This window comes from Pseudalkalibacillus hwajinpoensis, from assembly GCF_015234585.1.
Taxonomy (GTDB): Bacteria; Bacillota; Bacilli; order Bacillales; family Guptibacillaceae; genus Guptibacillus; species Guptibacillus hwajinpoensis_B.
Window position 1 is genome coordinate 1 of the sequence record NZ_JADFCM010000002.1, and the last position, 57,671, is coordinate 57,671.

The 57,671-nt window shown below is 35.8% G+C and carries 55 protein-coding genes and 4 pseudogenes (1 of these 59 running past the window's edge); 34 read left to right on the top strand and 25 right to left on the bottom strand.

Features of this window, described 5'->3' with window-relative positions; genetic code table 11:
* The 9 genes from IQ283_RS07930 to IQ283_RS07970 all read left to right on the top strand — a co-directional run.
* A partial coding sequence (locus IQ283_RS07930; protein ID WP_194219660.1) for a Fur family transcriptional regulator occupies nt 1-444 on the top strand: 444 nt, incomplete at its 5' end.
* A gap of 1,945 nt (nt 445-2,389) precedes the next feature.
* A complete protein-coding gene (locus IQ283_RS07935) occupies nt 2,390-2,629 on the top strand; it encodes a FeoA family protein (RefSeq protein ID WP_194219661.1) in 240 nt (79 codons plus the stop codon).
* Nucleotides 2,616-3,290: a FeoB small GTPase domain-containing protein gene (locus IQ283_RS07940; protein ID WP_194219662.1), complete on the top strand. Its 675-nt coding sequence runs from the start codon at nt 2,616-2,618 to the stop codon at nt 3,288-3,290. Before IQ283_RS07935 ends, IQ283_RS07940 begins: the two co-directional genes overlap by 14 nt.
* Nucleotides 3,291-3,313: 23 nt before the next feature.
* Entirely contained in the window at nt 3,314-4,714 is a 1,401-nt protein-coding gene (locus IQ283_RS07945; RefSeq protein WP_242057292.1) for a nucleoside recognition domain-containing protein, read from the top strand.
* A 917-nt stretch (nt 4,715-5,631) separates the two neighbouring features.
* Nucleotides 5,632-6,576, top strand: coding sequence for a cytochrome aa3 quinol oxidase subunit II (gene qoxA / locus IQ283_RS07950; protein ID WP_194219664.1), 945 nt, complete (start codon nt 5,632-5,634; stop codon nt 6,574-6,576).
* A gap of 17 nt (nt 6,577-6,593) precedes the next feature.
* Nucleotides 6,594-8,549, top strand: a complete 1,956-nt coding sequence (gene qoxB / locus IQ283_RS07955) for a cytochrome aa3 quinol oxidase subunit I (protein WP_194219665.1) — start codon at nt 6,594-6,596, stop codon at nt 8,547-8,549.
* A gap of 3 nt (nt 8,550-8,552) precedes the next feature.
* Complete coding sequence (gene qoxC, locus IQ283_RS07960) at nt 8,553-9,167, top strand: cytochrome aa3 quinol oxidase subunit III (RefSeq protein WP_194219666.1); 615 nt, start codon at nt 8,553-8,555, stop codon at nt 9,165-9,167.
* Nucleotides 9,167-9,469, top strand: coding sequence for a cytochrome aa3 quinol oxidase subunit IV (gene qoxD / locus IQ283_RS07965; RefSeq protein WP_194219667.1), 303 nt, complete (start codon nt 9,167-9,169; stop codon nt 9,467-9,469). The genes qoxC and qoxD overlap by 1 nt, the downstream gene beginning before the upstream one ends.
* A gap of 559 nt (nt 9,470-10,028) precedes the next feature.
* Nucleotides 10,029-10,343, top strand: a complete 315-nt coding sequence (locus IQ283_RS07970) for a hypothetical protein (protein WP_194219668.1) — start codon at nt 10,029-10,031, stop codon at nt 10,341-10,343.
* A gap of 108 nt (nt 10,344-10,451) precedes the next feature.
* Here the strand turns inward: IQ283_RS07970 and IQ283_RS07975 are convergent, their stop codons facing one another.
* A complete protein-coding gene (locus IQ283_RS07975) occupies nt 10,452-11,183 on the bottom strand; it encodes a YwmB family TATA-box binding protein (protein ID WP_194219669.1) in 732 nt (243 codons plus the stop codon).
* A gap of 138 nt (nt 11,184-11,321) precedes the next feature.
* Between IQ283_RS07975 and IQ283_RS24100 the strand changes: the two are divergent.
* Nucleotides 11,322-11,589: pseudogene (locus IQ283_RS24100) on the top strand (heavy metal translocating P-type ATPase); the annotation flags it as partial.
* Nucleotides 11,590-12,049: 460 nt separating this feature from the next.
* On the opposite strand, the gene IQ283_RS24105 reads toward IQ283_RS24100, so the two are convergent.
* Entirely contained in the window at nt 12,050-12,265 is a 216-nt protein-coding gene (locus IQ283_RS24105) for a helix-turn-helix domain-containing protein (RefSeq protein WP_322098202.1), read from the bottom strand.
* 99 nt (nt 12,266-12,364) lie between these two features.
* On the opposite strand from IQ283_RS24105, the pseudogene IQ283_RS07990 reads away from it, so the two are divergent.
* Nucleotides 12,365-12,637, top strand: a pseudogene (locus IQ283_RS07990) (transposase); the annotation flags it as partial.
* Between the two features lie 52 nt (nt 12,638-12,689).
* Here IQ283_RS07990 and IQ283_RS07995 read toward each other — a convergent pair.
* The 3 genes and pseudogenes from IQ283_RS07995 to IQ283_RS24110 form a co-directional block, all read right to left on the bottom strand.
* Nucleotides 12,690-13,337 (bottom strand): class F sortase, encoded by a 648-nt coding sequence (locus tag IQ283_RS07995; protein ID WP_194219671.1) that lies wholly within the window; start codon nt 13,335-13,337, stop codon nt 12,690-12,692.
* Between the two features lie 75 nt (nt 13,338-13,412).
* Complete coding sequence (locus IQ283_RS08000; RefSeq protein WP_194219672.1) at nt 13,413-14,780, bottom strand: copper amine oxidase; 1,368 nt, start codon at nt 14,778-14,780, stop codon at nt 13,413-13,415.
* Between the two features lie 271 nt (nt 14,781-15,051).
* Nucleotides 15,052-15,237, bottom strand: a pseudogene (locus IQ283_RS24110) (threonine synthase); the annotation flags it as partial.
* A gap of 1,140 nt (nt 15,238-16,377) precedes the next feature.
* On the opposite strand from IQ283_RS24110, the gene merR reads away from it, so the two are divergent.
* The 20 genes from merR to IQ283_RS08105 all read left to right on the top strand — a co-directional run bounded on the left by merR (nt 16,378) and on the right by IQ283_RS08105 (nt 32,184).
* Complete coding sequence (merR, locus tag IQ283_RS08010; protein ID WP_194219907.1) at nt 16,378-16,785, top strand: Hg(II)-responsive transcriptional regulator; 408 nt, start codon at nt 16,378-16,380, stop codon at nt 16,783-16,785.
* On the top strand, nt 16,772-17,002 hold the full coding sequence (gene merF / locus IQ283_RS08015; RefSeq protein WP_194219673.1) for a mercury resistance system transport protein MerF: 231 nt from the start codon (nt 16,772-16,774) through the stop codon (nt 17,000-17,002). The genes merR and merF overlap by 14 nt, the downstream gene beginning before the upstream one ends.
* Nucleotides 17,003-17,069: 67 nt before the next feature.
* Nucleotides 17,070-18,713, top strand: coding sequence for a mercury(II) reductase (gene merA / locus IQ283_RS08020; protein ID WP_194219674.1), 1,644 nt, complete (start codon nt 17,070-17,072; stop codon nt 18,711-18,713).
* 127 nt (nt 18,714-18,840) lie between these two features.
* Complete coding sequence (locus tag IQ283_RS08025; RefSeq protein ID WP_194219675.1) at nt 18,841-20,184, top strand: dihydrolipoyl dehydrogenase family protein; 1,344 nt, start codon at nt 18,841-18,843, stop codon at nt 20,182-20,184.
* 104 nt (nt 20,185-20,288) lie between these two features.
* Nucleotides 20,289-20,504 (top strand): SHOCT domain-containing protein, encoded by a 216-nt coding sequence (locus tag IQ283_RS08030; RefSeq protein WP_194219676.1) that lies wholly within the window; start codon nt 20,289-20,291, stop codon nt 20,502-20,504.
* Between the two features lie 432 nt (nt 20,505-20,936).
* Nucleotides 20,937-21,668, top strand: a complete 732-nt coding sequence (locus tag IQ283_RS08035) for a sulfite exporter TauE/SafE family protein (protein WP_194219677.1) — start codon at nt 20,937-20,939, stop codon at nt 21,666-21,668.
* An 80-nt stretch (nt 21,669-21,748) separates the two neighbouring features.
* Complete coding sequence (gene lgt, locus IQ283_RS08040) at nt 21,749-22,558, top strand: prolipoprotein diacylglyceryl transferase (protein ID WP_194219678.1); 810 nt, start codon at nt 21,749-21,751, stop codon at nt 22,556-22,558.
* A 242-nt stretch (nt 22,559-22,800) separates the two neighbouring features.
* Nucleotides 22,801-23,496, top strand: coding sequence for a response regulator transcription factor (locus IQ283_RS08045; RefSeq protein WP_194219679.1), 696 nt, complete (start codon nt 22,801-22,803; stop codon nt 23,494-23,496).
* Nucleotides 23,493-24,893 carry a sensor histidine kinase gene (locus IQ283_RS08050; RefSeq protein ID WP_194219680.1) on the top strand — a complete coding sequence of 467 codons (1,401 nt, stop codon included), beginning with the start codon at nt 23,493-23,495 and terminating at the stop codon, nt 24,891-24,893. The genes IQ283_RS08045 and IQ283_RS08050 overlap by 4 nt, the downstream gene beginning before the upstream one ends.
* Nucleotides 24,880-25,095, top strand: coding sequence for a hypothetical protein (locus IQ283_RS08055; protein ID WP_194219681.1), 216 nt, complete (start codon nt 24,880-24,882; stop codon nt 25,093-25,095). Before IQ283_RS08050 ends, IQ283_RS08055 begins: the two co-directional genes overlap by 14 nt.
* 227 nt (nt 25,096-25,322) lie before the next feature.
* Nucleotides 25,323-26,264, top strand: a complete 942-nt coding sequence (locus IQ283_RS08060; RefSeq protein WP_194219682.1) for a F510_1955 family glycosylhydrolase — start codon at nt 25,323-25,325, stop codon at nt 26,262-26,264.
* 438 nt (nt 26,265-26,702) lie between these two features.
* Entirely contained in the window at nt 26,703-26,909 is a 207-nt protein-coding gene (locus IQ283_RS08065; RefSeq protein WP_194219683.1) for an SHOCT domain-containing protein, read from the top strand.
* Between the two features lie 116 nt (nt 26,910-27,025).
* On the top strand, nt 27,026-27,349 hold the full coding sequence (locus tag IQ283_RS08070; protein WP_194219684.1) for a hypothetical protein: 324 nt from the start codon (nt 27,026-27,028) through the stop codon (nt 27,347-27,349).
* A 75-nt stretch (nt 27,350-27,424) separates the two neighbouring features.
* Nucleotides 27,425-28,057 carry a class I SAM-dependent methyltransferase gene (locus tag IQ283_RS08075; RefSeq protein WP_194219685.1) on the top strand — a complete coding sequence of 211 codons (633 nt, stop codon included), beginning with the start codon at nt 27,425-27,427 and terminating at the stop codon, nt 28,055-28,057.
* 11 nt (nt 28,058-28,068) lie between these two features.
* Nucleotides 28,069-29,997, top strand: coding sequence for a copper resistance protein CopC (locus tag IQ283_RS08080; protein ID WP_194219686.1), 1,929 nt, complete (start codon nt 28,069-28,071; stop codon nt 29,995-29,997).
* A 47-nt stretch (nt 29,998-30,044) separates the two neighbouring features.
* Nucleotides 30,045-30,644, top strand: a complete 600-nt coding sequence (locus IQ283_RS08085) for a hypothetical protein (protein ID WP_206759439.1) — start codon at nt 30,045-30,047, stop codon at nt 30,642-30,644.
* A gap of 186 nt (nt 30,645-30,830) precedes the next feature.
* Nucleotides 30,831-31,055: a VTT domain-containing protein gene (locus tag IQ283_RS24370; RefSeq protein WP_408962583.1), complete on the top strand. Its 225-nt coding sequence runs from the start codon at nt 30,831-30,833 to the stop codon at nt 31,053-31,055.
* The gene (locus tag IQ283_RS24375; protein ID WP_194219689.1) at nt 30,968-31,372 is read left to right on the top strand and encodes a TVP38/TMEM64 family protein; all 405 of its coding nucleotides are present in this window, start codon (nt 30,968-30,970) and stop codon (nt 31,370-31,372) included. Before IQ283_RS24370 ends, IQ283_RS24375 begins: the two co-directional genes overlap by 88 nt.
* A 92-nt stretch (nt 31,373-31,464) precedes the next feature.
* The gene (locus tag IQ283_RS08100; protein ID WP_194219690.1) at nt 31,465-31,740 is read left to right on the top strand and encodes a thioredoxin family protein; all 276 of its coding nucleotides are present in this window, start codon (nt 31,465-31,467) and stop codon (nt 31,738-31,740) included.
* A 30-nt stretch (nt 31,741-31,770) separates the two neighbouring features.
* Nucleotides 31,771-32,184: a MerR family transcriptional regulator gene (locus tag IQ283_RS08105; RefSeq protein ID WP_194219691.1), complete on the top strand. Its 414-nt coding sequence runs from the start codon at nt 31,771-31,773 to the stop codon at nt 32,182-32,184.
* A gap of 447 nt (nt 32,185-32,631) precedes the next feature.
* On the opposite strand, the pseudogene IQ283_RS08110 reads toward IQ283_RS08105, so the two are convergent.
* The 3 genes and pseudogenes from IQ283_RS08110 to IQ283_RS08120 all read right to left on the bottom strand — a co-directional run bounded on the left by IQ283_RS08110 (nt 32,632) and on the right by IQ283_RS08120 (nt 35,448).
* Nucleotides 32,632-33,180, bottom strand: a pseudogene (locus tag IQ283_RS08110) (flavodoxin family protein).
* Entirely contained in the window at nt 33,181-34,395 is a 1,215-nt protein-coding gene (locus IQ283_RS08115) for an MFS transporter (protein ID WP_194219692.1), read from the bottom strand.
* Between the two features lie 159 nt (nt 34,396-34,554).
* Nucleotides 34,555-35,448 (bottom strand): LysR family transcriptional regulator, encoded by an 894-nt coding sequence (locus IQ283_RS08120; protein ID WP_194219693.1) that lies wholly within the window; start codon nt 35,446-35,448, stop codon nt 34,555-34,557.
* Nucleotides 35,449-36,368: 920 nt separating this feature from the next.
* Here IQ283_RS08120 and IQ283_RS08125 point away from each other — a divergent pair.
* A complete protein-coding gene (locus IQ283_RS08125) occupies nt 36,369-37,001 on the top strand; it encodes an alpha/beta fold hydrolase (protein ID WP_408962584.1) in 633 nt (210 codons plus the stop codon).
* A 419-nt stretch (nt 37,002-37,420) separates the two neighbouring features.
* On the opposite strand, the gene xerS is transcribed toward IQ283_RS08125, so the two are convergent.
* Together xerS and IQ283_RS08135 are read right to left on the bottom strand one after the other, a co-directional pair.
* Nucleotides 37,421-38,515 carry a tyrosine recombinase XerS gene (gene xerS, locus IQ283_RS08130; RefSeq protein WP_194219695.1) on the bottom strand — a complete coding sequence of 365 codons (1,095 nt, stop codon included), beginning with the start codon at nt 38,513-38,515 and terminating at the stop codon, nt 37,421-37,423.
* A gap of 81 nt (nt 38,516-38,596) precedes the next feature.
* On the bottom strand, nt 38,597-39,196 hold the full coding sequence (locus IQ283_RS08135; protein ID WP_194219696.1) for a hypothetical protein: 600 nt from the start codon (nt 39,194-39,196) through the stop codon (nt 38,597-38,599).
* Between the two features lie 1,079 nt (nt 39,197-40,275).
* On the opposite strand from IQ283_RS08135, the gene IQ283_RS08140 reads away from it, so the two are divergent.
* A complete protein-coding gene (locus IQ283_RS08140) occupies nt 40,276-40,431 on the top strand; it encodes a hypothetical protein (RefSeq protein ID WP_194219697.1) in 156 nt (51 codons plus the stop codon).
* 168 nt (nt 40,432-40,599) lie between these two features.
* On the opposite strand, the gene IQ283_RS08150 is transcribed toward IQ283_RS08140, so the two are convergent.
* The 9 genes from IQ283_RS08150 to IQ283_RS08190 form a co-directional block, all read right to left on the bottom strand.
* The gene (locus tag IQ283_RS08150; RefSeq protein ID WP_194219699.1) at nt 40,600-41,766 is read right to left on the bottom strand and encodes a hypothetical protein; all 1,167 of its coding nucleotides are present in this window, start codon (nt 41,764-41,766) and stop codon (nt 40,600-40,602) included.
* A 272-nt stretch (nt 41,767-42,038) separates the two neighbouring features.
* On the bottom strand, nt 42,039-42,419 hold the full coding sequence (locus IQ283_RS08155; RefSeq protein ID WP_194219700.1) for a hypothetical protein: 381 nt from the start codon (nt 42,417-42,419) through the stop codon (nt 42,039-42,041).
* Between the two features lie 17 nt (nt 42,420-42,436).
* Nucleotides 42,437-42,742: a hypothetical protein gene (locus IQ283_RS08160; protein WP_194219701.1), complete on the bottom strand. Its 306-nt coding sequence runs from the start codon at nt 42,740-42,742 to the stop codon at nt 42,437-42,439.
* 283 nt (nt 42,743-43,025) lie between these two features.
* Nucleotides 43,026-43,295: a hypothetical protein gene (locus tag IQ283_RS08165; RefSeq protein ID WP_194219702.1), complete on the bottom strand. Its 270-nt coding sequence runs from the start codon at nt 43,293-43,295 to the stop codon at nt 43,026-43,028.
* Nucleotides 43,296-43,491: 196 nt separating this feature from the next.
* Nucleotides 43,492-43,821, bottom strand: coding sequence for a hypothetical protein (locus IQ283_RS08170; protein ID WP_194219703.1), 330 nt, complete (start codon nt 43,819-43,821; stop codon nt 43,492-43,494).
* A gap of 57 nt (nt 43,822-43,878) precedes the next feature.
* On the bottom strand, nt 43,879-49,548 hold the full coding sequence (locus IQ283_RS08175) for a PQQ-binding-like beta-propeller repeat protein (RefSeq protein ID WP_194219704.1): 5,670 nt from the start codon (nt 49,546-49,548) through the stop codon (nt 43,879-43,881).
* A gap of 225 nt (nt 49,549-49,773) precedes the next feature.
* Entirely contained in the window at nt 49,774-52,239 is a 2,466-nt protein-coding gene (locus IQ283_RS08180; RefSeq protein WP_194219705.1) for a cell wall-binding repeat-containing protein, read from the bottom strand.
* 308 nt (nt 52,240-52,547) lie between these two features.
* A complete protein-coding gene (locus IQ283_RS08185) occupies nt 52,548-53,018 on the bottom strand; it encodes a hypothetical protein (RefSeq protein ID WP_194219706.1) in 471 nt (156 codons plus the stop codon).
* Nucleotides 53,019-53,032: 14 nt separating this feature from the next.
* Nucleotides 53,033-53,320, bottom strand: coding sequence for a hypothetical protein (locus tag IQ283_RS08190; RefSeq protein ID WP_194219707.1), 288 nt, complete (start codon nt 53,318-53,320; stop codon nt 53,033-53,035).
* A 348-nt stretch (nt 53,321-53,668) separates the two neighbouring features.
* On the opposite strand from IQ283_RS08190, the gene IQ283_RS08195 reads away from it, so the two are divergent.
* On the top strand, nt 53,669-54,097 hold the full coding sequence (locus IQ283_RS08195) for a DUF2538 family protein (RefSeq protein ID WP_194219708.1): 429 nt from the start codon (nt 53,669-53,671) through the stop codon (nt 54,095-54,097).
* A gap of 73 nt (nt 54,098-54,170) precedes the next feature.
* On the opposite strand, the gene IQ283_RS08200 is transcribed toward IQ283_RS08195, so the two are convergent.
* The 6 genes from IQ283_RS08200 to IQ283_RS08225 all read right to left on the bottom strand — a co-directional run.
* Nucleotides 54,171-54,689 (bottom strand): hypothetical protein, encoded by a 519-nt coding sequence (locus IQ283_RS08200; protein ID WP_194219709.1) that lies wholly within the window; start codon nt 54,687-54,689, stop codon nt 54,171-54,173.
* 13 nt (nt 54,690-54,702) lie between these two features.
* Nucleotides 54,703-54,843 carry a hypothetical protein gene (locus IQ283_RS08205; protein ID WP_206759441.1) on the bottom strand — a complete coding sequence of 47 codons (141 nt, stop codon included), beginning with the start codon at nt 54,841-54,843 and terminating at the stop codon, nt 54,703-54,705.
* A 68-nt stretch (nt 54,844-54,911) separates the two neighbouring features.
* Nucleotides 54,912-55,703, bottom strand: coding sequence for a hypothetical protein (locus tag IQ283_RS08210; RefSeq protein WP_194219711.1), 792 nt, complete (start codon nt 55,701-55,703; stop codon nt 54,912-54,914).
* Nucleotides 55,704-55,776: 73 nt separating this feature from the next.
* Nucleotides 55,777-56,166: a hypothetical protein gene (locus IQ283_RS08215; RefSeq protein WP_194219712.1), complete on the bottom strand. Its 390-nt coding sequence runs from the start codon at nt 56,164-56,166 to the stop codon at nt 55,777-55,779.
* Nucleotides 56,153-56,422 (bottom strand): hypothetical protein, encoded by a 270-nt coding sequence (locus IQ283_RS08220; protein WP_194219713.1) that lies wholly within the window; start codon nt 56,420-56,422, stop codon nt 56,153-56,155. The genes IQ283_RS08215 and IQ283_RS08220 overlap by 14 nt, the downstream gene beginning before the upstream one ends.
* A 251-nt stretch (nt 56,423-56,673) precedes the next feature.
* Nucleotides 56,674-57,671, bottom strand: the 3' portion of a protein-coding gene (locus IQ283_RS08225; protein WP_194219714.1) for a PIN-like domain-containing protein. The gene runs 520 nt beyond the window's last position; 998 of the gene's 1,518 nt are visible here — the last part of the coding sequence; its start codon lies beyond the right edge, outside the window; its stop codon occupies nt 56,674-56,676.

Genomic DNA, 57,671 nt, shown 5'->3' on the forward strand with positions numbered 1-57,671 from the left:
ATGAATGATGTTGAGCTATTATTTTATGCAGAAAAGTTAAAAAAGAACAAGGTAAAAATAACACCGCAACGAACAGCGATTTTAAAGTACTTTTTAAGTATAGAGGCACCGACTAGTGCAGATGAACTATTCCGAAATATAAAACCCGATTTCCCAAGTATAAACAAAACCACGATAGAAAATAATTTAGAAATGTTATATAAACTTAAAGTTATTAAAAAGTTAAAACATAATAATAAATACCCAAAATATGAAATATTAACTTTGCCTGTTTATAGTTGTGAATTAATCTGCATTAAATGTGGGTTAGCTTTTGATTTAAATGAAGAAGGAACTGATATTAACACTCAATTTACCAATGTAATTGCTGGCTTTACTTCTTTAAATGTTAGTATGAAAATACAAGGTGTCTGTGCAGATTGCCAAAATAAGAAAATCATCTAAAAATATTTCAGGCGTAGGAATCAAACACTATCGGTTATGGAAATATATGGAAATAACATCAATTTGAGACAGTTCTATTATCCCTCTTTAAAAGAGTTAGATCGTTATTACCATATGTTTCCTTTTAGCATTTATTAGTCTGTATAAACTTGATTTGCCAAGATGCCTTCTGGATAGTAGCCAAATGAAGAGTCCGCTTTAATGAATCACAATGAACCTCACTAACCTGTTGTATCCGTCTACCACACTTACAGCTAGTTTTGTGATAAGTTCGACGTTGGCACTTGCCTTTCCTTGAACGATTTTGTTGAATTGCTAATACTTCGATCGTCCACTTGATGATTTTTGGATTGATCCACCTTTATTTGCTGACGGAACAGCTTGTGGGATAGGAAGAGACCTTTATATTTCGGAATTTAGTGTCATCAGTCCAATTTGTTGAAATATTGATTTCACAATTAAAGATCCAAACGAATGTTTCGAGGCTGCTGACCGATCGCCTTACGAATTTATGCCCTTGACACTTCCAGATTTCGCGCTAGATGATACAGTCTTTTGGTATTTAATAAATTTAACTCCGTTCTTGAAAGATAATGCTCAATAGGTCGACAGTAGTCTAGGCTGACCTAGTCTACTGTCGACAGTTTTCAAACATTAATCTCCTAACCTAGTGTTCGTTTCTTTTTCTATTAAGTTCTCTGTTTGTAGTTGTGTAAAAAATGTTCTTTCATATCAAAAAGTGTTAGAATACGGTTTAATTTGCAGTCGTTTTTTTTGAACCATTCCCCTTCATTTTTCCCCTTTTGAGTCAAGCGAAGGATCTGGACCATATCTAGAATCTCCAACACAGGTTCGCTGGTCGGTCGAAAGCTTTTTCGTTTTAAACAGTTATAATAACCTCATTTCTTGACCAATTGCTTTTCTAAGCAGGTACTCCAAAATGCTATATATTATGACTCTTAACATCAGTTCAATGTTCGATAGAACGTCTTTTCTCATTTCATTGGTTATCAAGTTGAACGTGTAATCCTTTTGACGTAGGGATGCGAACTTCTTTTCTGATGGAGCTTTCATTGTCAGTTTTATCTTTGCAGCACGTCACGAGTGACTGTGGAGTTTCTCCTTTTTTTAGGGTCGTCCTCGCTGTTTTCGTTTTCTTTGATGTAGTTCTTCTCTTACTTCACCTTTCATCGAATGTGAAGTTTCAAAAATTCGTCTGAATAGACACTGGTTCTTTATGGATCCCTCATCAGGTTAGTCCCTGGAGAATTTGGTATCGAAATGAATACGATTAAGTCATAGGTCCGATGCTTTCAGCACACCTTAGTTCCCTTGGCAGTACATCTTCTCTGTTAGATAATCAATCGATTCATTCGATCAAACCCACTTAATCGATCAATTGTCTTATTCCCGTTGCTTATTCAACATGAAAGGTTAAAGATCAGGAATATCTAGCATTGTATTTATCATAAGAATCACCTCGGTTTCATTATGAATCGCTTGATGGACAGCTTTCAAATCCCTTGTTTAGAAGAAAAGTCTAAACACGCGCGGATTGAAATTTTTGTTTATTCGGCATGCACTAATAGAATAAAAACGGTGCCTGTTTCCCTGGCGTTATAACGTGTTAGCACACTTGGGTCAGGCACCGTTTTTCCTTTATATCTAATCACTACCTGCTACCTGCATTCATTCGAAGGACTAATATAGCCTACCCTTAAGGCTCAGTAAATCAAGCACCTCTGAAAATCAGATGTTTAAACTAACCAACGTAGGAAGATAAAGCAAAAATACCTTTTGTTGAAGTTTCACTGTATCGAGTCTTGGGGCTTGTCTCAAAGAAAAGTATTGACATTCCACCGCGGTATTTCATACGATGAAGATATAAAGTTTCCTTAGGGAAAAATAATAGTCTTGGGTTAAAAAAGTAGATGGAGGACAAATAATGAACTTATACGAAGGAAAAAAGGGAGACAGTATACGCATTACGGGTGTTTCCGTAGAAGGAGTGATGAGAAGGAGGCTACTCGATTTAGGATTTGTTCCAGGAGCTGTTGTCGATGTAGTGAAGAAGAGTCCTCTTGGAGATCCCATTGCTTTCCGTGTAAGCCATACAACAATCGCATTGCGTAAAGAAGAAAGTATGAAAATTAGCGGGGAGTTGGTAGAGAATGACGCTAGATAAAACGTATCGAATTGCACTTGCTGGCAATCCGAATACAGGTAAAAGTACATTGTTCAATGCGTTAACAGGCTTAAAGCAACACACTGGTAACTGGGCGGGCAAAACTGTTGGCATGGCTCAGGGGAGAGTGAACTATAAGAAAAGCGACTACCTCCTCATTGATTTACCTGGAACTTATTCACTTTACTCAAAATCAACCGATGAGGAAGTCGCGCGTAACTATATTGTCTTTGAAAAGCCACATGTTAGCCTTGTTATCCTTGATGCCACATCATTGGAACGAAATTTAAATCTTGCCCTGCAAGTTATAGAGATGACTTCGAACGTCATTGTGTGTGTGAATTTAATCGATGAAGCGAAAAAGCGAGGAATTGAAATCGATGAACAGCGGCTAATGAGGGAGCTCGGAGTTCCTGTTCTCAAAATTTCTGCTCGAAATAGAACCGGATTCACTGCCCTTCTTGATACAATTGATCGGATGATTAGTGGCGAAATTAGCACATCACCGCTTGCAATTAAGTACAACAACGAAATAGAAGATAAAATCAAGCTGCTTGAACCAAACGTAAAAAAGTTAGTCGGTGATCGCTTTCCTACTCGGTGGATTACTCTTCGACTTCTTGATGGAGATACATCATTGCTTGATGAAATACAGAAATGAATGCAGGAAGAGGAGGAACCACAGTGGAAATCAGTGGTGAAAACCAAGGGAAGTCATTTAGAGCACTTCTAGATCAGGCAAGTGAACTATCGACTTCTTCATTAAGAGATGAAGTCGTGCAAAGTTTATATCAAACGAGTCAGCATATATGCAATAAAACAGTACGATTCACAAAAAGCAAACAAGACAAGAGAACGGAACGATTAGACGACATTTTTACTTCTCCGATCTGGGGTTTTCCGATTATGCTTGCCATGCTAGGTCTTGTTTTCTACCTGACAATTGCAGGAGCTAACATACCTTCTTCGATGCTTGCAAGCTTCTTTACCTGGTTAGAGGATTACGTACTGATGGCATTTACTGCATTGAACTCACCTGAATGGCTAAAAGGCGTGCTTGTCTTCGGATTATATCGCGGAACGACGTGGGTTATCAGTGTGATGTTGCCTCCTATGGCGATCTTTTTTCCAACATTCGCGTTGCTTGAAAGCTACGGATATTTACCGCGGGTTGCCTTTAATATGGATCGCTTATTTAAGAAAGTTGGCGCTCACGGGAAGCAGTCGCTCACAATGGCAATGGGCTTTGGGTGTAATGCTGCTGCTGTACTATCGACAAGGATTATTGAATCACCTCGCGAACGGATGCTGGCGATTCTGACGAATAACTTCGTACCTTGTAATGGCCGCTGGGGAACACTAATTGTCTTAGCATCCTTATTTATGGCTTCTGGATTTACAGGAGGACTTAAAACACTGGTATCTTCAGGTGTCATTGTTGGTATCGTAATCTTTGGGGTATTCACTACTTTCGTCGTTTCATGGGTTCTTTCAAAAACGATGCTAAAAGGTGTTCCTACTCACTATACTTTAGAATTACCACCTTACCGTCGTCCAAAATTTCTCGACACGGTCATTCGCTCTTCTCTAAATAAATCATATGCCGTTCTTGTGAGAGCGGTAAAAATTGCAGCACCGGCTGGAATTTTAACATGGGTGTTTGCGAATATTTATATCGGAGATACGAGTATTTTTGTTCATGGAGTGAATTTCCTTGATCCATTCGCGCAGCAACTTGGGTTGGATGGCTATATTCTACTAGCCTTTATTCTAGGATTGCCTGCCAATGAAGTTGTCCTGCCAATTCTCTTAATGGGATATTTATCAACAGGATCAATGCTCGAAATTGATAATTTAAGTGACTTAAAGAACATTTTCCTTGATCATGGTTGGACCTGGTTAACGGCATTGAACATGATGTTGTTCTCTCTGCTTCACTATCCATGTGGCACAACGCTCATAAATATCTATAAAGAAACGAAAAGTCACAAATGGACTTTTATAGCTTTCATCATTCCGACAGTGATTGCACTCGGAGTGACCTATGGCATAACACAAGTGGCTAGAGGAATGGGTTGGGTGTAGACAGCGAAAATTTGGTGAGGTGAGTTAGATATCTTTATAAAAGAATCAAGAGGGGGGATCCTCTTGATTCTTTTTTATGTGCGCCTTGTATAGGTTATAACTTGCTGGTGAAAGTCAGGCTTGGCAGTAGAAACTGTATACAATGGCAAGGGTTCTCGCAAAAGTGAATCTAAAGAAGCCGAAGGCAAAATCCCGAACTGACGAACAGAAACTGTATAACCTTTCCGACACCGCCAATAGATTTGTAAATAAGGTGGAAACAAAGGGAATCCATATATCAAAACCGCGGGCCGTATCCCGAAGCAGAAACAAACGATTGGTCATTAGGCTATAGCCTTGCTTTCCAATTTCTAAGATGGTTTAGCTACAGGATAATAGTTTAAAAAATAATTAAACCAATTATTTATTTTCACAGAAAAGAGCATTAATCAAAAATAATACCATTCTGATTTTTTTAAAGTTTAGTAGATGGGAATAAATTATGAGAACTTCTCAAATCTTTGTTGAAATTTGTGAATAAGCTAAAATAGCCCAGTTCGGCATATTTGCAATTATGATGATACTGGCTGCTCAGTAATATGTTTTTTAATTACACAAATGAAATAATCACATCCATTTCTGATTTTAAGTAAAGCGTGTTTCCTGAAAATGATGTCATAAAAACCCAATTACTATGTTTCCAATACTCAAAAAGCTTCACTTGATTTTCCAGGATAATAAAAAATGTCCAGTTTTGTTACAAAATTGTGATGGAAATTAGTCTATATTTCGAAAATATTTAAATTAGTGATGGATTCTATATTAATAATGTTTTGTTTTTTATAGATTTTGATACTATATGGTAAGGAGTTATTTAGCTCATTTTTAGTATTAACTTAATTACAGATTGCTATGTTAAGAAAGGAAGGTGAACAAAGATGTTCAAAAAAATTAAACCATTCATGCCCATAGTTGCGGGATTATCTTTACTTGTATTAAGTGGATGTAGTGATCTTATTGTATTAGATCCTAAAGGACCAGTTGCTGCAACACAACGTGATCTTATTATGCTTTCAATTTACTTTATGTTGGGTATCGTTGCCGTTGTTTTCGTCGTTTTTACATTTATTCTTGTAAAATACCGTGATCGCAAGGAATTTAATGATAAAGATTACAAACCTGATATGCATGGTAGTGTGAAGTTAGAAATTATCTGGACGATTATTCCTGTAATAATCGTAGTTGTTTTAGCAGTTCCAAATGCAATAGCACTCTATGAACTGAAAGGACAACCGGAATCAACTGCTGATAAAGAGCCAATTGTCATCCAGGCTACTGCTGTTGATTGGAAGTGGATTTTTAGTTATCCAGAGGAAAATATTGAAACAGTAAATTACGTAAATGTTCCAGAAGATTACCCCATTCTGTTTAAAGTAACTGCTGCTGATTCTATGGCTTCTTTTTGGGTTCCACAAATCGGTGGTCAGATTTACGGTATGCCAGGAATGGTTAATGATTTATTTTTACAAGCGGATGAGCCAGGAGTATATGAAGGAAGAAACTCCAACTTTACCGGGGAAGGTATGGCACATCAGGAGTTTGATTTTGTTGCTTTAGAAGAAGAAGACTATCGAAATTGGGTGGAAGAAACACAAGAAAATGAACCGAAATTAACTAAAGGCACATATGAGAAATTAATGTTGCCTGAAACCGTTGAAAAAATGACTTTTTCGTCAACGCACTTAAATATCGTAGATCATGGGCAAAATCCCGCATATGCAATGAAGATCCGTGAAAAATACGGGATAAGAGAAAAATCAGAAGGAAATGAAGATGGAAAAGTTGATGGGAATGATTCTAATGAAAGTCACTCTAACCATTAAGAAGGGAGGAAGACTAAATGATTGATTTTATAAAAGATAATTTAATCCTTGATGATCCATTGATTCTTGGAGCCAACATTTCTATTCTATTAACGGTAATAGGAATTGTTTTTGTTCTTACTTACTTTAAAAAATGGAAATGGCTGTGGTCTGAATGGATCACTACTGTTGATCATAAAAAAATAGGGATCATGTATATACTTGCCGCATTGGTAATGCTTTTTCGAGGCGGCGTGGATGCTTTACTAATGAGAGCACAATTAACAGTGCCCAATAATGCATTCTTGACCTCAGATAAATATAATGAAATTTTCACCACACACGGTACAATCATGATTATATTCATGGCAATGCCGTTCTTAATAGGATTAATGAATGTGGTTGTTCCATTACAAATTGGAGCAAGGGATGTTGCATTTCCATATTTAAACTCATTAAGTTTTTGGTCATTTATGTTTGGAGCGATTTTATTTAACATATCGTTTGTATTTGGAGGTTCACCAGATGCAGGTTGGACAAACTATGCGCCTTTAGCTATTGAAGGGAGCCCTGGACCAGGCATAAACTATTATTTGCTTGGTTTACAGATCTCAGGTATTGGTACTCTTTTAACGGGTATTAATCTAATTGTAACAATTATAAAAATGCGTGCTCCAGGTATGACATTACTGCGAATGCCAATGTTCACCTGGACGACCCTTGTCACTGCGTTTATAATTGTATTCGCGTTTCCAATTCTTACTGTCACTCTAGCGTTAATGACCTTTGACCGATCATTTGGAACGCACTTCTTTACGTTGACGGGTGGCGGTAATACTATGCTTTGGTCAAACTTGTTCTGGATGTGGGGCCATCCTGAGGTCTATATCGTCGTTTTACCCGCGTTCGGTATATTCTCTGAAGTTATTTCAACGTTTGCAAGAAAAACACTGTTTGGCTATAAATCTATGATCATTTCACTAGTAGGCATTTCACTCTTAAGTTTTCTTGTTTGGGTGCACCATTTCTTTACAATGGGAGGAAGTGCAGCCATTAATAACATATTTTCAATTACAACGATGGCAATTGCCATTCCAACAGGGATAAAAATCTTTAACTGGCTTGGTACTCTTTACAAGAGTAGAATTCAATATACCACAGCAATGCTTTGGGCAGTAGCATTCATCCCAACATTTGTAATTGGAGGAGTAACAGGTGTTATGCTTGGTATGGCCGCAGCCGACTTCCAATATCATAACTCGTACTTTCTAGTTGCTCATTTCCATTATACGTTAATTGCAGGGGTAGTGTTTGCTTGCTTCTCAGGTCTTGTATACTGGTATCCGAAAATGTTTGGTCATAAATTAAACGAGCGACTCGGGAAATGGGCTTTCTGGTTTTTTGCCATTGGTTTTAATGTCTGCTTCTTGCCGCAGTTCTTATTAGGCTTTTCAGGTATGCCTAGACGGGTCTATACCTACGTTCCAGAAGATGGTTGGACTTTATTAAACGTTATATCTTCCATCGGTGCTCTAGGGATGGGTATTGGTTTTGTGTTTATTGTATATAACATATACTACAGCTTCCGTTACGCTAAAAGAGAAACAACTGGAGATTCGTGGGACGGTCGTACGTTAGAATGGGCAACTACAACTGCGATACCCCCACATTATAACTTCGCGGTTATTCCTGAGGTTAAAAGCCTTGATACTTTTTGGTTCAATAAACAAGAAACCGGTAAAAAAGAAAAGGTTGAATATAAAGAAATTCATATGCCAAATAACGCTGGTACCCCTTTTATAATGTCGGCACTAATGTTCGTTGCAGGCTTTGGATTAGTGTTTGACCTTTGGTGGATGGCGATACTGGGTGGCTTAGGTATAATCGCATGTATGGTAATTCGCTCACTTCGCTCTCATAAAGAAGATGAAGGGTTCCATGTAAGCGTAGAAGAAATAAAAAAAACGGAACAGTCGTTCCATGAGGAGGCGTGAGTAATGGCTCATGTAAACAATGATGCAAGTCCTGACACGCCCCTGGAATATCAGTCTGAAATAGGTAGATTGAATATATTTGGATTCTGGATTTTCTTGGGCGCAGAAATGGCATTGTTCGCAACAATATTTGCAGCATACTTTGCTCTTGTCGATAGTACAGGAGGGGGTCCGCTCCCTAGTGAAGTTTTTGATATAAATGGCACAATGACTATGACCCTCCTATTGTTAACAAGTAGTTTTACTTGTGGATTGGCGATTCATGAAATGAGAAGAAATAATGTTAAGTCAATGATTGTGTGGTTGATCATCACTTTATTATTTGGCTTAGGTTTTTTATACATGGAGGTCAATGAATTTATTCACTTAGTGAATGAAGGAGCCAATCTGGGAACAAATGCATTTTGGTCATCCTTCTTTGTTTTGACGGGGACACACGGACTTCACGTAACACTTGGTATAGGATGGATGACACTAATTATTATTCAAGTATTGAAAAGAGGTTTAACACCTGATACTGCTAAAAAAGTTTTCATTTCCAGTTTATACTGGCACTTTTTAGACTTTGTATGGATTTTTGTTTTTACAGGTGTTTACTTATTAGGGTTGGTGGAATAATGGCAAATAAATCAGTAGATCATAAACACTTTCCGTGGTCACATGTAATTGGTTTCGTTATGTCTATTGCTTTAACATTTTTGGCAGTTTGGTTAGGACTTTATACAGATTTAGCGTTAAATACGGTAATTATTCTTGTGTTTGGACTAGCATTTATTCAAGCTGGTATTCAATTATTTATGTTTATGCATGTTACTGAAGGTGAGAATGGTATCTGGCAAGTTGGCAAAATGCTTTCTGCTGCTTTTATTGCATTAGTTATTGTTATTGGTACTGTTTGGGTGATTAACGGTATGCATTAAAGACGATTAAAGGAATGCTCCTGGTGGTGAAATATGCGGCGGGGAAACTCAACGAACCAGTATTTTAAATATGTTCTCTTCATCGATTGAAGATGATTTTTGATAAGTGGTAATTAACTTGCAATAAAGGGGTGCCTCCGAGCATCCCTTTATTTTACTTCATCTCTTCATAATCTCTACTTCACTATTTGTGAGATTATAAGATTCATGCTTGCATCTTATAAACTATTTTAGGGAGATTGTAAAGTGAAGAAGTATTATATAGTCGCAATAATTACTATTAAAATGTTTCATTACCTATTCAAAACATTCTTTGATTATTGACTTAATCTGATTAATGTTTTGTAGACTCTAGTTTATGTACTTTCCTGAGCATAAGTTAAGGTATACAAATTTTTAATGATAGGGTTGGTGAGGAATTTTAGTCTTTATTTCGTCATATAGTCGATGGCTCCTCTTTTAGAGTAATTCTAGAAAAATCGAAAGAACATAAATGAAGGTCTAGTGATTGGAATCCAGTTTATGATAAATAAACTGCAAATAACTTACTGGAGGGACTATGGGTAAAAAGAAACTGTTTAATATCGTATTAGTAAGTAGCCTGGTTCTTATTTGTGTTTTAGCAATCGGTAGATACTCATATATATATGAAGAAAGTATTGAACGAGGTGAAGTCATAAAAAAGGAAAGTGTCGATAATAAATTCTATGTGTTTGTTCAGCCCGAAGGAAAAGGGGAAGAAAAAAAACTGTTAATGAAGGACAAGACGGCTTGGAATCTTGTGCACGAAGGTGGCATATACGGTGTTGAATATTCCTGGTACGGGTTTAAGGAACCAACAATTGAAAAGATGGATCCAAAAGAAAGAGAATGAGTGAAAGTGTACTTATTCTCTTTCTTTTTGCTTAATACAAATGCTATTCCTAATTTTTATATTTTTTTATTATAAGCGAATTAGATTCTCCTTAATATTTTTATTTAGTTAATATTCAGAAGTTATGATTGGACTTCCTATTGTTACTTTTATACTTCCATTAGAAGGATTTGAATTTCTGTATGCAATATTTAAATTCATAAACTGATTATTGCCAAGTGGGAGTTTTGTATCCCAACGCCTAGTATAGGCAGACAACGATACAAAATTTTCTTCTTCTAAAGTTTGTATTGTTTCTCCAGAGAAACTTTTTAATAAGTTTGCTGCTTCTACCTCTATAGGTTCATTTATGCTCGTAGTACCTTCAACTGTGTAAAACGCTGTAAAGTCTTCTATCTTTGATTTGTATAAATTTGAGATTTCACTCCATTTTTTTTCATCCCAGTTGCTACCTTTTATATCGTAAGTAATACTTAAATTGTATTTATCTTTTAAAGGGAAGTATATTATGATGATTTTTTCATTAATATCCTCATTCGATGATATTCTTTCACCAATAATTTTGAAATGGTCTTCCTTAAATTGGTGCATTACCCATTTGTATCCAGTTTCTGATTTTTTGATTTCCATTATTATTTTTTTTATATCATTTTTAGTGTTATATTCTTTGATTGGCTCTTTTATATACATAGACCACTTATTTATTTCTATATTTTGTTGTTGAGCAATCTCTGTTATTTGTACTATTTCATTTTCATCAAAAAAGGCTTTGGCTTCTTTTATAAAAACTAAAATTAAAAATACACTACATATGGTTAATAAAAGAAATGGTGTTTTCATAGTTCTCAACTCCTCTCTAAAAGGTTAACCAATAAAAAATATAAATATACTTAGAGTTTAATAGTTTATTAGACTTGGTTTAATAGCGCATGCATTTTTAATGAAACTTGAAGGTTTATTGCTTTTGCAAGATCAAAAGTCTTCTCTATTATTTCAGGAGTTCTACTTGACATTGGGTTCTTACTAAGCTTTATAAATAGTATGCAATGAGTTTGGCTCTTTAAATAGGTGCAAAATTTTTTGGAGGATATTTCACTGCCAAAGAAGCTATCGTGTCTGAAGGGAAGGGGGGGGTGAAATTGATTTCTTGATGCTTTTAGCCGCATTTGGCGCTGCCATTTTGGGAGAATGGGCAGAAGGTGTTTTGTTATTATTCTTATTCAGTTTAGGACGTGCTCTGGAGCATATCACTACTTCTTTAAATTTCCAGCAAAGGAAAAAGACACTCACCGGAAAATGGAATTTTCTCTGGTGATGTTGAGAGCGAAACTGCCATACCTTCAAAAGGTTTAACGTTTGCTGGTGAAGTTAAAGTTGTTCAACTCACACCAGCGCCTAATATTAAAATTATTGTAAGAATGATTCCTTTATAAAGGTTTAGCGATACCATCTATGGTTAGGGATTGGTTCACACAACCTGTGTGAGGGTCTTGCAATTGGTGCTGTTTGACTTAGGAACTTTCTTTATCATTAGATTTATGTATCATAATTTAACTGAAGGATTAGCTATTGATTCACCAATTACTAAAAAATAAAATACGCTCAATCTAATAAACCTAGGGCTTGTGATCCCATTCATTTGTATGTGCACTGAATTTAAAAATGCAACCATTGTGATCCAACAATGCAATATGTGCGTTAGCTTATTATATCCACCCCCTTAATTTTGAAAATACCAGTTGGAACTTACCTTCCACTGGTATTTTCTTGTGGAAAAAAACATAGGGGGAAAATTTCCACAAACATTCTGAAGGAGATTTCTTAAGGTGTCGATAGACAGTCGATCTTGATACTCCTAGCTTGATTGCCACTTTAGACTTACTAAATCCCTGTTTGATTAACTGTTGAATTTCCATATACATTTCCCACTTATCCACCTTTGTTCGGCCCTCCACTGCCGTATGGGTAGAATCCTTACAAACAAGAAAGAAGATTCTTGACCCTTATAAGGGGTTAATCACTTTCAGTATACGTCTAAGGAATACAACACACGATTGGAGGAATACAGCATTAAGGGCAGCCACTCTCGCAAAGGAAACTGCCTGGATAATGCTTGCATTGAATCCTTCTTTTCTCATCTCAAGACAGAGAAGTTGTATATAAAACAGTGTAAATCAGAAAAAGACATCAAACAAGCAATTGAGGATTGCATTTATCATTATAATTACAGGCGTTTTCAAAAGAAATTAAAGCAACGCGCGCCGATTGAATATCGACACGCGTTGGCAGCGTAGTTTTTTTATAGTTTCTACTTGACAGGGGTAAGGCAAAGGGGACGTTTGGTTTTTATTGCTCGACAAGTAAACCAGACACAACCAAGCGATTCTCATGTGTACCAATGTCATCCAAGAATTCCCCAGTACAAGTAATCAGTTTTACCGTTTTTGCAGCTGTATACCCAAAGACTTTGCTGAGAGGTGCACGATCCTTCGGGTAACTCTTTTTTTCATATACTTTAAACGTTAATCTTTTTCCTTTCTCATCGGTTATATAAAAAAGGTCATCTTTATTCATATTTTCCAGATTAAAAAAAACAGCTGGGCCCTCAGTGCTGTCAACGTGACCTGCTAAAACTGCACTTCCTTTTTCACCGGGTTTTGCGCCACTCTCATACCAGCCCACATCTACTTCGGTTTTCGGTGACTCCATTTGACCGCCTGGAAGTTTACCGACTTTAATAACATTCGCTTCTACGTCAATCGAAGGAATGGAAATAGAAGTGGGGAGAATGCCTTTCTCATTCTTATTCAAAGAGGAGTCACTATCTTTGTCTTTTTCTTCAGAATTTACTTTCCCCTGTTGGTTTTCTAAATTCTGATTTAGTGTTGAGTTTGCTGGTTCGTCTTTGAATTCGGGTGATGCCTGAGGAGACTGACCGCAACCTACCATCACAGAAAGAACAAAGAGTACTGCAATTATCATCAAGCGTCTCATGATCTTTTCCCCCTTTGCTAATTGATATAAAAAGAAGAGGGGAAAGCCCCTCCCATTTTGTCATGTTTTTTTCAATTACTCGGAAGCTGTCTCATTTTTCCGTCGCACAATATATAATCCGCCTGCTACCAAAACAACAAGGGATGCCATAATGTAACCAATGTAGTCTGCAAAATCCTTATCCGTTCCACCCATACCAGTTTTAGGCATATCGGATGGCATGTCGGGTGCAAATTTATCAGGGAACTGGGTTACAATAGCACTCGATAGTGATTTAGAAATATCACCAGAATAACCGTATGCTTCATCAAATAAGTTATACGCTTCTTTATAGTCTCCAGATGCATAGGCATCAAATGAACCGATCAATTGGTTGACATGATCTTGCAGTTCTTCCGATACAGCATCTGCAGAAATTTCACCATTCGTTGCTGTTTCCATAAAGGTTGAGAAATCGGCACGATACTGGGTCAATTCATCAAGGGCAACTTGCTTGGCTTCTTCATCTTCAGCAGCAGTTGCTTTTACATAGTCGACGAAGTAACCAATATGATTTGTCCACATTGTGTTAAATTTTTCACCAGCTTCTGCACCGTAAACAGATTCTATAGCTCCTGAAAGCTTGTCTGTATTTGTAGCTAACTGAGCAGCATTTGCTTTGAAAATTTCAGCAGCTTCTTCGCCTTCAATGCCGTTTTGCATAGCAGTAATAGCAAATGCGACATGTCCAGAAAGAAGATTATTTAATGTCAAACGAAGGTCAGCTGCAGGTGTGACTGCCATCTGATTATCGAATTTTTCTGGGAATTGTGCGGTAATCGCACTGGAAAGTCCCTTTGCTGTCATATATAAGTGATCTCTTGCTTTAGCTTGTGTGCTAAACGCTTCTTCATAATTTCCAGCATCAAAAGCATCAAACGTGCCAATTAATTGATTGACATGTTCTTGTAGGCCAGACGCTAAGGCTTCAGCTTCAACTCGGCCTCCTGTTGCTTTTTCAAGAAATGCCGAAAAGTCTTTTCGATATTGTGATAATTCATCAAGCGCTTCCTGTTTTTTTTCATCATTTTCCTCAGCAGTTCCCATTACGTATTGAACGAAGTAGCCAACATGGGCATCCCACATATCATAGTACGCTTCCCCGGCTTCTTCACCGTAAACTGATGCAATTGCATCAGACAAATCTTGGGTATTCTGATCAAGTTGCGCTTTTGCTGCTTCCAAGTCTTCCGCTCCTTCAATACCCTTACGCATGGTAATAATAGCTAAATTTCCATGTTCAGATAACAATGTACCTAAAGTAGCTCTGAGATCCACCGCATCCGTGCTAACTGTAGGCTGTGAATTTCCTTCATGATTTTGAGCGCTTGCATACCCTCCAAAAGACGGAACCATTATAGCGGCGCTCAATGGTACAATAGCTAATGTTTTTTTCCAATTCATTTTAAAGCACTCTCCCTTTTCTTATGATTTCACTAAGCTAACGAAACTAAGATAGATTTAGATCACAAAAAAAGAAATTTAAAATAAATTTATAGACATCATTTTAGTCTTCATCTGACCAGCCAATCGTAGCATTCGAAACTCTTTGTAGAAACGTTTTTTAAAAAAAGAATAATCAAAAAAAGCGCGAGGGGAAATTCTATTAGCGAAAAGTTTAAATGCCATTTTATTTTCTATAAGGAGGAGTATATGTAGTCACTGCTGGGACTGCCATTAGAAGCGTACCATTACCAACAGGAATAATTAATGTATCGGGCGCACCATTCATCTCCTCGTAAATTACCTAGGCATACGTTTTTGTTCCTTCATAAAAGTAAGGATTATATGCGTAAAAAACTTCTTCTTCTTTTACCCCTTGTTGGGCAGATTCTGCAATATCTTCTCGTGCCCCCTGAATTTACTTGATTACAAAGAGAGGCAGGAAGAAATTGAGAGCCCTTTTGTTTAAAGTAGCTATGCCTTTAGGCTGGGCTGATAAATCCCCATTGTTGAAAGCCTCTACTAGCGGGGAACAATTTACTGCTTGTATGGCAATAATTTTCGGCATTTTATCAATTAAGCCATTAACAAATAACTCATTAAACCCATAGAATGCACCTCCCAGCTGCACAAATTCCAGACCACCTAATCGATTTTAAAAAAGCGATTAGCCTGGGTATGAGAAAATGGTTTTGAGTACAATGCTCGCCAGATCTTTCATTGGCGTTAAGAGGCGTGGCTCAATGCGGCTAACCTTTTCTAAGAACGAGACTAGACCCTTACTTTTTGTATTAGCGTTGTCACCTAATGAAATATAGGTGCCCACTCCCAGGTTTCCTCTCAAATTTTAAAAGCTGTATGCGAAACTAATGGTGATTTTATTACTATTGAAGAAGATAAAATTCTGAGTGCAACGCGAAACTTAGTGATAAAGGCTTTTATGTTGAAGTGACAACAGCCGTAAACTATGCTGGCATTTAAAATATAAGAAAGAACCAGAAGAAAAAATAATCGTACCTCTTTGTGATTGCACTGTGACTAGCTGCTACCTTACCCTATATTTTTGATAATTATAAAACTTACGCTGTGGGAGATGGCCCAATATTGAATATGACTTAGAAGTGATCGCTAAGATGAATGTGGATTATATCGTCATCGATGGAGCAGAAGGAGGAACGGTTGGTGCACCGCCTACACTTGAAGATGATTTTGTCTTCCGACACTTCACTCTTTAGTGAGAGCTGTTGATTGGCTTTACGAACATAATTTGAAGGAAAAGTACCAGATCATAGTTTCTGGAGGATTGACAACTCCTGGTCATTTCTCTTAAAAGCACTGGCACTTGAGCAACTGCAACTCCATACTTTAATGTGTGGGACAAGAAATTTCGACTTTTTTAATTTATAAACAAACCAAATTGAGACATTATTTTTCATGAACGATTTCAATATAAACTAACCTAAATATTACAGTTGGTTAATTTAATAAAAGGCATCTTTTACACTTGACCCTGTACTATGGTACAGGGGTTATTCTATGTATGGAGGTGATGATGATGATGGGATATCAAATAAGCGAATTAGCTAACCTTTGCGACGTCAATAAAGAAACGATACGCTATTACGAACGGAAGGACTTAATACCTGTTCCATTTCGGAATGAGTCAGGATATCGGATATACGATGATCATTCCATTAAACGTGTGAAATTTATTAAACGAATGCAAGAGCTGGGTTTTTCATTGGACGAAATTCACAAATTACTAGGCGTAGTGGATAAAGATGATGTACGCTGCCAGGATATGTATGAATTCGTAGCATTGAAAGAAAAGGAAATTGAGAAAAAAATAAACGACTTGGCTCGGATTCAACATCTCCTTATTGATTTAAAGGAACGATGTCCCAGTACAAAGGATCTTCATGAGTGTCCTATTATAGAAACACTAATTATGTATGAAGAGGAATAAGACTTTTATTACCGGCGTAGTAGGTATAATCATTGCCCTTATTTGTTGTACGACTCCAGTATTAGTTATTTTACTAGGCACTGTTGGACTCGGTGCATTAACTGGCTATTTGGATTACGTTTTGATTCCCGCATTAGTTCTATTTATTTTAATAACGGTCTTTTCCTATCGTAAAAGAACTAAAGCTTCCAATGAAAAAGAAAATTGTTGTTTGTAGGTTATGGTGTTAAGAGTTCTTGCGAGCCAAGCTTAAATAAAGAATAAATATGAGGAGGAACTTTGAAATGAATAAAACAGAGATAAAAATCGAAGGCATGACTTGTGATCACTGTGAACGTCATGTATTTAAAACACTAGATAGTCTTGGTGCTGAAGATATCAATGTCAGTTTTCGCAAAGGTATTGCTTTATTTCATCGCCCAGATTCTTTAAATCATGAAAAGATTAAGGAAGCTCTTGATAAAACGCCTTACAAAGCTGTTGATGTTCTTGATGTCAATACTACAGCAAGCAAATTAGTATCTTCTTCAGTAAAGGAGTACGACTTTGTTGTCATCGGATCTGGTGGCGCGGCTTTTTCTGCTGCGATTCAAGCGTCAGAAAATGGTTCAAGAGTGGCGATGGTCGAGAAAGGAACGATTGGAGGAACGTGTGTAAACATTGGTTGTGTTCCATCTAAGATGTTGATAAGAGCTGGTGAACTGAACAGCCATGCTCATCATAACCCTTTTAAAGGTTTAGCTCTTCAATCAACGAAGCCAGACATATCGCAACTTAAAGAACAAAAGGACGAACTTGTTCAGAAGTTACGTAAAGAGAAATACGAAGAACTTATTGAGGATTACGGATTTGATCTGATAAAAGGCGAAGCACGGTTTAAAAATGCACACACGATCGTTGTGAATAATCAAGAGCTAACCTCAAGGCATTTTCTGATTGCCACAGGAGCGTCACCTGCTGTACCTGATATACCAGGACTGAAAGAAAGTGACTATTTAACAAGCACCTCTGCTTTAAATTTGACAGAAGTTCCAAAGCATCTCGTCGTAATCGGTTCAGGGTATATTGCGCTTGAATTAGGTCAAATGCTTCATGATTTAGGATCAGAAGTGACATTAATGCAACGGAGTGACCGTCTCCTTAAAGATTATGATCCTGAAATCTCTCAAGCCATTGAAAAATCGCTCACGGAAAAAGGCATTCGCTTGATAAAAAATGTCGAGTACAACAAGGTTGTCCAAAATGGCAGTGAAAAGGAAGTTCATATTCGAGTGAACGGAAAAGATCAAGTTGTGTCTGCGGATCAACTATTAGTTGCGGTTGGTCGTGCTCCGAATACAACTGCAATTCAGCTCCAAGAAGCCGGTGTGAAGGTTGGTAAAGCTGGAGAAGTATTAGTCAATGACTTTTTAGAAACAAGTGTCCCTCACATATACGCAGCAGGAGACGTTACCTTAAGTCCTCAATTTGTATATGTTGCTGCCTATCAAGGAAATTTGGTAGCGAAGAATGTGACAGGGGCTCAAAAACGGAAACAAGACTTGACTACCGTTCCAGCAGTGACATTTACGTCTCCTTCTGTAGCATCTGTAGGTCTAACAGAACAACAAGCTAGAGAACAAGGATACAATGTGAAGAATTCTGTATTGCCATTAGAAGCTGTACCAAGAGCATTGGTCAATCATGAAACCACCGGTGTATTCAAACTCGTGATGAATGAGGACAATCAGCAAATTATCGGGGCACACGTTGTAGCAGAAAATGCAGGTGATGTCATTTATGCAGCTACCTTAGCCGTGAAATTCAAACTCACAGCTGAAGACCTTCAGGAAACAATGGCACCATACCTTACAATGGCTGAGGGATTAAAATTAGCTAGTTTAACCTTTGATAAAGACGTTTCCAAACTGTCTTGTTGTGCAGGCTAACCGTCATCCATGGATCCACCGTTAGTAAAACGGTGGGTTTTTTTTACACTGGAAAAGGTACATGGTTTGACTAGTTAGTGATAAGGAAATGGTTTTAATAGCGAGTTAAAATCAAGGAGGTACTTAGATGGAAACATACGATCTCATTGTAATTGGATCCGGTTCCGGAGGATCCATAACAGCAGCAAAGTGTAATAAAGCCGGTTGGAAAGTAGCGATGGTGGATGACCGCCCATTTGGGGGGACTTGTGCTTTGAGAGGCTGTGATCCTAAAAAAGTATTAGTTGGTGCGGCAGAATTATTGGATTGGAATAAAAGGATGCAAGAAAACGGAGTGCAATCAGAGCCCTCTATTGTTTGGAAAGATCTAATGAAGTTTAAAAAGAAATTTACGGATCATGTACCAGATAAAAAAGAAGACGCTTTAACTAAGAATAGAATTGATACCTATCATGAAAAAGCTTCATTTATTAGTGAGAACGAAGTCCAAGTGGGCGAGCACACGATAAAAGGGAATCGGATTTTAATGGCTTCAGGGGCAAAACCAACTCCTCTAAACATTAAAGGAGAGGACTATCTTACGTATAGTGACGAATTCTTAGAATTAGAAGAACTGCCAGAGAAAATTATCTTTGTAGGAGGCGGGTATATTTCATTTGAATTTGCTCATATTGCGGCAAGAGCTGGTTCTGAAGTTCATATCATCCACCGGGGAGAAAAGCCACTAGAGAATTTTGATGCGAATCTTGTTGACTTACTGATGAAAAAATCTATAGATATAGGCATAAAGGTTCATTTAGAAAGTTCTGTTGCATCTATTCGTAAAGAAAAGGATGGCTATATCGTTACATCAAAAAAAGGGGAAGACCCATATGAACTAAAAGGAAATCTAGTTGTTCACGGAGCTGGTCGAATCCCTTCATTAGATATGGATCTTGAAAATGGAAATGTTGAATACGATAAGCGTGGAGTTAAAGTAAATCATTATTTACAAAGTGTAAGTAATCCACATGTGTACGCAGCAGGTGATGTCGCTGCGACAGATGGATTACCGCTTACCCCAGTAGCAAGTTTGGAGTCTCATATTGTTGCCTCAAATTTACTAAAGGGAAATCATAAAGAAATTGATTATCCTGTTATGCCTTCCGTTGTGTTTACTGTTCCTAAAATTGCCTCTGTGGGTCTTAGTGAAGAAAAAGCAAAGGAGATGAATCCTGATATTAAGGTTGTTCAAAAGGAGATATCGAATTGGTTTACATATAAACGAACCAATGAATCTCATGCAGCCATTAAACTGTTAATTGACGAAGAAAAGGATTTAATCATGGGTGCTCATCTTATTAGCAATGAAGCAGATGATCTTATTAATCACATTGCGACAGCTATTCAATTCAAGTTGCCAACAAAAAAATTAAAGCAAATGATTTATGCTTATCCAACGACTGCTTCAGATATAGGTCATATGTTGTAATGAGTGTAATAAATAGTTAGAATTTTGAAAAACAAATTCTAAAAACGGTTTTGAAATACCTTCTTAGGTGTAATTCATTATTATTTACAATGGAGTTGAAAAATATGATGAACGGAAATGGAATGGGTGGAGGATTTATGGGATTTGGATTTTTTGGAATTCTAATTCTAGTGTTGATTATTTTGATGGTCGTCTGGATGAAGAAACCAGGTAATAATGGTAACCATAACAAATCTGTGGAGACTCTTAATGAACGTTTAGCAAAAGGTGAGATTTCAGAGGAAGAGTATGATCGTTTAAGAAAGAGATTAAATCAATAATATTCATTATTAAGGTTTGATTTGAAAGTACTACTCCAATTTATGTATGGAAGACCAAGAATTACCTATTGATAAGGGAAACTTCTCATATAGAGGGCGTTGTACGAGCATAGAAAGCTTCTAGATGTTGCTTTCTATGCTTTTTTTGGACTGAATTAAAGATAGATGATTGTTATAGGTGAAAATCATCTAAGAGCCAATCGATAAGGTGATTGATGGTAATCCACTACTTGTTTTTAATCACGTAAAACGTAGAAAGTTATTCTTCAAAAAAATAGAAACCTCACAAAATCTACACATACATTTATTATCCTTAAAAAAGGGGAGTTTCTTAAAGAATTAACTCTATGGGCTTATAAAATAAAATAAATGGTTCATAATTTCTGGTTAACATATTTAATTCATACATATTTTTTAAAAGGAGTTATGAAAATGTATGACGTTTTTAATTCTATCAGTCAGCTTGTAAGTGGTCCTCTTACAAATATAGCTTACCAAACAAATTCAATTCCGCTCTTATCTGCTTTTGTGTTAGGTGTTCTTGGCGCTACAGCTCCATGTCAGTTTACAGGTAATATAGGCGCAATAACATTTTATGGTAATCGATCTTTTCAGAAAGGCATTTTATGGGGAGAAGTATTCTTTTTTATTTTGGGTAAGGTAGTAGTATTTTCAAGTCTGGGACTCATTGTCTGGACTCTCGGTCAAGAATATCAACATACCCTTGTCAAAATATTACCGTGGGCGAGAAAATTTTTTGGGCCGATGGTTGTGTTGATTGGTCTTTACCTTTTAGGTGCTTTTAAGATGAAATGGAGCTTAAAGCTCGGAAAGGTCCCTGAAAAGTTTTTAAAGAAAGGTAGATGGGGAGCGTTTCTTATGGGCGGAAGTTTTTCACTTGGATTTTGTCCAACAATGTTCTCCTTATTCTTTCTTTTGCTAATGCCACTTGTTTTATCAAGTTCATATGGAGTCATATTACCAGCTACTTTTGCTATAGGAACTTCGTTGCCGTTTCTTTTTGCAATGTTTTTAATTTGGTATTTTGGGTTAAGTGGAGCTCTGTTAAAGAAGGGTAGGAAACTTGGAGCTACCCTACAACAAATAGCAGGAGTAGCTCTCATCATAATTGGAATATTGGATGGTGTCACTTACTGGTTATAATTTAAGACATCAATAAGGTTCAAATAATAAATATTACATGAAATTAGTTACGATTAACTTGAAAAAGGAAGTGAAAAGGAGTGAATTCTATCCAACCCTTAAATCGAATTGCAATTGAACTAGGTCCCTTAACTGTTTATTGGTATGGATTGATTATTGCAAGTGGTGCGATCTTAGGTCTAGCATTCGTTTTAAAAGATGCAAGACGTACAGGTATTGATAAAGATTTATTTATCGATCTGATTTTGTATGCTGTGCCGATCTCTATATTATCTGCAAGAATCTATTACGTCCTATTCAGCTGGGACTATTATAAAGAAAACCTGGGGGATATTATTGCGATTTGGGAAGGCGGCATTGCAATCCACGGTGCATTAATTGGTGCAGTCTTAACGGCAGTAGTGTTCGCAAGAAAGAGAAAGGTTTCTTTCTGGAAGATAGCAGATGTAGCAGCACCTGGAATATTAATTGGTCAAGCCATTGGGCGATGGGGAAACTTCATGAATCAAGAAGCACATGGAGGGGAAGTTTCAAGAACCTTCCTTGAAGGACTGGGATTACCAACTTGGATTGTGAACCAAATGTTAATCGACGGAACGTATTATCATCCTACTTTTTTATATGAATCCATTTGGAATATTGTGGGAATGATCGTTTTATTACTGATTCGGAATAGGGTGGGCTTGAGACGAGGAGAGCTTTTTCTTAGTTATGTCATTTGGTATTCATTCGGTAGATTTTTTATTGAAGGAATGCGAACAGATAGCTTAATGTTGACTTCTTCAATTAGAATGGCACAAGCCATATCGATAGTCCTTATAATAGGCAGTTTCTTTTTCATTTACTATCGTAGGAAATATGTCAAACCATTACCAGTGTACGGAGATTGACTTTTAATAATGGAATCAGTCTTATATTTGCGATGACTATGGGTATGATCAAACTATTTGGTTAAATTATTAAAAGCATTCCATTTATGTGATGTATAACAGAAATGGCTTTTGTTAAACAATCCATCTGGATGGAGAATTTAAAAGTTTATTTGTATATGGGTCACATATACAAATAATTAAAATTTCACGAATTCCGCACAATAGATATAATTTAATCGAATAAAAAATGAGGGATTAGTATGAAAAAAATTCTCGTTATCGATGACGAGTGGAATATGAGAAATTTAATTAAGATATACCTTACAAGGGAAAAAATGAAAATCGATGAAGCAGGAGACGGTACTGTGGGAGTCGATATGGCTTCCCAATCTTCCTATGACCTGGTCATTTTAGATATTATGATGCCAGATATTGATGGATGGGAGGTCTGTTACAAGATTCGAGAATTTCAAAATGTCCCAATCCTGATGCTGACAGCCCGAACCGATATAACTGATCGTGTTCGTGGCTTGAATTTGGGTGCAGATGACTATTTAACTAAACCGTTTGCTCCTGAGGAATTGGTGGCACGTGTAAATGCACTATTAAGACGCCATGAAATTGGTCAATCATCTTCTACTCCGTATTTTATACAAGGAGGGTTATCCGTTGATAGTGTTAGTAGAGAGGTTAAGGTTAACGAGCAATTAGTTGAGTTCACTCGGAAAGAGTTTGAATTGTTTCATCTTTTAGTTTGTCAACCAAACCAAGTGTATACAAGAGAGATATTGTTGAATCAAATTGGATCATTAGATGATTTTCATGATTTACGCACGGTCGATACACATGTGAAAAATATACGCGAGAAACTTCGGAAATCAGGTCTGCCATTTAATCCAATTAAAACAATCTGGGGAGTAGGATATAAATTTAATAAAGCAGAGGACCGTTCATGAAGTGGGATAAAATCGTTTTAAAGCTTGGTGGCATCATTATGATCTTATTTTTAGTCGTATTGTTACCATTAGGTTTTGTAGTTAACCAAATATTTTCTGGATTTTATTTTAATGAAATTCAAGAGGAAACTGAAGTTTTATCCCAACGTTACGCCAGAACAATTAAATCAATAGAAAACCCGATGACGCATTCGATGTTTGAGTCTCTTGCAGATTTAACGAATAAAGAAGTCATCATTCTAAATAAGGAAAAGAAAGAGGTAACGAATTCGGGTGTAAGTGGATTTGCTATTTCTGAGGGAGAATTTAACGAATTATTATCCGGTAATCCGATTACAAAGCAAATTGAAGAAATTCCTAATAAACATAAATTTTATGTTTCAGGTCACCCAATTAGCACATCTGGTGATTTTATAGGTGCTGTCTTTGTCCTTACGTCAGTAGATGGTATTTATGATTCTATCTCGAAGGTCAGGAACTTTCTCATTTTATCTGGATTTGGGGCACTATTCCTTGCTCTTGGATTTACATTTATGATTTCAAGAAAAATGTCTGCTCCTCTTTTAAAGATGGAGAAAGCAACAAGGCAATTAACCAGAGGAAATCTAGATGTACGTTTGGAGGTATCTTCAAGGGATGAAATTGGATCGTTATCTCAAGCGATCAATGATCTAGCTCAGGAATTAAATCGTTATCGAACAAATAGAAGAGAGTTCTTCGCTGATATCTCTCACGAATTGCGAACTCCAATTTCATATCTACAGGGATATGCACAGGTATTACGAGAGGGTTACTACCAGAATAATGATGAAAAACAACAGTATCTAAAAATTATTCAAGATGAATCGAATCGACTAACTCAATTGATTAATGACGTATTTGAACTATCTAAAATGGAAGAAGCTCGTATTGATCTCAATTTTGACTATGTAAATATAAGTGAAATAGCTGAGCAAGCACTTTCAAAGGTACAAAGAGAAGCTCAGATTAAAGGATTAAATACTTCCCTTAGGGTAACCAATCATTTACCTCTGATAAAGGCTGATTCAGTAAGAATGGAACAAATATTTATTAATTTACTAAGCAATGCGATACGTTATTCAAATGAAGGGTTGATCAAGGTGGAAATAGTATTTAACCATAAATACCTAAAAGTAGATATTGCAGATAACGGGATCGGTATTCCTAAGGAAGAACTTCCATACATCTTTGAGAGATTTCATCGTGTTGAAAAATCACGCTCAAGGGATTTTGGAGGAACGGGATTAGGATTAGCTATAGTGAAGCAATTAGTTGAGCTTCAAAACGGTTCCATTACTGTTGACAGTCAAATTGGGAATGGAACACGTTTTACATTGTCTTTTCCTATAGAGGAGGAGAACTATGAGAAAATTTGAATGGTTAATAGCCATCATATTAATAGTTGCTGGATTAATCTGTCTAACTATTTCCGGGACAGCTATATTGGGTCCCGAATCGATAAATTCATATTTATTAACGCTGATCCAACTCTGTTTTTGGATGGGAATTCCCATAATTGTAGTAGGGATTTTATATTTTATTCTTTTATCGAAAAAGAAGAAAGGAAAAAATGAATGAAAAGACTGTACCATATAGTTGCTCTCATGACTTTCTTATTAATAAGCCAATTTCCTGTTAGCGTGTTTGCTCATGGGACTGAGGAAGACCAAACGAGCTTGGCCTTACAAAAAGGTTTAACATACACTCTGGTGATATCATTTATTTTATGTGTGTTATTTTATACGTTATTTTGGTTATCTCAAAAAAAAATAAAGCAAATCAACCATAAGAAAAAAGAGGAAAGGATGCAGAGAGACAAATTTCGAAGGGTAGCAAAAGTATACAAGTGGTTAAGTATTTTCTTTTTAGCAACATTTCTGATTACGGGGGCATTAACGCTATTCAACCGTCAATCTTTTGAAAACACGGTAGAATTTCAACATATTCATGGATTGGGGTACACAAATAATGGAGAAGAACTATATGTACCTGCCCACGATGGACTAAGGATCTTTTCCCATGACGAATGGGGAATCCCTGAGGGAGAAAAACATGACTATATGGGATTTTCAATAACTGATGAGGGCTTTTACAGCAGCGGTCATCCCTCGCCTTCATCCAATATGAAGAACCCCTTTGGAATTGTAAAGAGCGATAATATGGGGAGAAATCTTGAAAGGCTAGATTTATATGGTGAAATTGACTTCCATAGCATGACGGCTGGATATTATTCGCATGTTATTTATGTTCAGAACCCTGAACCAAACTCACGAATGGAAGAGACAGGTCTATATTACACATTAGATGATACTAAAACTTGGGAGAAAAGTCAGATGAATGGAGTAAGTGGTCAACCAGCAGCTATGGCTGTACATCCAACTCTGGAGAACATTATAGTTATTAGTACAAATGAAGGGGTGTTTTTATCGGAAGACTATGGAAATACTTTTGAAATATTAATGGATATTGCAGCTACTTCTTTAGCTCTTACTGAAGGAGGTGACTTATTCGTAGGGACTATTACGGAGGAAGCTTCTTTAATTAAGGTAAATATTAATTCAGGAGAAGAATCGGCCCTCCCTATACCTGGACTAAGTGAAGGGGATGCGATTTCATATGTTGCAATAAACCCGCAAGATTCAAATGAAATTGTATTTACTACTTTCCAGAAAGATCTTTTTCTTACTAGGGAAAATGGTAAGCATTGGGAACAAATAGTGACAAAGGGAGTGGCCACTTCTAACTAATATAAAACAGTAACGTCAACTAATAATGGCCAAAAGTTTTGAGACTAAAGATTTTTTTAAATTTGGTCACGAGTGATGATTCATCTTCGACTTTGAGTGAATAAATTAAGATCTGTGTACACTACCACGTACATTGATGAAAGTGATTAGTGGGAAAAAATCTTTGAGTTCGATGAGCATTTAGTTGATTTGCTATTGATACCCTGTATTTATATCTAAGTGCCATAGGGGAGCGTAGTTACTGTGTGTGAAGATAGTAAAGGATAAATGTATGGTCATAAATTGAAAATTGAACAAACAAAACAAGGGTCAGATTTAATGACATGATGCCTCAAGGTAGTGTCTATAGAATATGGAAGCAATACCGAAATGAGAATTAAATCCTATATGTGACTTGTGTTCGTGTCGTTTCATAACACCAATTAAGGAGTGGAAAATATGATGATGGGTTGGGGTGTAATTAGCATGCTTTTATGGATAGTTATTCTAGGTTTTATCATATATGGAATCACAGTACTAGTTAGAAAGCCTTTTGATAAAAAGGAAGATCATTCTCTCCAAATATTAAAGGATCGTTTAGCTAAAGGTGAAATAGATGAAAAAGAATACAATGATAAAAGGGCCATTTTAAAGAGTAGAGATTAAATTATTAATGAGTGCTTTATGTCGGTTGTAAGAAATAACATACTGTTACCCATCTTCACAAATTCAACAAATTTAAAGAGTAGACTTAGGATTATCAAATAAAAGGAGTGAAGATGATGAGACTAAAAAAAGGATCATTTATATTTTCTTTTGCACTAGCCGCACTTTTAGTAGTCGGACAAGCTGCATTTGCAGAAGGAGCTGAGAATAATGGAGTGGGTTTCTCAGCAAATGGCAATAACATGATGGGGAATATGGATGGAAACGGTATGATGAACATGATGAATGGTAACGGTATGACGAAAATGATGGAAAATGGAAACATGTCTAGCATGATGAATGCTATGAATTCTCCTCAGGGAGAGAAAATGATAGAGGCTTGTGGTGACTTTATGGAATCTCAAGAAGGCAACGTTGAAAAAAGTAATACTTCAAAGTAATACACGATTTTGTTAAGGCCTCGTTTAGAGGCCTTAACTATTTTTGTGAGGATTAACAGTTGGGAGCGATGAGTTATGAAGAATTGGGGTCCAATGCTATACGATTGTGCTATGGCTCCTTTAGAGAATGTTAGGTTTAGGAAAATTAGAGAAACTCTAATCAATAGGGCAAAAGGAAGAGTGTTAGAAGTTGGGTCTGGAACTGGAGTGAATTTCCCACTTTATCATAAAGTAACAAGAGTAGATGCAATTGAACCGAATCCCTCGATGAAGAAACGAGCTATAAAAAGGTTGAATCAATCAAAAGTTCCTATACACATGACAAATGGCAATGCTGAGATATTACCTTATGAAAATAACACGTTTGATACTGCTGTAGCGACACTTGTTTTCTGCACCATTCCGAACCCTCAAAAAGCGATTGATGAAATTCAACGTGTTTGTAGACCTAATTCTTCCATACTGCTATTTGAACATGTCAAAATGAATCAATCATTGTTGGGGAAAACACAAGATATTTTGACCCCAGTATGGAAGCGAGTTTGTGATGGATGTCATCTAAATCGCAATACGTTGGAATTACTGAAAGCATCCAATATAGAAGTTGTGAGAGTAGAATCTTACTATAAGGGCCTTTTTTTGGTCATAGAAGGTGTGAATAGAAAAGATACTGATAGCAATCGTAAGAATGGTCATGAACAATTATGAGAAGTGTTCCAGTGAGTCACAGGATAAAACTTATTAAAGTAGTACCTTTGTTTGTAATAGCATTATTCTTACTTATTGTTGATTCATCCATAGTGGATGCACACTCTTCGTTAGAAAAAACGTCTCCCAAAAATGGAGAGGTATTGGAAGTATCACCTTCAGTAATAGAGATTACGTTTCAAGATCCTGTTATTTTACATTCAGAATCGGTTAAGATCATTGATGGAACCGGATCCGAGGTTCAAATAAAAGAAACTAAACTTAGCTCACAAGATGCTGGAAATATCAATGTTTCTTTAGAAAGTAAACTAGAGCCTGGAAAATATATTGTCAGGATAAACGTCTTAGCATTAGATGGATATTCGATTAAAGAAGAATTCAATTTTTTAATCCAGAAAAGGGCTTCAGTAGAAGAAGACATGGAATTCAAACTAATAAGATCAAGTATTAGAGATGGGGAAATCATTAAAGGGTCCCCAGACCAATTGGAATTATGGTTTAATCATCCTGCAGAAGTGTCCGCATTCGGACTTTTTAATGACCAACAAGAAGTAATTAAAACGAAAATTCCAATGGCTAATTCCGAAGATCCTTCCCATATCATTATTCCATTTTCAGAAGAACTTGATCAAGGAACATACCAGGTAACCTGGTATGCCTCTCCGTCTGAAGTAGACAAGCAGATATTCTCTAACAATAAACAGGGCGTTTTTTATTTTGCAGTCGATGAGTTTTCTTCCTTAAGTCAAGGCACAGGATTAGTAGATAGAGGCCTCATATGGTCAATCCTTGATTTTACTTTTGAATTAAAACAAATAGCATATTGGTTCATTTTTATTGGTTTATCACTGTTATTCGGCTTTAACTGGTTTCATACTATGGTGACTAAAAATCAGTTTTGGCATTATCAGTCCTTAACGTTAAATATCTTCCTTTTTATAGTTAGTGCTTTAGGTATCACATTAATGGTAATTTATCAAAGGACAGAGTTACCTGAGTTATCCTTAGTCGAATTCATTCAACTAAAGTTCACTTGGATTCCTATTGTTCAATTTCTTTTACTTTCTCTTGGTTTTTTAATCAAAAAGATAAGACTATTATTATTTGGACTAACATTATTAATGTTGCCATTTGTCATCGGACATGCCTCTTATCCAAGATATGGTGGTTATGTAACAATGGCTATTTCCTATCTTCATGTGCTATCCGTTGCAATTTGGATGGGAGGTCTTTTGGCATTATTGTTAAAACCTAAAAGCATTAAAAATATAGAATGGATAAAAACTGCTGGAGTGCCCTTTACAAAATGGGCTTTATTAAGTGTCGGAGTGATCATCTTTTCAGGAATCGCGATGACTTTTCAATTTCTTCCTTCTTTTTCTTTAGGGAGTCTATTCGTAAGTGAGTGGGGGAGAGCTCTTGTTATAAAAACAATATTATTTATTATCCTAGTAGTGATAGGATATGTTCAGCGAAAAACGATCCTGAATCTAAATTCAAAATTTGATCATTCTTTCTTTGTAAAAATAAGAGCTGAGTTGTTTTTTGGCATTATTGTTTTCCTTTTTGCAGCAACGTTAGTTGCAACAAATCCTGGTGTCGCTGAGCAAGGGGTCTATCTTGAGAAGAATGTTAAAGAAGACTTAGCTCTCGATGTAAAAGTTACTCCGTTTCATGTTGGACAAAATACAATTACCTTACAGTTCGAAGAGGATTTAACTATTCGCAACGTTTCTGTTGTTCTTAGTATGCCTCCTAACTGGAAAGTAGAAAGAAAAGCGTTTGAAGTTGATGACAGAACTTATAAGCTAACAGGTAATTTACTACACGCACCAGGGACGTTAAAGATGAACGTTTCGGTTGAGTTGACAAACGGAAAGGAAATTCAAATTCCTTATAGAATTGTAGTTCCGGGTGAAACACGCTTTAATGAGTCATGATTTGAATAAATGAGGTCTTAAAAGACCCAGAAACGAGGTCATAAAAATTGAATACCATTCACCATGGATTTTGGACATACTTTGTTTTTCGAAAAAAAAAGAACTTAGTGAAATGGTTTGTGTTAGGTGCTGTTGGGCCAGATGTGATTTATTTCATTATGTTCTTCTTCCTTGCCATTGAAAAGGGAATTCTGAACATTCAATTATTTGCAGATGTATTTCAGTTAGTCATGTCTGGATTCGAAATGGAATCATCTAGTAAATCGGTGAATCAATTGCACGATTTTATTCTTGAAATGTTCAATAATCCAGTAGTAGATATGCTCCGAAAAACGGGACACTCACTCATTATCTGGGGAATTGTATACGGTGTGGTTGTATGGAGAAAAGGTCTAAAGTTAACCTGGTTACATGCGCTGTTATTTGGATGGGTAGGTCATATTATTACAGATTTACTGACCCATGTGACAGATGCTACACCGATTTTCTATCCAATCAGTGACGTTGTGATAAAAGGTCCCGTTTCTTATTGGAATCCTAACTACTACGGAAAGGAATTTCAAACCATTAATACGATATTGATAATCGTCGCCACCGTCTACATGGTTTATGACTTTATAAAGTACAAAAGAAGAAATAAAAAATAAGTTTCTTTTTTAACGAAAAGAATAAACAAATCTTTAAAATAAGGAAGTGATTGTATAATACATATTCGTTCCGTTGTTGTGGTAGGACTCGTGGTTTTCTTTTTGATGGTATGGATGGTTCCATCATTTAGAGAGATAATTCCCATTCTCTTTTCAACTGATGCCGTTGAAAGTCTTAAAACTTACATGAGATCATTAGGCTTTTGGGGTCCACTTTTCGCTATCTTTTTAATGGTTTTACACAGCGTCGTTTTTGTTCCTTCAGAAATCATTTTGTTTGCAAATATCTATATTTATGGTTTTGCATTAGGACTCCTATATACTTGGATTGGCTCAATGCTTGGTGCCTATTTATCTTTTTATTTAGCTCGTTTATTTGGAAAGCCATTAGTAGAAAATTTGTTTCCATAGAAAAGCACGAAAAGTTTGATCGGTGGTTTCAAAAGAATGGAACGTTCGGTTTGTTTATATTACGTTTAATTCCTTTATTTTCATTTAATTTACTCAATTACGGGGCAGGATTAGTATCCATTACTTTTTGGCAGTTCACGTGGTCTACAGCTTTGGGAATCATTCCGCCGATGATGGTGATGGGCTGGTTGTATATAAACTCGCTACAAACGAATTGGGGGCTCATCATTTTATTCGTTTTGATCGTTAGTATCGTTTTAATTAAAATTTATAAGAAAAGTTCATTGGCGAAATACAGCAGAAGAAGTAGGGGCTAACCCTTGTTCAATATGATTTTAAATTAACCTCTTGACCTTGTAGTTTAGTATAAGGTTTATACTTATGGTAAATCTACTGGAGGTGTTATGAAATGGGAAAAAGAAATGTAGAGGTTTTTATTGCAGGCTGTCCAATGTGTGATGAAACCGTAACTTTGGTGAAAGAGTTAAGCTGTGATCAATGTTCTATTTCTTACTATAATTTAAATGAAACAAGTAAAGAGAAAGCAGGTCTGGAAAAAGCAAAAGAATATGGGATTACTCGAGTTCCAGCAGTAGTGGTTGATGGAAAGCTTTTAGATTGTTGTCAGCAGCAACAACGCATAACTCGTGAAGTACTGGAGAAAGCAGGAATTGGTCAGGGCTAAGACTGTTAATTATTTAAGGGAGTGATTCTTTTGCGTGATGGCCTATTAATTGGAGATTTAAGTAAGAAATTTAATATTACTACTCAATCAATAAGGTACTATGAACGAATAGGCTTAATTAATCCTCCAAAGCGAACAGAGTCAAAGTATCGTATCTATTCTAATGAGGACGAAAGTAAGCTCCGCTTTATTTTACAGGCAAAGCAATTCGGTCTATCATTAGATGATATTAAGGAGTTAATCAATCTTAGTTCCAATAATATACGTCCGTGCGAACATCTGAAAAGCTTACTGGAACGCTATATTCGAGATGTAATTAACCGTATCCAGAAGCTTGAAGATTTCAGGTCCCAACTAATTGACCGATATGAGCAGTTAGAAGTCGTTGTAAATCATAATGAAGGTAATATATGCAAGATAATAGAAAGTGAATCACTGAAATAATCTAACAACCCGTTACTAATCATCACGTAACGGGTTGTTAATTGAGCACATTTAAAAGGAAAACAAAAAAATAATTAGATTGCTTTGAACAAAAGTTAGACTTGTTACAGAAAAATAAATAATATATATCACATTGAAGGTAATGCATTATTGTATGTATCTATGTGTATTATCTTGAATCCGAGTCTTCTGTAAACTCGGAGCTTATCTGGAATAGTGAAAATACTATTGTTCTTCGTCATGATCTTCATCTATAGAAATTATCTATACAGAACTAATGCAAAATTAGAAACTTCTCGATATACAGGATATTGTTGAGTCACATGTATATCGAGGAGTTTTATTATACAAAAGCATAGTGTCGTTTCATACATAGTTAGATTGCCAAACACATATTGTGAATATACTTGTTTTTCGTAGAAGTTGATTAAAATATTTCACAAATGTTCACTGGGTTTCAAGCGAGGTTTTATTAATTGTTTTCGCATACTGGATTGATTTCTCATCCTGTATTATCTCTGAAGGTTTTACACCTTCTCCTAAAATATAGTCTTTAAATGTAAAATTCATGAATTCACAAATATATTCAAATTGTTGGATGAGTGGTAAACCTTTAATTCTAGGTTCATCGCTTCCTACCGCAATTAAATAGACTTGTTTATTGGACATCACCTCTTTAAAATTTGAGAACCTATCGTCTCTCGCTGTTTGAGACCAGCGATCTATGTAGGTTTTCATAATACTAGACATTCCATACCAGTAGATAGGAGTAGCAAAAATTAATACGTCAGCATCCATCATGGGAAGAACAATTTGCTCATAGTCATCCCTTACTTTTGTGAATCCACTTTCGTCGTGTCTTTGATCCACGATAGGGGCAATTTAAAAATACTTTAAGAATATTCGTTGAACGGGTAGGTTTTTTATTACTTGTTCGGTTAAGACTTCCGTATTGCCATGCTCGCGAGTGCTTCCGTACAAAACTACAATTTTCAATTAAACCACCTCGTAGTTTATTTTTGGTACTTCTTTATGAAACCTTTTAGATACAAAGACTTGAAGACTTAGACCGATAAGCATAAGTCCTCCCATACAGACAAAGCCAATAGATGGAGAAAAAGTATCTATCAGTAACCCTAATCCACTTGCTAACAAGGCTTGAAAGAGTAGAGCAATTCCCATCCAGACGGAGAGAGTTCTACCCATTAATCGTTTTGGAACAACCTCCATGAGGATCGTATTCATGATGATCCTTAAAGACGAATTGGAAAGTCCAATTATAAAACTCCCTAGATAAATGAAAAGTACAATTCTGTTTGCTGCTAATCCAAGTAGTGTGACAATAGCTAAAATAAAGATGATACCTACAGCTTTATTTTCGGATATCTTCTTAGCAAAAGGAGCAGCTAAAAAACCTGATAACAATCCTCCGATTCCATAACTCATATCTGAAAATCCAAAAACCACTGAATCTGCTCTAAGAGTATCGTTTACATATCCAGGTAGGACTACATTGTAGATCATGGTTGAAATAAGAGGAACAATAGAGACAATGCCTAACAAAAAGGTTAATTTATGAGTATTCAAATACTGCAAACCTTTTGTGAAAGAGGTAAAGGGTCCTTCCTCATGATGTTCTAAGTTAATAGAATGATATTTAACAAATATCATTAATAGATAGCTACATACAAACATCAGCGCATTGATGAATAAAATAGCTTCGAATCCGATAAATTTATAAATGAATCCAGATGCAGCTCCGGCCATAAACATGCCGACCTGCAAACTGATCTCAATTAGCGAATTCCCTTTAGAGAGTTCCTTTTCCGTTAGTAATTCTTGGATCAAACTTCTTGATGCTGACATATAGATACTCCATCCAATCCCGTTGACAATAGCAAATGCATATATGTAATGAATGGAGAATCCGTCTTTAATAAATAGTGCAGTTAATATCCCGATTAATACGGCTCTTACAATAAAAGTTCCTTGGATGACATTTTTCCGGTTAAACTTATCGGTAATGATCCCTGTCAATGGAGAGACTAAAAATCCCGCAACGACATTTAGAGTCAGCATCACTCCAACAGCTGTAGCCGACCCAGTTTTGTCTAGTAAATACCAATTTGCTCCGATCGTACTCATTCCTACTCCGAAACCTGACACGATATCAGCAAGAAAAAACATAATAAACGACTTCTTGAATACCATTCCTTCACCTCATTAAGTTATATGTTATTTCAAATGCTAAACGAAGGATCAGAATCAGTAAAACAGATTATAATGATTAAACCAATCGGATATTTTGATTAAGAGAACAGTTGGAAAAAAGGATGTTAGCCATGGGTGGTTAACATCCTTTTCTATAAACTATGAGGTTTGCAGAATTTTTCGTGTTAAATCAATGAAGGCTTCTAATGGTATGGTCATAAACTTATCTTTGTGCCAAGCGATTTGAGTATAGAAGACAGGTGTATCAGCAGTCCAATACATTTCTTTTATGCTTCCTTCTTGAATATCTTTTTCTACTACCATTTCAGGGAGAATGGCTACTCCTAGACCAGCTATTACACATTGCTTAATCGCTTCAATGCTAACAAACTCAAATTTATTAGTAGGGTGCACATCAGCCTCTATGAGCGATTTCTCTAAAATGGTTCGGTAAGAGCAGCCGGTTTCAGTCAAAAGAAGCGTTTCATCTTCGAGATCCTTTGGAGTAATTTCATTTTTACTATGTAATGGGTGATCGGGTGCTGCGACTAATTTCATATTGTCTTGCAGAAGAGTCTCTACATTTAACGGATCCTTTGGCTTGGATACATCCATGATGAAAGCAATATCTAAAGTCCCATCCATTAATTTTTCTTTGGCCAAATCATCCGAATGTGCAGGTTTAAATATTAGTTTGACTTGAGGAAACTGATCTTTGAATGCTTTCAATATTGTAGGCAGTCGATAGGTGCATTGACTCTCTTGTGCACCGATCACTAAGGTGCCAGAAGGCTCTTCCAACCCTCTGGTCACCTGCTGTGCTTCTTCTGTTAAAGCTAATATTTGATCAGCGTATTTCTTAAACTGGCGGCCAGTCTCTGTTAAGTAGAGTCTTTTTCCTAAGCGTTCAAATAACGGAGAATCTAATTCATTTTCTAAAGCTTTAATTTGGGCAGTCACACTCGATTGAGCAAACTTTAGGATTTTGGCTGTCTTTGTGAAATTTAAGTATTCAGCAGCAGTTTTGAATGTGATTAACTGTTTCGTTTCCATAAAGGCCTCCTGGCATTCAATAAATCGATTGATTCAATGAATATTATCGTCTGTCATGATCTATGGAGTGAGTATAAAATAGATTACATCTTATCACAATAATCAGATTCGCCGTTAAAGCTTAGAGAGTCTGGTGACAATGAAATCCATTCTAAAGTTGTGGAATAATGTAAATATTTTCAATGGGGACAACCTTTATTTTACGCTGATAAAATTGAGATAGAAAGACTAATTCTAATTAAGGAGATTTTGACGGTGGTATTTTACATAGAACTCATTTGGTTAACTATGGAATTAACCAATCATTCATTGTTAATGTTTTTCAGAACTGTGTTAACGAGTAATACTACCTGAATTACTATCTAAATCGAAGTTAAAAGAAGTAAATGCGCTTTTAGATTCTTTACAACGAGGCGTTTCGATACTAGTTCCTGTCCATTGGTCTCATCCTTAAGTTCTTTTCGGAGATTCAATTATTTAGTTTAGCTTTGCTATTGATGATACTTGCTGTTACTTTTCAACTTACGGTTCAGTATCACCATTTCAACCATCTTATAGAGGGACCACAAACAATAAGCACACTCCAAGATATAAAGCATAGCTTGAACTTCCTTAAAGGTCATCGTGACATAAATTTTATTATTATAGCCCAAGTACTAAGCTTTTGATCAATGCAGGTCTATTGAGGGTTGGTTTACCGATTCATCTTGAAGGTTCCTCGAATGATAGTCTCGTTACTTATCTGTAATAAGATAGGCTCCCTTTAATGTGAATAAAAGATTGAGTTGTTCGCACTAGTTTGAAATAATTGGTATTAAAGCAATGGAAATTAGCATTCAAAAATCAGGGAAAGAAATTGGGGGATTTAATATTGGAAAAGATATATATGCTTCACGGTTTTATGGGAACTGGCAAGTTGCATTTTAAAGAACAAATTTCTCATTGGTAAGCAATATGTAGTTGATGCAGTGGATCTACCAGGTCACGGTGAAAATGAATGTTCTAGTCAAGAAGAGTATTTTAAAGATACTTTAGAATGGTTAATTCAGTATTTAGAAGCAAATGGTGAAGGCTATTTAATAGGCTTGTCATTAGGAGCTTCGCTAGCCATACATACTGCAATGGAAAAACCTAACTTAGTTAAAGGAATTATGCTGACTGGCTATTCTCCTTTTATTCCTAAAGAACTTGAAGGAATAATGGAGAATCAGTATAATCATTTTCTAAATATTGATAACAATGATAAAGAGACAGCCTCATATTTCGAAGCTGTTCACGGTAGTAAATGGAACAAAACATTAAGAACTGTCCTTCATTCGATGACCTTTAAATATCCAACTGTAACAAATGTAGGATTATCCTCTTTAAAAGTACCTACACTGCTATTAAATGGTGATCAAGAACAGCACGAGGTTAAGGCTACTTCATATGTAAAGAGTGAAAATCCAAATCTAAATGTCGGGCTTATTCCAAATGCCGGGCACACTGCTAATATTGATAAACCAGCTTTGTATAATTACATCATTGAAGAATTTATTAGTGGGGTAAAATGATCCTCTATTATCTCGAAGCGATTGTTGAATAGCTTAGTGGAAACTCAAATGAGTTTCCACTATTTTAGTTCCATTATCAACAATAGCTTAAAATTAATAGAATAAATGCTACTTATTATCTTTTTTCCTCATTTATTTATACTTAACTTTTCCAGTAATATTCGCGCATCCATTAATTCCTTGCTCTTGTATCCTGGTACTCTTTCCTCTACCTGGTTTATTAGGTCATTTATTTGGTTAATATCCTGGTGAACTTTAGATTCTGAATTTCCCTTAAGTAAATCAACCAGTTTAATGTATAGCTTCTTTGAAGTTTTAAAGGCGCTTATTTCCTGTATTGAAAGAAGCCATAACAGAAAATGTCATGAAAATAGGGGTATTGAACTCGGTTTGTCCTACCATATATATTCCTCCTGTCACTAATTTTCTTGTCGATCCACCATTTCAATCGCATCTTTAATCTCGGTGTTAAACACATGAGTATAAATCATAGTAGTCTCGATTGATTCATGCCCTAATATTTTTTTAAGTTGAGCGATGTTATTAGTTTCCTGGTAGAATCGCGTGGCAAAAGAATGTCTTAGACCGTGAGCTTTAATTTTTGGCTTACCAAAAGCTTTAGAATATTTTTCAATCATTAACTGCATAGCTCGTTTGGTCATGGGTGATCCTTCTTTGGTTTGTTGGAGAGTTAGAAACAAATAATCTTGCTTCTTAGTTGCCTTATATCTTGATTTTCTAACTCTTAAATACTCACATAGGTCATTAGATGCAATGCTAGAGAAGCTAACGATACGCTCTTTTTCACCTTTTCTTATTACTTCTACATTTCCGTCCACCATATTTAGATTTGAAAGAGTAATATTTGCAACCTCATTAATTCTTAAACCAGAACTAAGTATGAGGGATATGATCGCGGTGTCCCGCTCTTTGTTTTGCTTATATCTTCTTAATGCAAGCTTATTAGTAATATTATTCTCATATCCACCAGCGACATAAGCTCTAAAATCGTCTATTTCATCACGGAGTAAGATCTTGCTGCTAATTTGTTGGGCTAGAGTTTCTTTATCAAGCTTCAGATCCTCCAGCTCAATTTTTGCCATGACATTACGGTAGAGGAGGGGGTTAAGATTTTCATCTTCAGCGATATTTCCTAAGTAGTAGAAGAGTGACTTTAGTGCTGAAAGCTTTCTGTTTATGGTAGCTTTTTTATTTATCTTCTTTTTTTCTTCCTCATTTTTTATAGAAAGAAAGTACAAGAAATCTTCTTCTATATCATCGACCCTAAGCTTTTCAAGAGCAGAGAGGGGGATTTTATCAATAGAAATCCATTTGTTATCATTAAATGCTAGCAACCATTTGAAAAAAATTTCAAAATCAAGTGAATAACCACGGAGGGTAGAAGGCGATAACTTACGCTCTTTATATCTAATGAATTTTTGAACATAGTAAGGCAACGCTCTCATGTGATTATGTAGATATTCTCGATCGCGTTCTGAAGTTGTTTTGTGCATAGAAGACCCTCCGTATAATAAATGTGTCGATTATTGTCGAAATAACTTCATAAAAATCATTCTATATGAAGTGAAATAACATCATTTTGTAATCTTAGAATAAAACGAATTATAATAGCTATTACTTAGTATTGGAACTGCAAGTATTAGAACGAGATAACCTATTCTACCTTGAAAGTCTGGTGCAACAAAGGCGGCAGTAACAAGAACAGTTGAGGAATAAAATAATATGAAATTAAGTATCTTATGATATCTTTCAGTTCCTATATTTAACTGGCGTAGTTTGATATTGATTGGAAAAACTATTAAGGTACTTAAAAAGAAATAAATTAAAATAGTATAATAAAATTCATTAACCAGCTCATTACTTATAGTAAGAAGGACAATAGATAGTATTAAATAAGCTAGAGCTGCTATGCTAGTAAATAGAATATTGATATGTGCATCTAAAATATTCAATAAAATTTTCTCTTTAAAAAGAATACTTCCTATAAATAAGATGATTAAAATAATTGCACCAATTCCTATGTGATATTGCGTAATAGTAATATCTACAAAAGGAATGTAAATTGTTTTAACTTTGGTCTTTAAAAAATAAATTACCAATAATGCGGTGATTATAGAAGCACTAAAAGAGACCGCTATTTTTCCAAAAGTTAACTTGTTTTTTTGGGTAGTCAATGTACCACCTCCTAAATATCTATTAACATTATATCAAACTTATGTTCTTGTTCCTTCATTAAACTTCACCAAATTCATATTTTATGAAGTTATTTGATGTAAGAACATACATGTTTATCGATGCACATAAAAGTATAAAATCTATATTATATAACTTCTACCTCATTGTATCATTTTAATAATTACATAGTAGAAATGATTTTTAATATATACAATGAGTTGCGTTTAGAGTTTTGTTGCAATTTACATCCTTAGTTTATACTTTGGTGCAAATGAAAATTATACAAAAGTATATACTGACATCAAGATTTACTCAGCCTGTTGTATAATTCAAAAGACTTTTCTGGTAGTTGTGCCCGGCTCTCGGAAGATTGATAGCATTCTAAAAACCGCGCCTTTGATTCTTCTTGAAATTTCCGCACCATAACAAAATGTTCTCTACAATAAAGATTCGAATGCCTCAAGTGGTCTGGATCTATCCAGTCATATAATCTCCCCACTGCATCGATATCCTTCCCCACTACCTTTCCACAATAGTGACATGACTCTCCAGGTACTCTCATCACTTCAATATCTTTCATTTAACCATTCACCTCACCAAATTATTTTATACAATGCTATGGTAGGTAAGTTAAACTAGTTTTATTAATAATCTTCATAATGCTTAACCATCCTATATAATGTAATTTATCATTTAAATCGATTAATCGAAGTTCTTTGGGTTTGAAATCAATATAGTGTATGTACCCCTCAATGAGGCATATTTGACCCTTAGAATTTTTGTATGTTATTTCTAACTTCTCTACATTTTCCATTGCTGAATATACTTTTGAAAGTATGTTGTATTCAGGATTTACCTTTTGTATCATACAGTTTACCGCCCTCCATATTCACTCTTCAATCACATCATACCGAACTGGAGTTCCCTTTTCAAGAGATTGAAATTTTGTGTTCGGCGAAAACCTCTCCTTTTTTTACGACTTTTTCACATTATTAGTATCAAATCATAGTACATATTTAAAAGGCACGTGTTTTTTTATAAAAAGTGGGCATTAATTGATTTAGTAGGAGGGAGAAGTATGGGTGACTTAATAAACTTTAACTCAAAGGGAAAAGCATTAAAGCTAGAAGGTAGAGATGAACGTTTAGCAAAGCGTACAAAGGAATTTAAAAGTCGAGCTGAAAAATTAAAGAAACAACGTAAGGATCTGTTAGATGGTTTAAAGAAACACTAAAAAAAGCCACCAGTTAGACCGGTGACTTTTCTTTAGTATTATTATGGATGTCTCGTTTAATTTCCTCAACGCGTGATCTCAAAGCTTTTAACTTCTCATCAGTCTTCCTTCGTCGGTCGGCATTAATCTCTGATTGAGTCTTGAATACGATTATTCCATTTTTTTCGCTCATTTATTAGCCGCCTCCTTTGGAAATAATTGATTATCTTGTGATAATAAGCAGAGAGCATGAATCAATCTATATATCTCTCTTGACTCAATTATATCATCGTTTATTAAAAGATGATAGCTTTTCAAATCACTCTTATCAAAATGAAAATTGAATACCCATCGTTTCCCATAGTCCATTTTCATTTGATAAGATACGATTGAATGATTTGAATAAGGATCATTCACAAAAGGAGTTTTTAGATCTTCATTTATAACCTTAAGTACGCCCCACTCACTATATCTCTTAGAATCTAAAGGGATTTTTTCTGGAGAAATACCAGTAGTACCTACGTCTTCTATTCGTCGCATTACTTCCCCATCTTTTTCGTATAAGGTAAACCCAGATACCAGGTTCAAATCTTTAGTAGAGAATAACTTGTTTTTGATACGGTAAAGTAAAATGTTGATATCTTTAATCAACTGTATCACATAAACTGCACCCTCCATTAATTGATCTCTATCATCAATTAATTCATCAATCACTGCCTCATAGCCATCTGTCAGTTCTCTAACCGATTGTTCAGTTTGATTTAACTTATCCTCTAATATACCAACTTGCTTCTTGTAATCGACTCTTTCATTTTGGAGATAATTGTCCAAGCGCGTATCCACTGTAGTAATAAGCGAATCGAAATTCTCTCCTCTTTGCAAAATCGCATCGAGATAATCATAAAGGCCCTTAAAGTAAAAATCGTTCTTATCATCAAGAAAAGCAGCTCTAAAAAGTTGATATTCTTGATTTCTAAATTTCCTATAAGCCCCAGTGTGAAAATGACCACTATCAAACTGAAGTATTTTTCTATAATAGAAAAATAGTGTAAATAGATAACCCAATAAGTAACCGATCACAATATCCAAGGATGTATGAATGCCAGGTATATTAAGATAAATAGGCACCGTTGCTGCACTTAAAATAGGGATCAATGATAGATTAAATAAGCTTTTCACTCCAGTACTTACCGACTTAATTTTAGGTATGTCTCGAATCGGACTAAGTAACAACCAAATTATCCAATTCGAATATTTCTCGTCAATATAACTGTTTTTAAGTTGCTCTATCGGGCGATCAAACACATAACTAAGGGCAAGCAACCTACTATGATAATACTTATCTTCCTGCGCCAATTACGTACACCTCCGCTTTTTTAATGCCATTTAATTAACTTGTTTCTTTAACTACCTGGTGCTCCCTCCTAACGTTTACAAACAAAAAACGATCTAGGAGACGACTTTTAACCATACTTGAATAAAGTATAGAGTATCGTCGATCCAAAGATCGCTAGTTTGATAAATATTCAGCTAATCTCTAAAGAGATTGCAAAAACAAAATATAAGTAAAAAGCTATACACCCTCATTGTATCTCTTTTTACTTAGGTTTGGTATACTTCAAAAGCTATTATTTAGTGAGACGTTGTTTTTCTTCAATTTGATGGATAACCGCTCTTAAAACCGTTAGTTTTGATGCCACGGTATATTCATCAGTATCTGCTTGAGGGTTATAAGTGCTTTCTAAATCTTCATACAAATCGTACCAACCTTCATATCCATAACTATCTGCAAGATATAATAAAATTCGGTCCATATATCTTTCAAACAAAGTACCGTCTTCGTTACAGGCGTGTTTTACGTCTATCGTGGAAATAAGTTTTTCAATAGCATTTACGATTAACTCAGTATCGTTATCTGCCTTCCCTTTTACTTGAATATCTAGTTCTATATTATCCTCGGATGGTAAACCTGTTGTAATTCTAGTATTGAGAACCTGTTTATTAGTCATCTAAATTCATCTCCTAATTAATATTTGTCTTTGTTGCCCCTCTGTTCAATTAGAGGAGCCTTTGATCCGGTGATGTTATGTATGGTTGATCGAGGCTTAAATGATGATCCAGTGCTCTTTAAGGGGTATTTACGCACAGCTTTTATTGAATCACCTTCGTACCTGGGTATATCCTTCATTAATTTCAAAATATCACTTTTTAATCTTCTGATTTCTCTTAATGCTTCTGGGCTAGTAAGACATTCTTCAGCTAACGATAGATGCACATGTACACCTTCAAGCTCTACAATGGCATTCTCTCCTGTTTCATTATAATGACTCATTAACACGCTCCTTTCATAGTTGGCATTATGTATTTGTATATCTATTGTAAAACAAAGGATTTGAAAATGGATACAAAAATGGGAATTTTATCTCTTTTACAATAAAAAAGCTGAGAGCTCACCCATTTAGCCCTCATCATAAAGTCATTATTTAGTAATATTATAGTTCATGAGCTCTTTAGCTTGTCTAAGAAGGCTAGAAGCTTATTCTTCATCTTTAACGATGAATTCTGGCAAAGTCTCTTTTGAAAAGATGCGGATCATCCTCCTTTCGATTAATGATTTATTTTGATCGAGCGATTTTTTCAAATCCTAATATGATGCATAGCGGAAACGTTAGTATGACAAATATCCATATGAGAGCTCTTGTATCACCTATTGATGGACCAGCCATAAGATCGCTGTTGCTTGGACGGCTAAAGTCTTTCAATGTGAAGTAAAAGGTGATGAGATCTGTCTGGTAAATATAGCTGATACTGGCACCCAAAATGAATAAGACCGTGATAAACAAAAAGAAGATACTCATTAAGAATTTTTTCTTTTCTTTATTCATAGTCAACCTCCTTAGCGGATAGTTTACCATTGTCAGTCAACTTTCCACTACAAGCAGCAACTCACTCTTGGCGATTTTTAAGATTGATTGTTTATCCAAGCATATGACCTCCTTTTAATAGTTGAAATAATTAAGAATGCCCCCACTCTTTCTATTATCGTGAGATAGAGTGAGGGCAATACAAAGTACGGAGAAGTTATGATATTTTGTTCCAAATGTATCTCTCCATAAAAGCAGTGTTGCTATCATTTAAATTTCTTGTTTTTCTTTTTTTAGCCTTCATCATTTTCTTTTCATTTTCTACAGTACATTTAAGGCATTGGCGGGCAATAGCGCCTTTGGTAAGGTCATTTGGATTTAGCGTAGCAAAAAAGTTTCCCTTCTCTTTCATTTCCTTTCTACACGTAGGGCAAATGTGGTTATGACTTTCTAAGTATTCATAGGATACCTCTTTTCCGTTTACCTTTAAAAAGAATGTCCAATAAGCTATTTCCCTTTTAGTGTTAATATCATTTTCCTTAATCAAGTTAGTTTCCTCCTATTAAACAGGAGCCAGCTAATCTGGCTCCAACTATAATAATCTCTAATGGCTTTGATGCATTTGAAGCGCATCAAATGCCGAACCTATTACTATTACTGGTACAGTGGTTGTTCTGACCGTTCCGTTAATATACTCTACCTCAAAATCAAAATTCACTACACCACCAGCAAGCATTGTATCTGGTTCTGACATTTCAGGTTCGTATATTTCTCCTGTATATAGTTCTCCAGACTGCTGAGCGAGGTTAGCGAATAGAAGCATATTATTACCGCTCACTTGCTTCCCTTCAAATTTCACTCTCACATAATTAGCGGGATAGTTAGTAATTTCTGCGTCTAACATAAATGTTTCACCAGAGTAAAATTCGTTTGGCGCGTTACCAAGTGCAGCATGTTTCTCATTCCACTTGTCTGTATGCTTTACTGTACCAGTAATTATGAGATCTTTTACCAATACTTTTTTCGTTTCAGTATCGGTTGCATCAAATGTGTCTGTGACAGTTTGTTTAATCATGTACTCACCAAGTTGATCAGTTTTAAAGGTGAAATCTTTTGTTGTTTTAGTGAATGTGTTGCCATTTGGCTTAGTGACCACATATTTAAACGTTAACGGGTCTTTATCCGGATCGGTAGCAGTACTTGTCACCTTCACTGTATCACCAATGAAATACTCTGTAGCGTCTGTTTCAAACCCTGCCTCTGGTGGTTGGTTAACAACGTTGATTTTTTTAGTAACAGTAGCATGATCACCTTCATCATCGGTCACTGTTTGTTTAATGATATAATCACCATTTTGCTCGACCTCAAAGGCTGGATTTGGTTCATTATAAGTCTTCTTCGTCTTGTCAGGAGCAGTTATTTCATAAGAAACGATAACTGGACCGCCATCTTCATCAAACGCTTTATTGGTTACTTCAACCGTTTCTCCGCGTACATAAATTCCTTTATCTGTTAGGAATCCAGGTGTAGGGAGAGTTTGCACCCATTGAGATTTCGAAAATGTATCAGAAGCCCCCTGTGGATCTCTAACTACTTGCTTAATGGTATATGTGCCAGTTTCCGTTGCCTTAAAGCTTGGGTTAACAGCGGATGAATTGAACTTAGTTCCGTTCGGTCGGGTTATTTCATAGTTATAAGTTAATACATCTCCATCCGGATCGGTTGCTGTAGAACGAATGTTGATCGTTTCATTTTTATAGTACTTAACCTTATCAAGCTTAAATCCTGCTTTTGGTGGTTGATTAAGTACATTTACCTTTTTAGAAATAGAAGCTTGATCTCCTTCATCATCTGTTACGTTCTGCTTGATTATATACTCTCCAAGCTGAGTTACTGTGAAGGAAGGATTTTCAGCTGTTGAAGTTTGTTTTGAACCATTTGGAGCAACAACTTCATAACGATAAGTTAAATTCCCTCCATCTTCATCAAATGCACTCGAGGTTATTTTCATTGTATCCCCTCTAACATAAGATGTTTTGTCCGTGTCAAATCCTGGGGTTGGAAGCGTCTGCACCCATTGTGTATGAGTGACAGAATCTTTTAACCCATATGGGTCCGTTACTGTTTGTTTAATGGTATATGTGCCAGATACATTAGCGATGAAAGATGGATTTATAAGACTTGATGTGATGGTTTGTCCATTTGGTTTCGTTATGTCATAGGAATAGCTCAATGGGTCTCCATCTGCATCAAAAGCAGAAGATGTTATCGCGATTGTTTCACCCTTATAGTATTTTGATTTATTAAGGCTAAAACCTGCAGCTGGTCCACGATTCAATACAGTGATTTCTATTGATGTGTTTGCCTTATCTCCTTCGTCATCTGTTACAGTCTGCTTAATTGTATACTTGCCGAGTTGATTTACAGAGAATGTAGGATTAGCAGAAGTGTAAGTGGACTTTTGCCCATTTGGTGCAGTTACCTCGTAAACATGATTAACTGTACCGCCATCTTCATCAAAAGCGCTAGTTGTTACTCGTACGGTTTCCCCTCTATAAAAAGAAGCCTTATTAGTTGAAAAACCTGGAGTAGGAAGCGTTTGTACCCATTGTGATTTTGTCATTGAATCTGATAAACCTGATGGGTCTGTAACTGTTTGCCTCACAATATAAGTACCAGTTTGTGTTGCAGTGAAAGATGGATTTATTTGATTACTAGTAAACTTACTGCCATCAGGTCGCGTGATTTGATAAACGTGATTTAGAGAATCACCGTCTGGATCAGTTGCCGTTGATGTAATCCGGATCGATTCTCCTTTATAATATTTTGATTTATCAAAGTTAAAACCTGCTGTTGGAGGTCTATTAGCAGATGTTACAGAAACAGTTCGAGCAAAGTAATCCGTTGCACCAGAAGTATCTTTTACGGTTTGCTCAATCTTGTAAGTACCTGGTACAAGAGAGCCGAAATTAGGATTTTCATTAGTTAAAGTAAAAGTTGTTCCATTCGGTCTAGTGATTTTGTAAAGATACGTTAGAGGGTCACCATCTGGATCGGTTGCTGTACTCGTCACGTAGACTTTCTCATTATTTAGGTAATCTGTTTTATTAGTCGTAAAGCCCGCTTTTGGACCTCTATTACCTACATCCACTGATTTAGTGACCGAATCACTTTCACCATTACCATCAGTTACAACTTGATGAATGGTATACTTTCCTTTTTGAAGTGGATTTGAAATAGTTGGATTAACTGTGTTAGTTGAATACTTACTACCATCTGGACGAGTAATCGTATACGTATGTGTTAGCGCATCTCCATCTGGATCAGTAGCAGTGCTAGTAATTTTGATCGATTGCTCATTATAATACGATGGTTTGTCCGTATTAAAACCTGCTTTTGGACCTCTGTTTACAACTTTAACCGTCTTCGTAACAGTATCACTACCACCGTTCCCATCGTTTACTACTTGTTTGATCGTGTAAGTCCCTTTTTGTAAAGAAGTAATAGACGGATTCGTAGTATTGGTAGTATATTTCGTTCCGTCAGGACGAGTAATTGTATACGTATGTGTTAATGAATCACCATCTGGGTCAGTCGCAGTACTGGTTACTTTAATTGTTTCATCATTGTAATAAGATGGTTTATTTGTAATAAAACCTGCTTGTGGTCCCCTGTTAAGAACTGTAACTGATTTTGAAAATGCGTCACTCCCACCATTACCATCACTTACAACTTGTCTAATGGTGTAAGTCCCCTTTTGAAGAGAAGAAATAGTTGGATTTGTTTGAGTCGTATTATATTTACTGCCATCTGGACGAGTCACTGTGTACGTATGAGCTAACGAATCACCATCGGGATCTGAAGCGGTACTAGTAACTCTGATTGATTGGTCATCATAATAAGTTGACTTGTCAGTGTTAAATCCAGCATTAGGTGCTCTATTTAATACGTTTATGCTACTTGAGTAGGAATCAGTTCCGCCAGCTCCATCATTCACCGTTTGAGAAATTGAATATCTCCCCAATTCAGTGACTTTGAAAGAAGGATTGATACTACTTGAATAGCTCTTTATACCGCTAGGTGATGTAATAACATAAGAATGGGTTAGCGAATCACCATCCGGGTCTGAAGCGGTACTTGTGATTTGAACATTCTCCCCACGAACAAAAGACATTTTATTAGTAGTAAAACCCGCATTTGGTGGAATATTGACAACATCAAAACTCTTCCACGGACTATACAACCATTCATTGAACTTATTCATTAGTTTTAATCTATATTCGTAGTTTCCCCTTGGCGCGTTATCAGAAATTTCCATAGCAAGGATACTCGGCGGTGTACCATTACCGCTCTTATACATTGCATCTGAACCATTTGGGTATCTTACTTCGAAAACATAAGAACGCTGGCTGTACTTTTGAGTGATAGAAAGGTTAAATTCATTAGTATCGCCTCGGTTTATCACAGAGTATTTTGCAAGAGCGGTAGGATGACGCATGTCAACAACGTCGAAATTAGAAATTTTTTCATTTGCTCCGAAGTTATCAAACTCTTTTTGAATATCCCCCACATCAGCGGTTGTTTTAAAGTTAAACTGACCTTCTGAATCAGGAATAAAAGAATTAGATATATTAAAAGATCGGTTAACTGGAACTTGGAACTTTGTTTTGTCTTGAGGCATTAGTTCATCCGAATAATCTGAACCTGCATTATTTGAATATGTTTCGTTAAATAAAGGTATTGATGTATTAGAATCCTTATTAGTTATTTCAAATTTCGATTGCTGTGAGTTAGTACCGTTGAAATCAGTGTAAATATCATAATCGAATGTTCCAGCGTTACCAATTTCACTACGTAGTGAAATGCTAGGCATTGTATCTGAATAAAAGTTGACACGTGCTCCTTGAGCAACATCATTATTGACACTTTGATCAGCGATGTAAAAATCAGGTCGTCCCTTAAATCCAGCTATCTTATCATTGTTTGCAGCAATTAAGTGATTATCTGCACCAATTAAAGTTATTACACTGGCACCAATATCAAAGTAATCTCTCGGTGTCATCATGGTTTCATCAAGGTACCATTCAACTTTTTCCATCGTGCTAGGATCCAAAGCATAAACACGTCCATTAGCATCCCCAAAATAGAGTAAACCACTTAGTAATATAGGAGTAGTTGTAACTGGAGCGTTATGGACATATGTTTTCTTTGAATCGATATCGCTTTTACTATGCCTACTAATCGTTCCATAAGAACTTGAAACAGAGGACTTAAGGGTACTGGCATAAACGTAATTTTCATCGATTGCAGATCCGCCAATAGATTCATATCCTCTAGTAGGAGCATCACCCACGTAGGCTATGTTAACTAACTCACCAGCTGTATCATGTTGATAAATTCTACCTTCTTTATCGACTGAGTATATTAAATTACTCTCTCGATCGAATGTAGGAGCTCTTGGTATACCTGCAAAGTAGTTGATAGTTTTGGTTGGCTTAATACCATACCCGCTATTACGAATTGCATGATCGTATATATATCCATAACCTTTATCAAAACCATGATCTGTTGTGACTAAAAGGTCGCTACTTGATATCGCAGTCATTCCAGATATAGTTCCTCCGCTATCAATACCTCCGGTCCATTTGAGAGACATACTATTTGTATCAATCATTCGAATCAGAGTCTCTGATGCAGCTGCTAAATAATCACCACTACTAACATAACCAAAATGATTTATTGGCTCACTGTTCATAGTCCCGCTGAATTGTATCTCTTGATCATCTTGGGCATCATCTAATCCATAACCCGTCAATTTACCTATTTTTCCGTTTGAGGTACCAAAGAACAAAGAATTTCCTACACTTGAAGAATTTTCTCTATACCCCTCTACAGCACTTGTTACGTCTCCATAAGAACTTGGAAAACTTTTAATAAACGGGTTACCAACTTTATAAGATGAAGTGACAAGATCTGTTCCGGTTTGGTTATTTATTGCTACTATGTCTCGACCGTCTCCAAAGTAAAGTCTGTAATTCGTTAGTACCATACCTTTTTCAATTGGAGCGTCATATACCCGATCATAGATCCAGGAGTTACCCAAAGGGACTTTTACGGTCGAATCAGGATAATTGTAAGAACGATAATAATCTGCACCAACGTTGATAGCCCCTTTTCCATGAACCCTTTCTGCATATGCATTCTCAATAAATTGAATGCTAATTAAATTTATAAGAAGAAATACTAGACAGTAGATTGCTATTTTTCTAACCATCCCTTGCACCTACTTGTCTATATATCCATATCAAAGAAGTCACCTCCTGAACACAAAAAGCCCCCTAAACAGAGCCATCCTTACTAAATCAGTAAGAATGAATCGTTTAGGGGGCATCCCTGTCTATTAAACTTTTACACTAGTATTATATCACAGCAAGAAAATTGTGGAAACATTTCACCGAAATAAAAAGCAACTCCTATAAAAATAGAAGTTGCTTTTTTGTTACTTTTTTAATTGTTCTTTAATTGATTCAGAAACCACGCTTTTACCGCCATATAGATATACTGACTCTACATTTCCTTTAAAGTGATTAACCACTTCATCTTCGACTTCATCTTCAGCTGTAAGTAGAACTGGAAGATTGTGATCAAACGCAAAGCGAGAGCCACTTAATGCATCTGCAAAGCTAAAAGCGTTCGTTAAAGCAATAGATCTCGTTTCAGGGTATAGCTTCTTAGCAATTTCAAGAGATGTGATATAACGGTTTTCACCAGAGATACGATCAATCGTCTTGATTCCTAGCTTAGTGAGCTCTTTTTCAACAGAAGTTGAAACTACCCCGGTACCACCGATGATCGTTACTTTTTTCAAAGTATTTTTCTTTGATGAGATATAGCTTGCTACATCTTCTTGGAGCTTATCACCTTTTGTATTGAGCATGATAGGAATTTCCTTCTTAGTAGCATAAGGGACCACGCTAAGTGCATCTGCAAAATCCATACCATACGTTAAGACTATTTCTTCAGGGTTCTCATTGACTTTATCAGCAATTTTCAAAGCTGTTTGGAATCGAGTTTTTCCGCCAAGACGCTCGGTTTCAAACTCTTTTGCGAAGGCCTTTTCAATCTTTGGAGAAACTGCTGCATCTCCTCCCAACAGGACCACCTTTCCATTATCTTTTAAGACACGCTTTGCCTCTTTTAGTTGTTCATTAATTACAGCCTGGTTATCACGAACGAGTAAGACAATACCATTCATTTTATTATTTAGAACTCCACCTGTAAGTGCATCCGGAAAGTCAGATCCAGAGGCCAAAAGAACAGTATCAAGAGAATGAGCAGGAATTTCTTGTGAGAAAGCTTTAGAAGTTTCATATCGATCATCACCGGAAATCCGCTTATATTCAAGTTCAGTTGGTTCAGGTTGAGGAATGGATGGTTTTTCTTTAGTTGTAATTGATTTAATACTTCCCTCACTGCTGTTTCCAGTTTCATCTACTGTAGTAAATTTATAAGAATAAGATGTATCTTCTTTAAGTTCTATATCAGTAAATGAATTGGTTTGAGTTTCAGCAATTTGCTTTCCGTCTCGATAAATAACCACCTTATCAAAATCTTTATCAGTTGGAAGAGTATAGTCAAAGGTTACTCTCTCATGGGATAATTCATTTACAAGGATATCCGAGATCTCACTAGGAGCTGTTGTGTCTACTTCTACTGGTTCAGGTAAAGTTGTGATGTTTTTAGAAATTCCACCGCTCTGATTACCAGTAGTATCTACTGTCACGAACTTATAAGAATAACCTTTCTCTGCTGTTAGACCAATATCTTCAAACGTTCCAGTGTTACTTTCATAAATCTTACTTCCATCCCGATAGATAAGGACCTTATCAAAATCAGAATCTGAAGGTAAAGCAAAATTAAATTTGACACTATTTTTTGTTAAAGAACTAACTTCCAGACCACTGACTTCTTTAGGAGGAGTGGTATCTTTTTCTGGTTCTTGTACGTCCCCTTCAAAATCCATTTTTACTTGATAATCAGGATTTTTTAGAAACCCATTTTTAAGTGAGAGTACAAACTTACCAGTGTAATTCGAATTTTCTATTTCAAGAGACTTTGAATAAGTTTGATTTGGAATGCCTATTACAGCCTCACCATCAATCTTATCGTAACTTCCATCTTTTAATTCTGCATAAACTCCATAAGTATTATAATAATCTTTATTTGCTTCCTTCCAGTAGTTATACTCCTCTTCATCATACTTAACAGAGTAAGTTAACTTCCCTTTTGAGCTAGCTTCAATGGAGAAGTTGTCCATTTCGTCATAATGGTTATTCCACTTTGTATTAACCCAAGTGTTCTTCTCAATTAATGCACTTTCATAGAGATCCCAAGTCTTATTAAAAACTGTATTGGGTTCAAGTGCGTCGCCTGAAGGACTATTCACGCCATATACAATTCCCATATTGTAAGTAGAATCTGCCTCTTCATTCTTTTTAACTCTAATAAAAACGTCATTATCATTGATATGAGAATACCAAGAATACACATTTCCGTCAGCAGAATCTTTGATTCTTTGGGAGGCATCATCAGGATATGCTACCGTTCCAAAAGAGCCATCATAACGTGTTGAAAAAATATCAACATCTGGATAGTTATCCTTTGGAATTGTTCCTGTTTTGTCTTCAGGATGGAAAGAAACATTTACTTTACCAGGTTCTGCTAAAGTTACCTTATACCAATCCACATCACCTTCACTAGAAAAACTTCCTTCTACAAAATTAGTCACCTCTTTGGCAATACTATTTGATCCAATAAGAGATAACACCTGTGCAGAGTCTTTCTCATTGTTTGCTTCTTTCTCTTGAACAATGGTGTCGTTTAAAGACATTGCTTGTACGCCGGATACAGGAATACTTGAAAGGACCATCCCAGCTGCTAGTACACTACTCATCATTTTCTTCATCTTAAATCCCCCTAATAGTTTTAGATCATGATCTCATTTCTGGGAAATCCATCCTCTTCATACATTATCGGATAGTTTCGTAAAAGGTTTAATAAAACACAAAAAAACGGCCTTTGAACCGACTCATAAATACTTGAATTGAAAATTTTCAATTCAAGTAAAAGAATCAGTCCAAAGACCGTTAATTATGTAGTAAATAAAAACCCGCTAACCTATAATAGGTTGCAAAATAAATAAGAAATGGGAATCATGTCCCTTTTATTATATCGAAGCGGGATTAGATTAGCTACACTTAATTGAAGATTTTATTAAAGCGTTCTCAGACCGTTTATGATTTTCTGTTGTTCTGTCTTTATACTAAGGTATTCTTTTCTTAAATTATCTTTTTCAATTTTATCCTCATTTGCCATTTCTACTGCGTCTAAAAACATTTGATGTTGATTATTCATTAAGGTTATTACAGCCTGATGGATTTCAAAGAATGTAGGATCTGGAGTCATCTCGTCGATACTTCTAACCATCTCGTTGGATTTCTCAATATTAGTGCGCATCATGTTTCCAAACTCTTCATTAGATAACTCTTCAGTATATAATTGATCGACTGACTTATTATAAACCGCTAACAATTTATTTGAATTATCTATAGCGCCTTTAACTTTGTTTTGATACTCTGTCTTTGCTTCAGGCGCAGCTCCTTCTTCTTCTTGTGGTTCTCCACCACAAGCCGTAAGTAAAAGCAGAACCAATACTAAACTCCCCATTACTAACTTCTTCTTCATTTTTTTATTCCCCTTCAAGAAGTTTTTTTCTTCCAACTATAGTTCCATGTTCGGTTTAAGTATGTTGATTGCTCCGGGTTATTCTCATGGTGAAATATCGTGTACTCGTCATGACGAAGCACCACTCGATTTGTTTCTATTTCTAAGTCCGCCCTGACACTTTTTTCAAATAACTCTGCAGTAACCGTATTTGTGTAAACGTTAACTACTACACCTTCGTATTCCTTACCATTGATAATTGCTTTAATACCATCTCCTATGTTCGCTGAATTGATATTTGGAGATTGAATCGCTTTTCCCATTTCCTCCAGCTCCTTTTTTAAAATAAAAAATGCCCCAAAACATGAAATAGACCAATGGTCTAATCTCAGTTTTGGGGCATTCCCAACTATTATTCTATTAAACATGTGCAAGGGACTTTCTTAATTTAATATTATACAAGTATATGTCTTTAATATCAACAAACCACACTAAATCAATGGTGTTTTCCGATTTATAGCTCTAAGTCTTACTACTGGCAATTCCTGAATTAAAAATGAGAATAGGCAAAGGTTTATACGAAAGTTTAAACCCTTTTTTATAGCAGGTGACATCAATGTTATGTAGAATTCATTTTAGTAGTATTAAATCTATTAGAGAGGTGAGAGCGGATGTACTATATCGATGAAAATCATAGTTCAAATTTCGAAACTGTAATAGAACGTTGGCCAAAAGCTGTTACTAATCTTGAGTACCTTACCTCTTGCTATATTCTTTCTATACCAATGATTTATGAGAATGTAAGTAAGTGGCTAGATGAGTTCGAGACACCAGTGGATTGGATTTGGGAGTGGGAGTGGAAGTATACTCTAACCCAAATTGACCCCATTTATATTGAGGATCATGAGAAGGCTAAAGCTGTAGAAATTCCTTATGACCTGACAAATTCTATGATTCAATTAGGTAAGTTCTCATTAAATATGTGGAATAGCTATGAATATTTCAACCTGATGGAATGTATATCTTCATTGGACCAACCAAATTACCAAGCAGTAATTAATGCGATTCATTTAAGAAAAGGTCAATTGAAAGAATTATAAAAACTAGTACCTAATTCTGGTGAATGTATGGACTAAAAAAACAGACTCGTATCCAACACGAGTCTGTTTCACTTTAAAATAAGCTCAATTGTTCAGTTCCAATCATAACCTCATCTTCATGGTTCTCGTTTATTAGTTTATTTGACTTCTTCCTATTAATCTTAGTTACTTCTTCTAAAGAATTTATCGATTGTACAAAGAAGAAATTATTAATTGATTGTACTCCAACAAATACATTTTCAAGAGTATAGACATACGCTTGAGTCATACTTCTATATTTCATTTTTTGCTTTAGTAGATAAATTTCCCCCATTCTAATACGCTCAGAATTAAAACATGCCTTTACAAGTAATACTTCTTCAGTTTTAAATTCATAAACACTCTTCCTACCTTCCTCATTTTCATGATGATCACTTTCACCAATCTTCTTAGCATGTTTTCTCTGATAGCAATTACAATGATTCTTTACATCATCATCAATCCCATCATAGTAGCAATCATCTTTTCCCATATTGCAAAAAATATATCTACCACAACAACTAAATCCCTGTTTCGAAAAACCGCTCTTCGTATATGTCGCTGTATCTTTCATCTTACGTCCTCCTCTAATCGAGTATTGAGCAAGGTCTGAAGAGATCCACTTTCATTTGCTCATTACTTTTATTTGCTTTCTTAATAAAGTCTTTTAACGAAATAGGTGCCTTCTTCGTTAGTTTTTCTATAAGTTGAATGAGTTTTTTCTTCATTACGTCAAACATTCTCACAAATATAAAAAAAAGACTTCTTCTCTTTTTTGATAGGAAGTCTTCTCTCTTCAAGCGTTTAAATCTAATCCTTTACGTTCAAAATATGTGGTATCTAACATCCAATGATTATAGGGATCCGTAACCAGATCCAAATCAAGTTTAGTAAATGGTTTTTCAAATGAGCTCCATGCTTTTAGTTTCATTTGCTTCATTGATTTCTTAAGACTATTTAATTTATTAATTTGCTGTTCTGCCAGTGATTGAAATTCATATGCTTCCATGTACTCACCAGATTCCAGAGCAGCAACAATGTTCCTCTGACAAGCGTTTAGTATATGCACAGCACCCATCTCTTCTAGTACTAAATCCAAGGCTTTCTCACTTGTTAAGAATGGAATTAATCCTCGAGTACTCCTTTTCCTCTGACGAATAAAACCAGCTTTCTCATAGCAATACCCAGGGTTTCGTGATTCGACGGCATTAGGTGAAACATATGTTAATAGTCCATCAGTCGGTAACTTCCCCCAAATATCCACTATGGCATAGACCGCCATCTTGATAAGGTCACTACTTTGATAAATTGACTCGTTACGAAATGCTGTGTTTTCAATACAATCATATCCGTCTTTCCTTTTATATTTCGTTCTCCATGCTATAAAAACAGCTGAGCAATCTGCTGTTCGGAGGACGATATTCTCTCCTGGTCTAGTAAACTGTGTAGCACCAATCGTAACTCGACTATAATGACGGTCCAATAAAATTCTAACTGCCTGATCACCCCTATTAGTGACTATCCAATCACCATATGTCCTTACTTCGTCTACTTCAGACCAATCCAACATCATTTGTGCATCTGCCACACATACCCCTCCTCAAAAGAAAATGCAGCGTATTTTAGGTACGCTACATTTCCTGTTGTAATTAGTTTGATATTCATAAAATAGTTTTTGCGTAAGCAAATTTCCCTCTACAATGAACTTCCTCTGCGTAATCAACATAAGTCCCGCTCTTTTGATGGAAGAAACGTATCGTTTCATAGGGGTTATAGTATATAACCTCCATTCCATTAGGGACCTCGTTGTCTACATCATGCAAAACACCTCTGATATAAGCATGGACTCGCTTTCTTCTTATTTCTAACGTTTTATTTCTACCTGCTTGTGACACCTTGAAAACAGCTTCCCTAAGACAAACAGATTCACAATGAGCGAGTACTAATCCACTTTTTGAATCCCTAATACTGTAACCGCCACCTTGATTAAGGTTTCTATAAACATCAACAACACTACCTAATGACACCGATCGCCCTTTATAGCTCTTCATCGTTACCACACCATTCCTGTTCTGATAACCAAAAAAAGTTGACCGTTGCAGTGCCAGGTTCATAATAGAAATCATGACCATCTTCAGTAATACACGGAACAACATGATGAGAGTCTGACTTCCGCTCGATCAATCCGCATTCAAGAAGACAATCGTCTTCATCTTTATCATAGGAAAGCATTTTATTAGCTATGATTTTTCTAATTCTTAAATGCTCTCTTTCTGATAATGCCTTCGGAAAAAACAACTTAGTCACTCGAATTCCACCCATTTAGAACACCCTCTCAAAATTTTTACATTCTTCCCTTCTGCAGTAGACCAGCAAAAAAAAGCAGCCTTCTGAGCATGATAAAAGACATAAAGGTGTCCTTAATCAACCCAAAGGCTGCTTTTTGTATATTTTGTCACCGCTAACCACAAAGTGTGGTTGCAAAAAGAAATAAATGTAATAAAATACAATTTGATTATATCTTATTATTTCTTTTGAATAAAGTATTTTTTCAGCTATTAATCAACGTTAGAACCACCACAATCGGCACAAACAGGATTTAAAAAAGGTTCCTTAAATAATCTCCCGCAAGATGGACAAGAAGAATAGCTAGAACTACACTTTTCACAAACTGCATCACCAGCATTTGTTGAATAATTAGCATTTCTTTTGCCACAATCAATGCATCTATCAAAGAAGAAAGGGTCATCATCTTCATTTACTTTTTCCTCGAAAGAAATAATCTCAAAGCCACCAGATTCTGTGTGAAGTGAATCCAACTTGATCCAACTTGGTTCGAATGTTTCATTCTTTAAGATTTCATCAGAGTTAATATCAAATTTAATGCTGAAATTTCCAGACAATTCTATTTTCGCGCTTGACTGATGAGTATACTGATCTCCATATGACTCATATATCGTTGTAGATAATAAGACATTAAGATTTCCATCAATTACTGTTTCTCTATCAAAAACTTCAATCGAAAAATCATTAATTTCTGGGGAATCATAATCTGATATATCTACATCAGCCAGAACATTGCTTACACATTCTTGTAGTTCACCACTGTGGACTAAATAGTTTGTCAGTTTAAATTCATCACTTTCTAGTATAGAAAACAACCCTTTTGTACTGAATATAAACTCTAATATATCATTGTAATTGAGTTCCATATTCCTCAATAAATGGTCTTCTTGATCATAATTAGAAAGCATAACTACTAAATCATTAAGTTCCCAAAAATAAAGGTTTTGTGTACTGTAATCCTTAAATTCTTCAAATAATAAACGATCTGGAAATTTATTTCCTTTTTTGTCTGAGGTCCATTCTTTTTTATCTGAAGTTAAATATATTACATCATTATCTATACTTGCAGCTTTTTCTAAAGTTTCTTTCCAAACAATCAAATCACCAAATTTTTCACGTTTTGTAGTATCTTTTTGGTCTTTTTTTAAGTCTTTATATCCAGGGGGGATTTGATATTTAAATCGTTTTTCACCTTCATCGTATATATCTA

Excerpts from the sequence above, each read along its gene's own strand:
- IQ283_RS07935 (WP_194219661.1), top strand. The coding sequence starts at position 2,390 with ATGAACTTATACGAAGGAAAAAAGGGAGACAGTATACGCATTACGGGT.
- IQ283_RS07940 (WP_194219662.1), top strand. The coding sequence starts at position 2,616 with ATGACGCTAGATAAAACGTATCGAATTGCACTTGCTGGCAATCCGAAT.
- qoxA (WP_194219664.1), top strand. The coding sequence starts at position 5,632 with ATGTTCAAAAAAATTAAACCATTCATGCCCATAGTTGCGGGATTATCT.
- qoxB (WP_194219665.1), top strand. The coding sequence starts at position 6,594 with ATGATTGATTTTATAAAAGATAATTTAATCCTTGATGATCCATTGATT.
- qoxC (WP_194219666.1), top strand. The coding sequence starts at position 8,553 with ATGGCTCATGTAAACAATGATGCAAGTCCTGACACGCCCCTGGAATAT.
- qoxD (WP_194219667.1), top strand. The coding sequence starts at position 9,167 with ATGGCAAATAAATCAGTAGATCATAAACACTTTCCGTGGTCACATGTA.
- IQ283_RS07970 (WP_194219668.1), top strand. The coding sequence starts at position 10,029 with ATGGGTAAAAAGAAACTGTTTAATATCGTATTAGTAAGTAGCCTGGTT.
- IQ283_RS07975 (WP_194219669.1), bottom strand. The coding sequence starts at position 11,183 with ATGAAAACACCATTTCTTTTATTAACCATATGTAGTGTATTTTTAATT.
- IQ283_RS24105 (WP_322098202.1), bottom strand. The coding sequence starts at position 12,265 with ATGTATATGGAAATTCAACAGTTAATCAAACAGGGATTTAGTAAGTCT.
- IQ283_RS07995 (WP_194219671.1), bottom strand. The coding sequence starts at position 13,337 with ATGAGACGCTTGATGATAATTGCAGTACTCTTTGTTCTTTCTGTGATG.
- IQ283_RS08000 (WP_194219672.1), bottom strand. The coding sequence starts at position 14,780 with ATGAATTGGAAAAAAACATTAGCTATTGTACCATTGAGCGCCGCTATA.
- merR (WP_194219907.1), top strand. The coding sequence starts at position 16,378 with ATGGGATATCAAATAAGCGAATTAGCTAACCTTTGCGACGTCAATAAA.
- merF (WP_194219673.1), top strand. The coding sequence starts at position 16,772 with ATGAAGAGGAATAAGACTTTTATTACCGGCGTAGTAGGTATAATCATT.
- merA (WP_194219674.1), top strand. The coding sequence starts at position 17,070 with ATGAATAAAACAGAGATAAAAATCGAAGGCATGACTTGTGATCACTGT.
- IQ283_RS08025 (WP_194219675.1), top strand. The coding sequence starts at position 18,841 with ATGGAAACATACGATCTCATTGTAATTGGATCCGGTTCCGGAGGATCC.
- IQ283_RS08030 (WP_194219676.1), top strand. The coding sequence starts at position 20,289 with ATGATGAACGGAAATGGAATGGGTGGAGGATTTATGGGATTTGGATTT.
- IQ283_RS08035 (WP_194219677.1), top strand. The coding sequence starts at position 20,937 with ATGTATGACGTTTTTAATTCTATCAGTCAGCTTGTAAGTGGTCCTCTT.
- IQ283_RS08045 (WP_194219679.1), top strand. The coding sequence starts at position 22,801 with ATGAAAAAAATTCTCGTTATCGATGACGAGTGGAATATGAGAAATTTA.
- IQ283_RS08050 (WP_194219680.1), top strand. The coding sequence starts at position 23,493 with ATGAAGTGGGATAAAATCGTTTTAAAGCTTGGTGGCATCATTATGATC.
- IQ283_RS08055 (WP_194219681.1), top strand. The coding sequence starts at position 24,880 with ATGAGAAAATTTGAATGGTTAATAGCCATCATATTAATAGTTGCTGGA.
- IQ283_RS08060 (WP_194219682.1), top strand. The coding sequence starts at position 25,323 with ATGCAGAGAGACAAATTTCGAAGGGTAGCAAAAGTATACAAGTGGTTA.
- IQ283_RS08065 (WP_194219683.1), top strand. The coding sequence starts at position 26,703 with ATGATGATGGGTTGGGGTGTAATTAGCATGCTTTTATGGATAGTTATT.
- IQ283_RS08070 (WP_194219684.1), top strand. The coding sequence starts at position 27,026 with ATGAGACTAAAAAAAGGATCATTTATATTTTCTTTTGCACTAGCCGCA.
- IQ283_RS08075 (WP_194219685.1), top strand. The coding sequence starts at position 27,425 with ATGAAGAATTGGGGTCCAATGCTATACGATTGTGCTATGGCTCCTTTA.
- IQ283_RS24370 (WP_408962583.1), top strand. The coding sequence starts at position 30,831 with ATGAGATCATTAGGCTTTTGGGGTCCACTTTTCGCTATCTTTTTAATG.
- IQ283_RS08100 (WP_194219690.1), top strand. The coding sequence starts at position 31,465 with ATGGGAAAAAGAAATGTAGAGGTTTTTATTGCAGGCTGTCCAATGTGT.
- IQ283_RS08115 (WP_194219692.1), bottom strand. The coding sequence starts at position 34,395 with ATGGTATTCAAGAAGTCGTTTATTATGTTTTTTCTTGCTGATATCGTG.
- IQ283_RS08120 (WP_194219693.1), bottom strand. The coding sequence starts at position 35,448 with ATGGAAACGAAACAGTTAATCACATTCAAAACTGCTGCTGAATACTTA.
- xerS (WP_194219695.1), bottom strand. The coding sequence starts at position 38,515 with ATGCACAAAACAACTTCAGAACGCGATCGAGAATATCTACATAATCAC.
- IQ283_RS08140 (WP_194219697.1), top strand. The coding sequence starts at position 40,276 with ATGGGTGACTTAATAAACTTTAACTCAAAGGGAAAAGCATTAAAGCTA.
- IQ283_RS08155 (WP_194219700.1), bottom strand. The coding sequence starts at position 42,419 with ATGACTAATAAACAGGTTCTCAATACTAGAATTACAACAGGTTTACCA.
- IQ283_RS08160 (WP_194219701.1), bottom strand. The coding sequence starts at position 42,742 with ATGAGTCATTATAATGAAACAGGAGAGAATGCCATTGTAGAGCTTGAA.
- IQ283_RS08165 (WP_194219702.1), bottom strand. The coding sequence starts at position 43,295 with ATGAATAAAGAAAAGAAAAAATTCTTAATGAGTATCTTCTTTTTGTTT.
- IQ283_RS08175 (WP_194219704.1), bottom strand. The coding sequence starts at position 49,548 with ATGGTTAGAAAAATAGCAATCTACTGTCTAGTATTTCTTCTTATAAAT.
- IQ283_RS08180 (WP_194219705.1), bottom strand. The coding sequence starts at position 52,239 with ATGAAGAAAATGATGAGTAGTGTACTAGCAGCTGGGATGGTCCTTTCA.
- IQ283_RS08185 (WP_194219706.1), bottom strand. The coding sequence starts at position 53,018 with ATGAAGAAGAAGTTAGTAATGGGGAGTTTAGTATTGGTTCTGCTTTTA.
- IQ283_RS08190 (WP_194219707.1), bottom strand. The coding sequence starts at position 53,320 with ATGGGAAAAGCGATTCAATCTCCAAATATCAATTCAGCGAACATAGGA.
- IQ283_RS08195 (WP_194219708.1), top strand. The coding sequence starts at position 53,669 with ATGTACTATATCGATGAAAATCATAGTTCAAATTTCGAAACTGTAATA.
- IQ283_RS08200 (WP_194219709.1), bottom strand. The coding sequence starts at position 54,689 with ATGAAAGATACAGCGACATATACGAAGAGCGGTTTTTCGAAACAGGGA.
- IQ283_RS08205 (WP_206759441.1), bottom strand. The coding sequence starts at position 54,843 with ATGAAGAAAAAACTCATTCAACTTATAGAAAAACTAACGAAGAAGGCA.
- IQ283_RS08215 (WP_194219712.1), bottom strand. The coding sequence starts at position 56,166 with ATGAAGAGCTATAAAGGGCGATCGGTGTCATTAGGTAGTGTTGTTGAT.